Annotated in this window: 48 protein-coding genes, 1 tRNA gene and 3 pseudogenes (1 of these 52 running past the window's edge); 21 read left to right on the top strand and 31 right to left on the bottom strand. The window is 67.0% G+C overall.

Annotated features, from left to right (window positions below; genetic code table 11):
* Positions 1-174: 174 nt before the first annotated feature.
* The 4 genes from ACYCAX_RS16450 to pdxR form a co-directional block, all read right to left on the bottom strand.
* A complete protein-coding gene (locus tag ACYCAX_RS16450; RefSeq protein ID WP_294974376.1) occupies positions 175-873 on the bottom strand; it encodes an anaerobic ribonucleoside-triphosphate reductase activating protein in 699 nt (232 codons plus the stop codon).
* Entirely contained in the window at positions 870-1,016 is a 147-nt protein-coding gene (gene nrdD, locus ACYCAX_RS16445) for an anaerobic ribonucleoside-triphosphate reductase (RefSeq protein ID WP_015479043.1), read from the bottom strand. Before nrdD ends, ACYCAX_RS16450 begins: the two co-directional genes overlap by 4 nt.
* 40 nt (positions 1,017-1,056) lie before the next feature.
* Positions 1,057-3,081, bottom strand: coding sequence for a ribonucleoside triphosphate reductase (locus ACYCAX_RS16440; RefSeq protein WP_460248399.1), 2,025 nt, complete (start codon positions 3,079-3,081; stop codon positions 1,057-1,059).
* 337 nt (positions 3,082-3,418) lie between these two features.
* Complete coding sequence (gene pdxR, locus ACYCAX_RS16435; protein WP_460248398.1) at positions 3,419-4,849, bottom strand: MocR-like pyridoxine biosynthesis transcription factor PdxR; 1,431 nt, start codon at positions 4,847-4,849, stop codon at positions 3,419-3,421.
* Positions 4,850-5,113: 264 nt separating this feature from the next.
* Between pdxR and cbpA the strand changes: the two genes are divergently transcribed.
* On the top strand, positions 5,114-6,082 hold the full coding sequence (cbpA, locus tag ACYCAX_RS16430) for a curved DNA-binding protein (protein ID WP_460248397.1): 969 nt from the start codon (positions 5,114-5,116) through the stop codon (positions 6,080-6,082).
* Between the two features lie 11 nt (positions 6,083-6,093).
* Entirely contained in the window at positions 6,094-6,381 is a 288-nt protein-coding gene (locus ACYCAX_RS16425) for a chaperone modulator CbpM (RefSeq protein WP_294974416.1), read from the top strand.
* Positions 6,382-6,417: 36 nt separating this feature from the next.
* Here the strand turns inward: ACYCAX_RS16425 and ACYCAX_RS16420 are convergent, their stop codons facing one another.
* A complete protein-coding gene (locus tag ACYCAX_RS16420) occupies positions 6,418-6,978 on the bottom strand; it encodes an NADPH-dependent FMN reductase (RefSeq protein ID WP_015479038.1) in 561 nt (186 codons plus the stop codon).
* Positions 6,979-7,175: 197 nt separating this feature from the next.
* On the opposite strand from ACYCAX_RS16420, the gene ACYCAX_RS16415 reads away from it, so the two are divergent.
* Genes ACYCAX_RS16415 through ACYCAX_RS16405 form a run of 3 tightly spaced genes read left to right on the top strand, consistent with a single transcriptional unit; the run spans position 7,176 to position 9,264 of the window.
* Positions 7,176-7,916: an NAD-dependent epimerase/dehydratase family protein gene (locus ACYCAX_RS16415; RefSeq protein ID WP_294974360.1), complete on the top strand. Its 741-nt coding sequence runs from the start codon at positions 7,176-7,178 to the stop codon at positions 7,914-7,916.
* Positions 7,913-8,395 carry a cupin domain-containing protein gene (locus ACYCAX_RS16410; protein ID WP_294974357.1) on the top strand — a complete coding sequence of 161 codons (483 nt, stop codon included), beginning with the start codon at positions 7,913-7,915 and terminating at the stop codon, positions 8,393-8,395. Before ACYCAX_RS16415 ends, ACYCAX_RS16410 begins: the two co-directional genes overlap by 4 nt.
* A 23-nt stretch (positions 8,396-8,418) precedes the next feature.
* The gene (locus tag ACYCAX_RS16405) at positions 8,419-9,264 is read left to right on the top strand and encodes an arylamine N-acetyltransferase family protein (RefSeq protein WP_294974354.1); all 846 of its coding nucleotides are present in this window, start codon (positions 8,419-8,421) and stop codon (positions 9,262-9,264) included.
* A gap of 9 nt (positions 9,265-9,273) precedes the next feature.
* On the opposite strand, the gene ACYCAX_RS16400 is transcribed toward ACYCAX_RS16405, so the two are convergent.
* The 5 genes from ACYCAX_RS16400 to ACYCAX_RS16380 form a co-directional block, all read right to left on the bottom strand.
* Positions 9,274-9,729: a DUF2214 family protein gene (locus tag ACYCAX_RS16400; RefSeq protein ID WP_015479034.1), complete on the bottom strand. Its 456-nt coding sequence runs from the start codon at positions 9,727-9,729 to the stop codon at positions 9,274-9,276.
* 186 nt (positions 9,730-9,915) lie between these two features.
* Positions 9,916-11,265 carry an MATE family efflux transporter gene (locus ACYCAX_RS16395; protein WP_460248396.1) on the bottom strand — a complete coding sequence of 450 codons (1,350 nt, stop codon included), beginning with the start codon at positions 11,263-11,265 and terminating at the stop codon, positions 9,916-9,918.
* Between the two features lie 176 nt (positions 11,266-11,441).
* Positions 11,442-11,843, bottom strand: a complete 402-nt coding sequence (locus ACYCAX_RS16390) for a YkgJ family cysteine cluster protein (RefSeq protein WP_015479032.1) — start codon at positions 11,841-11,843, stop codon at positions 11,442-11,444.
* A gap of 116 nt (positions 11,844-11,959) precedes the next feature.
* Entirely contained in the window at positions 11,960-12,508 is a 549-nt protein-coding gene (gene idi / locus ACYCAX_RS16385; RefSeq protein WP_294974346.1) for an isopentenyl-diphosphate Delta-isomerase, read from the bottom strand.
* 42 nt (positions 12,509-12,550) lie between these two features.
* A complete protein-coding gene (locus tag ACYCAX_RS16380; protein WP_015479030.1) occupies positions 12,551-13,000 on the bottom strand; it encodes a DMT family transporter in 450 nt (149 codons plus the stop codon).
* Positions 13,001-13,090: 90 nt separating this feature from the next.
* Between ACYCAX_RS16380 and ACYCAX_RS16375 the strand changes: the two genes are divergently transcribed.
* The gene (locus tag ACYCAX_RS16375; protein WP_460248395.1) at positions 13,091-13,498 is read left to right on the top strand and encodes an SRPBCC family protein; all 408 of its coding nucleotides are present in this window, start codon (positions 13,091-13,093) and stop codon (positions 13,496-13,498) included.
* A gap of 98 nt (positions 13,499-13,596) precedes the next feature.
* Here the strand turns inward: ACYCAX_RS16375 and ACYCAX_RS16370 are convergent, their stop codons facing one another.
* A complete protein-coding gene (locus ACYCAX_RS16370; protein WP_460248394.1) occupies positions 13,597-15,624 on the bottom strand; it encodes an FAD-dependent oxidoreductase in 2,028 nt (675 codons plus the stop codon).
* 189 nt (positions 15,625-15,813) lie between these two features.
* Between ACYCAX_RS16370 and ACYCAX_RS16365 the strand changes: the two genes are divergently transcribed.
* The 8 genes from ACYCAX_RS16365 (at position 15,814) to ACYCAX_RS16330 (ending at position 25,577) form a co-directional block, all read left to right on the top strand.
* Positions 15,814-16,002: a hypothetical protein gene (locus ACYCAX_RS16365; RefSeq protein WP_294974335.1), complete on the top strand. Its 189-nt coding sequence runs from the start codon at positions 15,814-15,816 to the stop codon at positions 16,000-16,002.
* Positions 16,003-16,155: 153 nt separating this feature from the next.
* Complete coding sequence (gene fdnG / locus ACYCAX_RS16360; protein ID WP_460248393.1) at positions 16,156-19,233, top strand: formate dehydrogenase-N subunit alpha; 3,078 nt, start codon at positions 16,156-16,158, stop codon at positions 19,231-19,233.
* 8 nt (positions 19,234-19,241) lie between these two features.
* The gene (fdxH, locus tag ACYCAX_RS16355) at positions 19,242-20,174 is read left to right on the top strand and encodes a formate dehydrogenase subunit beta (protein ID WP_015479025.1); all 933 of its coding nucleotides are present in this window, start codon (positions 19,242-19,244) and stop codon (positions 20,172-20,174) included.
* Positions 20,175-20,246: 72 nt separating this feature from the next.
* Complete coding sequence (locus tag ACYCAX_RS16350) at positions 20,247-20,873, top strand: formate dehydrogenase subunit gamma (protein ID WP_460248392.1); 627 nt, start codon at positions 20,247-20,249, stop codon at positions 20,871-20,873.
* Between the two features lie 125 nt (positions 20,874-20,998).
* The gene (gene fdhE / locus ACYCAX_RS16345) at positions 20,999-21,931 is read left to right on the top strand and encodes a formate dehydrogenase accessory protein FdhE (protein WP_460248391.1); all 933 of its coding nucleotides are present in this window, start codon (positions 20,999-21,001) and stop codon (positions 21,929-21,931) included.
* Between the two features lie 122 nt (positions 21,932-22,053).
* Positions 22,054-23,460: an L-seryl-tRNA(Sec) selenium transferase gene (selA, locus tag ACYCAX_RS16340; RefSeq protein ID WP_460248390.1), complete on the top strand. Its 1,407-nt coding sequence runs from the start codon at positions 22,054-22,056 to the stop codon at positions 23,458-23,460.
* Positions 23,457-25,373, top strand: coding sequence for a selenocysteine-specific translation elongation factor (selB, locus tag ACYCAX_RS16335; protein WP_460248389.1), 1,917 nt, complete (start codon positions 23,457-23,459; stop codon positions 25,371-25,373). The genes selA and selB overlap by 4 nt, the downstream gene beginning before the upstream one ends.
* 108 nt (positions 25,374-25,481) lie before the next feature.
* Positions 25,482-25,577: transfer RNA gene (locus ACYCAX_RS16330), tRNA-Sec, on the top strand.
* 81 nt (positions 25,578-25,658) lie between these two features.
* Here the strand turns inward: ACYCAX_RS16330 and ACYCAX_RS16325 are convergent.
* The 7 genes and pseudogenes from ACYCAX_RS16325 to ACYCAX_RS16295 all read right to left on the bottom strand — a co-directional run bounded on the left by ACYCAX_RS16325 (position 25,659) and on the right by ACYCAX_RS16295 (position 28,079).
* Entirely contained in the window at positions 25,659-25,994 is a 336-nt protein-coding gene (locus ACYCAX_RS16325) for a type II toxin-antitoxin system RelE/ParE family toxin (protein ID WP_294979552.1), read from the bottom strand.
* Positions 25,991-26,227 carry a type II toxin-antitoxin system ParD family antitoxin gene (locus ACYCAX_RS16320; protein WP_015479019.1) on the bottom strand — a complete coding sequence of 79 codons (237 nt, stop codon included), beginning with the start codon at positions 26,225-26,227 and terminating at the stop codon, positions 25,991-25,993. Before ACYCAX_RS16320 ends, ACYCAX_RS16325 begins: the two co-directional genes overlap by 4 nt.
* Positions 26,228-26,268: 41 nt before the next feature.
* Positions 26,269-26,520: pseudogene (locus ACYCAX_RS16315) on the bottom strand (tyrosine-type recombinase/integrase); the annotation flags it as partial.
* Positions 26,521-26,658: 138 nt separating this feature from the next.
* Positions 26,659-26,943 carry a type II toxin-antitoxin system RelE/ParE family toxin gene (locus ACYCAX_RS16310; protein ID WP_294979546.1) on the bottom strand — a complete coding sequence of 95 codons (285 nt, stop codon included), beginning with the start codon at positions 26,941-26,943 and terminating at the stop codon, positions 26,659-26,661.
* Positions 26,940-27,199, bottom strand: a pseudogene (locus ACYCAX_RS16305) (antitoxin of toxin-antitoxin stability system). The gene ACYCAX_RS16310 and the pseudogene ACYCAX_RS16305 overlap by 4 nt, the downstream one beginning before the upstream one ends.
* Positions 27,200-27,435: 236 nt before the next feature.
* Entirely contained in the window at positions 27,436-27,744 is a 309-nt protein-coding gene (locus tag ACYCAX_RS16300; RefSeq protein ID WP_015479014.1) for an excalibur calcium-binding domain-containing protein, read from the bottom strand.
* Between the two features lie 131 nt (positions 27,745-27,875).
* Positions 27,876-28,079, bottom strand: coding sequence for a hypothetical protein (locus tag ACYCAX_RS16295; protein WP_015479013.1), 204 nt, complete (start codon positions 28,077-28,079; stop codon positions 27,876-27,878).
* A gap of 251 nt (positions 28,080-28,330) precedes the next feature.
* Between ACYCAX_RS16295 and ACYCAX_RS16290 the strand changes: the two are divergent.
* A pseudogene (locus tag ACYCAX_RS16290) lies at positions 28,331-28,823 on the top strand (hypothetical protein).
* Positions 28,824-28,859: 36 nt separating this feature from the next.
* On the opposite strand, the gene ACYCAX_RS16285 reads toward ACYCAX_RS16290, so the two are convergent.
* The 9 genes from ACYCAX_RS16285 to ACYCAX_RS16245 all read right to left on the bottom strand — a co-directional run bounded on the left by ACYCAX_RS16285 (position 28,860) and on the right by ACYCAX_RS16245 (position 34,331).
* On the bottom strand, positions 28,860-29,555 hold the full coding sequence (locus tag ACYCAX_RS16285; RefSeq protein ID WP_294979542.1) for a M15 family metallopeptidase: 696 nt from the start codon (positions 29,553-29,555) through the stop codon (positions 28,860-28,862).
* Entirely contained in the window at positions 29,552-30,013 is a 462-nt protein-coding gene (locus ACYCAX_RS16280; RefSeq protein ID WP_294979539.1) for a glycine cleavage system protein H, read from the bottom strand. Before ACYCAX_RS16280 ends, ACYCAX_RS16285 begins: the two co-directional genes overlap by 4 nt.
* Positions 30,014-30,152: 139 nt before the next feature.
* Entirely contained in the window at positions 30,153-30,527 is a 375-nt protein-coding gene (locus ACYCAX_RS16275; RefSeq protein WP_015479009.1) for a DsrE family protein, read from the bottom strand.
* On the bottom strand, positions 30,514-31,008 hold the full coding sequence (locus ACYCAX_RS16270) for a GNAT family N-acetyltransferase (RefSeq protein WP_015479008.1): 495 nt from the start codon (positions 31,006-31,008) through the stop codon (positions 30,514-30,516). Before ACYCAX_RS16270 ends, ACYCAX_RS16275 begins: the two co-directional genes overlap by 14 nt.
* A gap of 13 nt (positions 31,009-31,021) precedes the next feature.
* Positions 31,022-31,582 (bottom strand): DUF4136 domain-containing protein, encoded by a 561-nt coding sequence (locus ACYCAX_RS16265; RefSeq protein ID WP_015479007.1) that lies wholly within the window; start codon positions 31,580-31,582, stop codon positions 31,022-31,024.
* Between the two features lie 118 nt (positions 31,583-31,700).
* The gene (locus ACYCAX_RS16260) at positions 31,701-32,282 is read right to left on the bottom strand and encodes a DUF4136 domain-containing protein (protein ID WP_294979536.1); all 582 of its coding nucleotides are present in this window, start codon (positions 32,280-32,282) and stop codon (positions 31,701-31,703) included.
* 53 nt (positions 32,283-32,335) lie between these two features.
* The gene (locus ACYCAX_RS16255; protein WP_015479005.1) at positions 32,336-33,106 is read right to left on the bottom strand and encodes a methyltransferase; all 771 of its coding nucleotides are present in this window, start codon (positions 33,104-33,106) and stop codon (positions 32,336-32,338) included.
* Positions 33,103-33,420: a nucleotide pyrophosphohydrolase gene (locus ACYCAX_RS16250; RefSeq protein ID WP_015479004.1), complete on the bottom strand. Its 318-nt coding sequence runs from the start codon at positions 33,418-33,420 to the stop codon at positions 33,103-33,105. The genes ACYCAX_RS16255 and ACYCAX_RS16250 overlap by 4 nt, the downstream gene beginning before the upstream one ends.
* A 53-nt stretch (positions 33,421-33,473) precedes the next feature.
* Complete coding sequence (locus tag ACYCAX_RS16245; RefSeq protein ID WP_460248388.1) at positions 33,474-34,331, bottom strand: MaoC family dehydratase; 858 nt, start codon at positions 34,329-34,331, stop codon at positions 33,474-33,476.
* A gap of 205 nt (positions 34,332-34,536) precedes the next feature.
* Between ACYCAX_RS16245 and ACYCAX_RS16240 the strand changes: the two genes are divergently transcribed.
* Both ACYCAX_RS16240 and ACYCAX_RS16235 read left to right on the top strand, forming a co-directional pair.
* Positions 34,537-35,544, top strand: a complete 1,008-nt coding sequence (locus ACYCAX_RS16240; protein ID WP_015479002.1) for an AraC family transcriptional regulator — start codon at positions 34,537-34,539, stop codon at positions 35,542-35,544.
* 65 nt (positions 35,545-35,609) lie between these two features.
* A complete protein-coding gene (locus tag ACYCAX_RS16235; RefSeq protein ID WP_015479001.1) occupies positions 35,610-36,014 on the top strand; it encodes an EF-hand domain-containing protein in 405 nt (134 codons plus the stop codon).
* Between the two features lie 222 nt (positions 36,015-36,236).
* Here the strand turns inward: ACYCAX_RS16235 and ACYCAX_RS16230 are convergent, their stop codons facing one another.
* Positions 36,237-37,592, bottom strand: coding sequence for a 3-oxoacyl-ACP reductase (locus ACYCAX_RS16230; protein WP_294979526.1), 1,356 nt, complete (start codon positions 37,590-37,592; stop codon positions 36,237-36,239).
* A 163-nt stretch (positions 37,593-37,755) separates the two neighbouring features.
* On the opposite strand from ACYCAX_RS16230, the gene ACYCAX_RS16225 reads away from it, so the two are divergent.
* Positions 37,756-39,033 (top strand): acetyl-CoA C-acetyltransferase, encoded by a 1,278-nt coding sequence (locus tag ACYCAX_RS16225; protein ID WP_015478999.1) that lies wholly within the window; start codon positions 37,756-37,758, stop codon positions 39,031-39,033.
* Positions 39,034-39,371: 338 nt separating this feature from the next.
* Here the strand turns inward: ACYCAX_RS16225 and ACYCAX_RS16220 are convergent, their stop codons facing one another.
* Positions 39,372-39,818: an Lrp/AsnC family transcriptional regulator gene (locus tag ACYCAX_RS16220; protein WP_015478998.1), complete on the bottom strand. Its 447-nt coding sequence runs from the start codon at positions 39,816-39,818 to the stop codon at positions 39,372-39,374.
* A 178-nt stretch (positions 39,819-39,996) separates the two neighbouring features.
* Here ACYCAX_RS16220 and yedA point away from each other — a divergent pair, with 178 nt between their 5' ends.
* Both yedA and ACYCAX_RS16210 read left to right on the top strand, forming a co-directional pair.
* Positions 39,997-40,884, top strand: a complete 888-nt coding sequence (gene yedA, locus ACYCAX_RS16215; RefSeq protein ID WP_015478997.1) for a drug/metabolite exporter YedA — start codon at positions 39,997-39,999, stop codon at positions 40,882-40,884.
* A 380-nt stretch (positions 40,885-41,264) separates the two neighbouring features.
* Positions 41,265-43,304 carry an OPT family oligopeptide transporter gene (locus ACYCAX_RS16210; protein WP_294977900.1) on the top strand — a complete coding sequence of 680 codons (2,040 nt, stop codon included), beginning with the start codon at positions 41,265-41,267 and terminating at the stop codon, positions 43,302-43,304.
* 153 nt (positions 43,305-43,457) lie between these two features.
* Here ACYCAX_RS16210 and betT read toward each other — a convergent pair whose 3' ends face one another.
* Positions 43,458-45,416, bottom strand: coding sequence for a choline BCCT transporter BetT (gene betT, locus ACYCAX_RS16205; RefSeq protein WP_460248400.1), 1,959 nt, complete (start codon positions 45,414-45,416; stop codon positions 43,458-43,460).
* Between the two features lie 774 nt (positions 45,417-46,190).
* On the opposite strand from betT, the gene ACYCAX_RS16200 reads away from it, so the two are divergent.
* Complete coding sequence (locus ACYCAX_RS16200; RefSeq protein ID WP_015478994.1) at positions 46,191-46,526, top strand: hypothetical protein; 336 nt, start codon at positions 46,191-46,193, stop codon at positions 46,524-46,526.
* 68 nt (positions 46,527-46,594) lie between these two features.
* Here ACYCAX_RS16200 and ACYCAX_RS16195 read toward each other — a convergent pair whose 3' ends face one another.
* Positions 46,595-47,245: the 3' portion of a sigma 54-interacting transcriptional regulator gene (locus ACYCAX_RS16195; protein ID WP_294977903.1), read on the bottom strand. 327 nt of this gene lie beyond the right edge of the window; the window shows 651 of its 978 coding nt (coding positions 328-978); its start codon lies beyond the right edge, outside the window; its stop codon occupies positions 46,595-46,597.

Here is a 47,245-nt window from a genome sequence, read left to right as displayed (position 1 = left end):
GGCTCGGATATCCTTCGCGCTGATGACTACCCAGCAGCCGTATCGGCCTGCGGCCGATACGGCGGGGTAGACATAGAATCTCCTACAAAAGCGCTTGAGGTGGAGTTGAATTGTAGGAGCGCGCCATGCGCGCGATCGCGGGCATGGCCCGCTCCTGCAAGGGAACACTGGCGTTCAGGCATCACGCAGTTCGAAGGATGGAAACAGCGCATAAAGCTCCCGCCAGAGATCGATGGCGCCTTGGGGCGCCGGCGTGGCGATCAGGTCGGGATCGAGCTGCCGACCGCTGCGAGCCAACTGCACGACGAAGTTTTCCACACCCCTGCGGCGTAACTGCGTCGCCAGTTGGCGCAGGCGCTCCAAGTCGAACAATTGCCAGTGCACAGTCGTGCGGCACTCGTAGCCAACGCCACTCTCCAGCAACAGCTCCAGGCTGCGCCAGTTGGCGGGCCCGCTGCGTTTGACGCCGGTGATCGCATCCATGTCCTCGGCCAGTCCCTTCACGTCGAAGCCGACCCAGTCGGCATGGGGCAGCGCCCGCGAGAAGGCGTCCGGGCGGATGCCGGCGCTGTGCAGGCCCGTGCGGAAACCCAGCTCGTGCACGCTGGCCATCGCACTCGGCAGCGCGGCTTGCAGCGTCGCCTCACCGCCGCTGAACACCACTGCCTGCAACAGGCCCTGGCGTCGTCGCAGGAAGGCCAGGATGTCGTCCCAGTGGATCTCCGCTTCGCCGCGCGGCGGAATCAGCTCCGGGTTGTGACAGTAGCGGCAGCGCCAGGCGCAGCCCTGGCAGAACAGCACGCAGGCGAGCAGGCCGGGATAGTCGAGGGTGGTCAGGGGCACGAGGCCCCCGACCCTGAGCACACTGCTCATCGCGTCTCGCGGAAGTGACGGCGTTCGCGGTGCTCGGATTGCTTGCCGGCGTTGAATGCCGTCACCGGGCGGTGATAGCCCATCACGCGGGTCCATACCTCGCAGCGTTGGCGCTGGCTTTCGGGCAGTTGGTTCGCGGTCATCGGTAGTGCTCCTTTTGCGTGGATGAAAGTGAAAGGGGAATCAGCCGCCACAGCCGCCGCAGCTCTTGGTCGCGGCTTTCTGCAACGCGGCTTCGTCGCACCTGGGGCAGAACTCGTGTTCGCCGGCGAGGTAGCCGTGCACCGGGCAGATGGAGAAGGTCGGCGTCACCGTCAGGTAGGGCAGGCGGAAGCGGCCGAGAGCGGTGCGCACCAGGGTCTTGCAGGCCTCGGCGCTGGAGATGCGCTCGGCCATGTACAGGTGCAGCACGGTGCCGCCGGTGTATTTGCACTGCAGGGCGTCCTGCAGTTCCAGTGCCTCGAACGGGTCGTCGGTGAGGCCCACCGGCAACTGCGAGGAATTGGTGTAGTAGGGCGCTTCCGGGGTGCCGGCCTGGAGGATGTCCGGGTGACGCTTCCGGTCCTCGCGGGCGAAACGGTAGGTGGTGCCTTCGGCCGGCGTGGCTTCCAGGTTGTAGAGGTGCCCGCTGTCCTCCTGGAAGCGCACCAGCCGTGCCCGCACATGGTCCAGCAGCTCCAGCGCCATCTGCCGGCCAGTCTCGGTATGCAGGCCTTCGCGGTCGTCGGTGAAGTTGCGCAGCATCTCGTGCAGGCCGTTCACGCCGATGGTGGAGAAGTGGTTGCGCAGGGTGCCCAGGTAGCGCTTGGTGTAGGGGTAGAGCCCGGCGTCCATGTGCTGCTGGATGACCTTGCGCTTGACCTCCAGGCTGTCGAAGGCCAGCTCCAGCAGGTAGTCGAGCTGCCGGTAGAGGCCGACCAGATCGCCGCGATGGCGATAGCCCAGGCGCGCGCAGTTGATGGTCACCACGCCCAGCGAGCCGGTCTGCTCCGCCGAGCCGAACAGCCCGTTGCCGCGCTTGAGCAGCTCGCGCACGTCCAGCTGCAGGCGGCAGCACATGGAGCGCACCTGGTTGGGCTGCATGTCCGAGTTGAGGAAGTTCTGGAAGTACGGCAGGCCGTAGCGCGCGGTCATCTCGAAGAGGCGCGTGGCGTTGTCGCTGTCCCAGGGGAAGTCGTGGGTGATGTTGTAGGTCGGGATCGGGAAGGTGAACACCCGGCCGTGGGCGTCGCCGGCCTGCATCACCTCGATGTAGGCGCGGTTGATCAGGTCCATCTCGGCCTGCAGCTCGCCATAGGCGAAGGGCATTTCCACGCCGCCGACATAGGGAATCTGCTCGCGCAGGTCTTCCGGGCAGACCCAGTCGAAGGTCAGGTTGGTGAAGGGCGTCTGGGTGCCCCAGCGCGAGGGCACGTTGAGGTTGTAGATGAACTCCTGCAGCGCCTGGCGCACCTGTTGATAACTCAGGCTGTCGTTGCGCACGTAGGGCGCCAGGTAGGTGTCGAAGGAGCTGAAGGCCTGGGCGCCGGCCCACTCGTTCTGCAGGGTGCCGAGGAAGTTGACCATCTGCCCCAGCGCGCTGGACAGGTGCTTCGGCGGCCCGGCCTCGACCCGCCCCGGCACGCCGTTCAGGCCTTCGCTGAGCAGGGTTCGCAGCGACCAGCCGGCGCAGTAGCCGGCGAGCATGTCGAGGTCGTGGATATGCAGGTCGGCCTCGCGGTGGGCGACGCCGATGCCTTCGCTGTAGACCTCGTCCAGCCAGTAGTTGGCGGTGACCTTGCCGGACACGTTGAGGATCAGCCCGCCCAGGGAATAGCCCTGGTTGGCGTTGGCGCGCACCCGCCAGTCCTCCCGCGACAGGTATTCGTTCATCGACGTGGCGACGTCCACCAGCGTCTTGCGCTCGCGGCGCAGGCGGCCGTGGCGTTCGCGGTAGACGATGTAGACGCGTGCGGTGGGGTAGTGGCCGGCTTCCATCAGGGCGCGCTCGACGACGTCCTGCACCTGCTCCACGTCCAGGTCGTTCCGGGCCGGCAGGCGGGCCAGCACGCGACGGGTCAGCTCCCCGGCGTGGGGCGCGGTGAACTCGCCGCTGGCCTCGCCGGCGGCGGCGATGGCGCGTTCGATCTTGCTCGGGTCGAAGGCGGCTGAGCTGCCGTTGCGCTTGCGCAGGCTGGCGGGAAGAGGGGCGGTCCGTGTCAGGGGCATTGGCTGGATTCCACAACATGCTGTGTCTCGAGTTATTCAAGACAACAAGATGTTGTGGGAATCTAACGGCATTGCCCGTAGGAAAATTGACCTCGGTCAACGTCGAGCGTCAGTCAATTTTTGCCATCGGAGGTATTGACCGGCACACGCCCCCGGAATCAGCCGAACAGGGGCGCCAAAGGCTTTTTCTGGCGGCTAGCAAGGGACCCATCGGTGATTTGGCCGAGTCGGTTCGCGAGCAAGCTCGCTCCTACAGGGGAACACCGGCATGCCCTTCGTAGGAGCGAGCTTGCTCGCGAACGGGACGTGCCGGACGCTATTGCGTCGCCAGAGAGCTTCAGCCGAGCAAGGGCGCCAGCCGCTCTGCCAGGCGCCCGGCGAGCTGTTCGTCGGTGACGTTGGTGAAGCTCATGAGCAGCGCCGGCTCGCGCCTGGCCTCCACGCACCAGGCGTTCAGCGCCTGCAGGCCGAGGCCCTCGGCATGGGTGCGGCGGGCGACGGCGAGGTCGTCCTGGTCCAGCGCGCCGATCAGGTGCAGGCCGCCGGGGGTGTCGGCGAAGCGCAGACGCGCGCCGAGGCGTTCTTCCAATGCGTTGCGCAGCCATTGGCGGCGCCGGGCATAGAGCGTGCGGGTGCGCTTGAGATGGCGGGCGAAATGGCCTTCCTGCATGAAGTCGCACAGGGTCGCCTGCAGCAGTTCCGCGCAGCCGGAAGAGAACACCTGCTGGGCGCGCACGAAGTCCTCCACCAACTCCGCCGGCACCACGAGATAGCCCAGGCGCAGGGCCGGGTAGAGCACCTTGCTGAAGGTGCCGGTGTAGAGAACGCGGCCAGCACGGTCGAGGCTTTTCAGCGCCGGCAGCGGGAAGCCGGCGTAGCGGTACTCGCTGTCGTAGTCGTCCTCGACTATCCAGGCGCCGCTGCTCGTCGCCCAGTCCAGCAGGGCCAGGCGGCGCGGCAGGCTGAGAGCAACGCCGGTGGGGCTTTGTTGCGATGGCGTGACCAGCGCAAAGCGCGCCTCCGGCGCGCGAGTGATGCCGTCTTCCACGCGCAGGCCATCGGCGTCCACCGCGATGGGCACTGGCACGCCGCCGGCCCGGCGCAGCAGTTCGCGGCCGCGCGGGTAGCCGGGGTCTTCGTGCCAGAAGCGCTGGCCGGGTTCGAGCAGGGTGCGGCTGATCAGGTCCAGCGCGCCCTGATAGCCGGCGCAGATGAATACCTGCTCCGGGGCGCAGACGATGCCGCGAGAGACGCCCAGGTAACCGGCGACCGCCTCGCGCAGCGGCCCGTAGCCGCAAGGCTCCGGGTAGGCCAGCATGGACGCGCTCTGCTGGCGCAGACGGCGTGCGCACAGGCGCGCCCAGAGCGCGCGGGGGAAGGCATCCAGCGCCGGCACGCCGAGCTGGAACGGTCGCAGGGTCGGGCCGTGGGCGATCAGGCCGGGTAGGCTGCGTTCTACCGTCGCCGGATCGACCCGGATGGGCGGCGGGGCACTGGTACGCCCCGCCAGTTGCGGTGAAACCACGGTGCCCGCCGGTCCGCGCGCCAGCAGGTAGCCCTCGCTGGTCAGCAACTGGTAGGCCAGCCCCACCGTACCGCGCGCCACCCCCAGTTCGCCGGCCAGCCCGCGCACCGGCGGTACGCGTTCGCCGGGGCGCAACGCACCACGGGTGATGGCATCGCGGATTCGCTCGTAGAGCTGGCGGTAGATCGGCAGTTCATGGCTCGGGTCCAGCGGTTGGCGCAACGAATCGAAGGGCGCGGTCATGGCCTATCCAGGGCGGCGATTAATCCGGAAGACGACTATGCCATGACCGGTATCAAGGCGTCCCGGCGGCCGCGATGCAGGATCAGCGTCTAGGCTTGCAGGCAGTGTTGAAAAGCTGGCGCCGCGACTCCATCTGTTGTCGCAGAAGCCCGTTTTTTCCACCTGTTCGCCTCGCAGTGCGCGCAGCGGCTCCGGCTGCCCGCGTGAATCCCCCGTGTCCCAGGCGCCGACAGGTCCAACGCATGTGAGGAGTGACCGCTACCGATGGAATTCAAGGACTATTACGCCGCGCTCGGGGTCGAACCCGAGGCGGACGAGAAGGCGATCAAGACCGCCTACCGCAAGCTCGCGCGCAAGTACCACCCGGACGTCAGCAAGGAGCCGGACGCCGAGACGCACTTCAAGGAAGTCTCCGAGGCCTACGAAGTGCTGAAGAGCCCGGAGAAGCGCGCCGAGTACGACGAACTGCGCAAGTACGGCGCGCAGGGGCCGCAGTTCGAGGCACCGCCCGGCTGGCAGCCGCGCGGTGGTTTCGACGGCCCGTCGCCGGGGCACGAGCAGGACTTCAGTGACTTCTTCGAGCAGATCTTCGGTGCCCGCGCCGGCGGCTCCCACGGTGGCTTCGGCGGTGCGCGCCAGCCGCAGGCCCACCGTGGCCAGGATGTGGAGATGGAAGTCCCGCTGTTCCTCGAGGAAACCCTTTCCGGGGACAGCCGGCCGATCAGCTTCAGCCTGCCCAGCTTCGATGAGTACGGCCGCAAGCTGCCGCCGCAGAACAAGACGCTGAACGTGAAGATCCCCGTGGGCACCGCCGACGGCGAACGCATCCGCCTCAAGGGGCAGGGCGCGCCGGGTATCAACGGCGGGCCGGCGGGCGACCTGTACCTGGCGATCCGCCTGGTGCCGCACCCGGTGTTCGACGTCGATGGCCGCGACCTCGTCGTCACCGTGCCGGTGGCACCGTGGGAAGCGGCGCTCGGTGCCAAGGTGGAAGTGCCCACGCTGGACGGGCGGATCAACCTCGGCATCCCGGCCAACAGCCAGGCCGGCCAGCGCCTGCGCATCAAGGGCAAGGGCCTGCCGAACAAGGGCGAGGCCGCTGCCGGCGATCTCTATGCGGTGCTCAAGGTGGTGATGCCGAAGACGGCGGACGAAGCGACCCGCAAACTCTGGGAAGAACTGGCTGCCAAGGCGGCCTTCGACCCCCGTGCCGATTGGGGTAAACGCGCATGACGACGACAGTGATGGTGGTGGACCTCGACGAGCTCTGCCAGTCGGTGAACCTCCCCCGCGACGTGCTCGTCGAGATCGTCGAGGTGGGTATCGTGGAGCCCCGCGAACGACGCGCAGGGCATTGGCTCTTCGATTACCAGGCGGTCAGCGTGGTGCGCCGCGCGGTCCGGCTGCGCCGCGAGTTCGAGCTGGACTGGCCGGGCATCGCCCTGGCGTTGCGCCTGCTGGACGAGGTGGACGAGTTGCGCGCGGAGAACCGTTACCTGCGCCAGCGCCTGGCGCGCCTGCTGGAGGAGTGATCACGAGAGCCGGCCCCTGGGGCCGGCTCCTGGGGATCAGCGCGGCTGGTTCTGTTCGATCCAGCGCGAGAACGCATCGATGATGCTCTGCAGGAAGGGCTGGGTCTTCTCGGACAGCTTGCCGGCCTCGTCGAAGAAGCTGCCGGCGCCGCCCAGGTAGGCCTCGGGTTGCTGCAGTACCGGCATGTTGAGGAACACCAGCGACTGGCGCAGGTGATGGTTGGCGCCGAAGCCGCCGATGGCGCCCGGTGATGCGCTGACCACGGCGCAGGGTTTGCCGCCCCAGGCGCTCTTGCCGTACGGGCGCGAGCCGACGTCGATGGCGTTCTTCAGCACGCCGGGCACCGAGCGGTTGTATTCCGGGGTGACGAACAGCACTGCGTCGGCGCGGGCGATGCGCTCGCGGAAGGCAGCGTAGCTGGCCGGCGGGGTGCCCGTGTCGTGCTCCTCGTTGTACAGCGGCAGATCGCCGATCTCGACGATTTCCAGCTTCAGGTTGGCCGGCGCCAGTTCGGCGAAGGCCTTGGCGATCTTGCGGTTGAGGGATTCCTTGCGCAGGCTGCCGACGACTACGGCGACATCGAAGACTTGGCTCATGACGACTCCTTCAAGAACGGGTATTGAGCCGTTTGTTATAGACGATGGCGGCGGCTCTGCCCGGATCTGGATCAAATGTGCTGGCGTCATGTCCCAGTGGGTTTGCGTGATCTTGGCTCTGTGGGCTGGGGCATGTCGGTCCTAGAGTGAACCCATTCTTCACTCCCCCTAGCCATCCGCCCGTTTCGAGGTCGACCATGTGCATGAAAGTGTTCTTCGCCGGCGCCAGCGGCGCCATCGGCAAACGCCTGCTGCCGCTGCTGCTGGAGCGCGGCTACCAGGTGCTCGCGGTCAGCCGTTCGCCGCAGCGCGCCGCCGCGCTGGAGGCGGTGGGCGCCCAGGCGAGGGTGCTGGACGTCTATGACGCCGCCGCATTGCAGGACGCCCTGCGAGCGTTCCAGCCACGCTGGGTGATCCATCAGCTCACCGACCTGCCGGCGGGCCTGGACCCGGCGCAGATGCCCGCCGCCCACCCGCGCAATGCCCGGCTGCGCCGCGAAGGTACCGCCAACCTGGTGGCCGCTGCCCTGGCCGCTGGCGCCGAGCGCATGGTGGCGCAGAGCATCGCCTGGGCCTATGCACCGGGCGAGGCGCCGTTGCACGAGGAGCAGCCGCTGGACCTGGCGGCCGCCGGCAACCGTGCCGTGAGTGTCGGCGGCGTGGCCGCGCTGGAATCCGCTGTACTCGGCGCCACGCCGATGGAAGGCATCGTACTGCGCTACGGTCGCCTGTATGGGCCGGGTACCGGCAGCGATGCCCCCGACCCACGCCTGGCCGTGCATGTGGATGACGCCGCCCGCGCCGCGCTGCTGGCGCTGGAGTGGGGCGTCCGTGGTTGTTACAACGTGGCCGAGCGGGACATCGAGGTCAGTTCGGCCAAGGCCCGCCATCGCCTGGGGTGGCAGCCGGGCTTCCGCCTGGAAGGAGCCCTCCCATGAGGTCCGTGCCGAGCCACGAAGCCCGCGTCGGATGGCTGCTGGCCGCCGCCGTGGCGGCGGGTGCGCTGCTCTGGCAGCCGTGGTCGCGCCCGCTGGTGCAGCTCGCCGACGGTCCCGCGCAGCCTCGGGCCGATGCCAGGCCGAGTACCCAGGTCAGCCGCCTGTCCTGCGAGCCGCTGGCGGAGGTTCCCGGCAAGGTCGTCACCACCTTGCAGGTGGACTTTCCGCCCGGCGCCCACACGCCGGCGCACCGGCATCCGGGGGCGTTGACCGCCATCGTCCTGTACGGCCAGGTGCGCTCGCGGATGCAGGGCCTGCCGGCGCGGACCTACGGTCCCGGGGAAACCTGGTTCGAGCCCCGCGGCGAGCTGCACCTGTTCGCCGAGAACCCCAGCGCCAGCACGGCGGCCCGGCTGCTCGCGGTGATCATCAGCGACGAGCACTGCGGCCCGCTGGTGATCCCGGAACCCACTCATTGAATGCTTCGCGAAAGGAGATTCGCATGACCCCGCTCACCCCCTTCAGCGCCGCCCAGCTCGACGCCACGCTGGCCCGCCTCGGCCTGCCGGCTGCGCGCCCGGCGCCGACGCTGGCGAACCTCGATCGGCTGATCGACGCGGCGCTGCACCGGCTACCGTTCGAGAACCTCGACGTGCTGCTGGAGAAAACCGTGGACATCGATCCGCAGGCGGTCTTCGCCAAGTTGGTGGAACAGCGTCGCGGCGGCTACTGCTTCGAGCTCAACAGCCTGTTCGCACGCCTGCTGACCAGCCTCGGCTACCGGGTGACGCTGCTGGTCGGGCGGGTGCGCTGGGGGCTGCCGGCCGATGCGCCGCAGACCCCGCAGACGCACCTGCTGCTGCGTATCGACCTCGCCGACGGTGCGTATCTGGTGGACATCGGCTTCGGCGGGCCCGCATCGTCCCGCGCGCTGCCGCTGCGGGTGAACGAGGAGCTGCCCGGCGGCTGGCGGCTGACCGGCGAGCCGGACGGCGAACTGGAAATGGCGGCGCGTTCCCCATCCGGCTGGCAGACGCTGTACCGCTTCACCCTGCAAGCGCAGCAATGGGTCGATTACGTCATGCGCAACTGGTACACCTCGACCTATCCGCAGAGCGTGTTTCGCCGCTTCCTGCGCGTGGCCGTCAGCGAGGGCGGTGCGCGGCTGTCGTTGAACAACGGCCAGTTCACCCGGCGTACCGTCGACGGCAACGTCGAGCAGCGCAGCATCGAGGATGCGGACGAACTGCTGACGGTATTGCGCGAGCGTTTCCGCCTGTGGCCGGCGGAGCGAGAGGTAACGGCCTTGCGCCAGCGCCTGGCGGGGCTGCTCGCGCCCCGGGAATGAGCGTCGGGGTCAGCCGATCATTCCGTAACCACGCGCCATCAGGCTGGCCAGCAGCGGCAGGATCAGCAGGACCAGCAGTTCCAGGCGGATGGTCATGGTCACCAGCCTGGCCTGGCGCGCGCCGACCTGCGGGACGCGGCCGGCCTTGAGGTCGTTGCGCCAATTGAGGAAGGTCATGGTCGGCAGGATCGACAGCAGCGCGACCAGTACGAACAGTCCGATCTTGGCGTGGAACAGGCTGTTGTGCAGGTAATACTCGGTGCCTTTGGCGAACCACACCACCCGCGCCGCGCCAGTCAGCAGCACCGCGCCGGCACAGGCGCCGTAGGCGATGTCGACGACGATCAGGCTGCGCGCGCGTTCCAGGTCCAGCGGCAGGCGGAACAGGCGGTGTTCCAGCACCAGCAGGGCGAACAGGACGAAGATCGACAGGTAGTGCAGGTAGGCGGCAATGGCTTGGGCCATGAGGCGTGTCCTTCTGGTGGGGCCTTCGATGGGGCGCGCGATGGATCCTGCGGGCGGCGCCCGAGCGTCGCGCGGCCACGTCCGGCGTGCCTGGCACTGTAGAGGGCGGAATCCGCGCGTTCCAGCGCAGCCCCCACTTTTTCCCCACGCGCCGCCGCTCGACGTGACGCTCCTTCGTCCCGTGCCTTACGTCTCGGCGGGCGCCTGCCAGGCGTCGTGGCGCGTCAGTCTCCAGGCGTAGGCGCCGAGAATCAGCCCGCGCAGCAACATGAAACTGAGGAAGGTCAGCCACAATCCGTGATTGCCGAAGGGTTGCAGCAGCAGGCCCAGCGGCAGGCTGGCGGCGCAGGCCAGGAGCATGGCGTTGCGCATCTCGCGGGCGCGGGTGGCGCCGATGAACAGGCCGTCCAGCAGGTAGCTCCACAGGCCGATCAGCGGCAGGCAGGCGAGGTAGGGCAGGTACTGGTCGGCGGTGGCGCGCACCTCGGGAATGTCGCTCTGCAAGGCGATGAACAGATGTCCGGCGAAGGTGAAGAACGCCACGAACAGCAGGCTGGCGATCAGCGACCAGCCGCAGGCCACCACCAGTGAGCGGCGCAGCGCGGTGCGGTCGCGACTGCCGATGGCGTGGCCGCACAAGGCTTCCACGGCGTGGGCCAGGCCGTCCAGCGCGTAGGAGGTGACCATCAGGCCGTTGAGCAGCAGCGCGTTGGCGGCCACCGTGGCATCGCCCAGGCGCGTGCCCTGCACGGTGAGCAGGAAGAACACGCCCTGCAGCGCCAGGCTGCGGATGAAGATGTCGCGGTTGACCATCAACAGCGGCCGCCAGCTCATCCACGCGCGCAGGCGCGACCAGTCCGGCTGGCCGGGATAACGCCTGAGCGCGCCACGGGTCAGCGCCAGGCCGAGTAGCGCGCCGCTCCACTCGGCGATCACCGAGGCGCGCGCGGCGCCGGCCACGCCCCATTCCAGGCCGAGCACGAACCACAGGTCGAGGGCGATGTTGATCAGGTTGGTGGTCAGCAGGATCGCCAGCGGCGCGCGGGCGTTCTGCGTGCCGAGGAACCAGCCGACCAGCGCGTAGGTGGCCAGCGCCGCCGGCAGGCCGAGCAGGCGGATGTGGAAGAACTGGCGGGCCAGTGTGTCGAGTTCGGCGGACGGGCGCATCAGTGCCAGGGCGGGATCGCTCAGCGGCAGCGCCAGCACGCCGAGCAGCAGGGCCAGCCCGAGCGCGAGCAACAGTCCCTGGCCGAGAATCCGCCGCAGCGCGCCGCCGTCGCTGCGGCCGGCGGCCTGGGCGGCGAAGCCGGTGGTGCCCATGCGCAGGAAGCCGAGCACGCCCACCAGCAGGGTGTAGAGCCCGCCGCCGACGGCCACCGCGCCCAACTGGTGGGCATGCGGCAGATGGCCGATCACCGCGCTGTCCACCAGCGTGACCAGGGGGACGGAAATGTTGGAGAGGATCATCGGCGCGGCGAGCGCCCAGACGCGACGGTGGGTCGGCGAATGACGCCAGGCTTCGAGCAGGGGGGTCATGCGGGGCTCCTGAGCAGGCCCGCAGTATAGCGAGCCGGTTCAGGCGCGGGCGCCACCGGTAGGAGCGAGGGGGACGCCATCGTTATTGTTCGCGAACCGCATGGCACCGTGCCTTGCAGGTTCGCGAGCAAGCTCGCTCCTACGAGAAGACACGAAACGGCTTAGCTGCCCGGCGCTCAGGCAGTCTTCTTGCGGTAGGCGCAGTAGCCGGGGCGCGGGCCGACCTGCGGGTGGTTGCGGCAGGTGTCCGGGCGCTTGGCGTAGATGGTGCACAGGCGGGTCTTGCGGTCGAGGAAGTAGCAATCGCCGTTGCTGGAGCGGGTCAGGGTAAATATGCCGCTCTTCTGGTTGAAGCGCTCGACGACGCCTTCCTTCAGCAGGCGCTTGGCGATGTTCTTCGCCGGTTCATCGCGCTCGAATTCGTCGACGATGCCGATACGGATCAGGTCGTTGACGTTCACTTCCGCCGGCATGGTGCAGCAGGTGGCGTTGCAGTCCTTGCACAGGCCCGAGGTGTACTTGGCCCAGGTTTCCAGGCGGTCCAGTTCGGCGTTGGCGATCAGCGGCGGTTTTCTCATGGCGGCATTCGGCGGGGTGTTGCGAAGGCGCGCATCATAGTGGCCGGCGCGAAGAATTGCGCGGTCTTTCGACGAAGAGAAGGGGCGACGAACAGCGCGGGCGCGAACCGCGGGCTTCAGTCCGTCGACAGGACCGTGAGTCCGCCGTGGTCGCGCAGGTACTGGCGGAACGTCGGGTAGCAGAGGCGGAACCAGGGGGTGAAGCGCTCGGGCTGCGCCGCCATCTCGGCGTCCAGATCGGCCAGGGCGACGTAGCGGAAGTCGTCGGCTTCCTCGGGATCAGGCCGCGGCGGCTGGTCGTCGATGGCGCCGAACAGGTGGCCGTACTCGTGCTCGGTCATGCCGTTGGGCAGCTCCAGGCGGTAGCTGAACTCGAACAGCTTGCGCAATGCGACCTGTACGCCCATTTCCTCGCGCAGCCGGCGTTCGGCGGCGTGCCGGGCTGATTCGTCCGGGTACGGATGGCCGCAGCAGCTATTGCTCCACAGCCGGCCACAGTGGTACTTGCCCAGCGCGCGGCGTTGCAGCAGCAACTCGCCGGCGCGGTTGAACAGGTACACCGAGATGGCCCGGTGGCGCAGCCCCAGGTGGTGCGCCTGGTGCTTCTCCATCGTACCCGTCGGGTTGTCGTGTTCGTCGACCAGGATCACCTGGATATCGGTCATGGGATTCTCCTGCGAGCGTGCCGTGCGCCGCCCTCCAGCTTATCAGCCCTTGCGGATCATCCAGATGCCGACGGCAATGGCGGCCATGCCGGCGATCTTCAGCCCGCTGACCGGCGCTTCGCGGAATCCGGCCCAGCCGAAGTGGTCGAGGGTCATGGCCATGCCCAACTGGCCGGCGAGCACCAGTACCATGAACATCAGCGCGCCGACACGCGGGGCGGCGAAGGCGGCAATGAAGATGAAGAACATGCCGAGGAAGCCGCCGCACCATTGCCACCAGGGCAGCTCGCGCAGGGCGGCGAGGCTGGGGAAGTCGCGGTTGGCCAGGGTCAGCACCAGCAGGCCCATGGTGCCGACGAAGAAGGAAATCAGCGCGGCGGCCAGCACGCTGGACACCTGCTTGGCCAACTGGCCGTTGATGCCGGCTTGCAGCGGCAGGCAGGCGCCGGCGATCAGGGGTAGTACGAACATCCACCAGGGCGGCGTGGGCATGGAGGGACTCCTGGGCAATCGAAGCGGAAAGGGCAGCCGGCTAGTATGCACCAGACTGGAGCATCTCTGCGCCCGATCCCTGGAGCCGCCATGACCACGTTGCCTTCCCGCACCCTGAGTGTCCGTATCGAGCGGCGCTGGGGCGAGACCTATGACTTTCTCGCCGAACCGGCAAACTTCCCCCGCTGGGCCTCCGGCCTGTGCACTGCCATCGAGCCGCTGGAGGGCGAGCTGTGGCTGGCGCAGACAGCCCAGGGCCCGCTACGGGTGCGCTTCTCGCCGCGCAATGCCTTCGGCGTGCTGGACCATGCGGTGCTGCCCGAGGACAGCCCGGCGATCCACATCCCGCTGCGCTTGATCGCCAATGGCGACGGCTGCGAATTGCAATTGACCCTGCTGCGTCAGCCGCAGATGGATGACGCCACCTTCGAGCGGGATGCGCAGTGGGTGGAGAAGGATCTGTTGCAGGCGATCAAGGGGCTGCTGGAGTCAGCGTGATGCCGGTGCGTCCCCTGTAGGAGCGAGCTCGCGAACCGCCCGGCACCGCAGCAGCAGGGAAAACTGTTCGCGAGCAAGCTCGCTCCTACGAAGAGCCGTCAAAGGCGTGCGGCCAACTCCGCGCCTTCGCGGATCGCCCGCTTGGCGTCCAGCTCCCGCGCCACGTTGGCACCGCCGATGACGTGGTAACGCAGGTTCTCCGCCGGCAGCGTCGGCTGCAGTTCCAGCAGCGGCTCCTGTCCGGCGCAGATCACCACGTTGTCCACCGCAAGACACTGCTCCCTGCCGTCGATGCGCACGTGCAGCCCGTCGTCGTCGATGCGCAGGTACTCCACGCCACCGTGCATCCGCACGCCGTGGTGCCGGAGGTGCGCGCGGTGCACCCAGCCGCTGGTCTTGCCCAGCCCGGCGCCGGGCTGGCCGGCCTTGCGCTGCAGCAGCCAGAGTTGCCGGCGCGGCGCGGCGGCGACCGGCGGGATCAGCCCGCCCGGCGTGGCGTTGTCCAGGTCGATGCCCCACTGGCCGAGCCAGTCGCCCAATGGCTGCGGTCCGTCACGCTCGGCCAGGAGGAAACTGGCGACGTCGAAGCCGATGCCGCCGGCACCGATCAGCGCGACCTTCTCGCCCACCGGCGCGCCGCGCAGCACGTCGAGGTAGCCCAGCACCTTGCCGTGGGCGATGCCCGGAATCTGCGGCGTGCGCGGGCGTATGCCGGTGGCGACGATGACCTCGTCGTACTCCCCCCGCAGCTCGCCCCGGATGATGCGCCGGCCCAGTCGCACGTCGACGCCCAGTTCGCGCAGGCGCACGGCGAAGTAGCGCAGTGTCTCGTGGAATTCCTCCTTGCCCGGCACGCGCCTGGCCAGGTTGAACTGCCCGCCGATCTCGCCGCTGGCCTCGAACAGCGTCACCCGGTGCCCGCGCTCGGCCGCCACGCAGGCGGCGGAAAGCCCGGCTGGCCCGGCGCCGATCACGGCGATGCGCTTGGGTATTCGCGCCTTGCGGTAGCGCAGCTCCGTCTCGAAGGTCGCGCGCGGGTTCACCAGGCAACTGGCGCGGCGGTTGGCGAAGGCGTGGTCGAGGCAGGCCTGGTTGCAGGCGATGCAGGTGTTGATCGCGTCGGCACGCCCGGCGGCGGCCTTGGCCACGAACTGCGGGTCGGCCAGCAGCGGGCGCGCCAGGGAGACCAGGTCGGCATGACCGTCGGCGAGCAGTCGTTCGGCGACTTCCGGCGTATTGATGCGGTTGCTGGCGATCACCGGCACGCGCAGCTCGCGGCGCAGGCGCGCGGTGATCTCGGCGAAGGCGGTACGCGGCACCGAGGTGACGATGGTTGGCACCCGCGATTCGTGCCAGCCGATGCCGGTGTTGAGCAGGTCGATGCCGGCGCCTTCGAGGGCTCGCGCAACGGTGCGCACCTCGTCCCAGCGGTTGCCGCCGTCCACCAGGTCGAGCAGCGACAGCCGATAACTGATGATGAAGCGCTCGCCCAGCGCGCGGCGGATACGCCGGACGATCTCCAGCGGCAGGCGCATGCGGTTGCCCAGGTCGCCGCCCCAGCGGTCCTCGCGCTGGTTGGTGCGCGGGCTGAGGAACTGGTTCAGCAGGTAGCCCTCGCTGCCCATGATCTCCACGCCGTCATAGCCGGCGGCCTGGGCCAGCTTCGCGCAGCGGACGAAGGCGGCGATGGTGCGCAGGATGCCGCGCTCGGAGAGTTCGCGCGGGCTGAACCAGCTGATCGGCGATTTGACCGGCGAGGCGGATACCACCAGCGGGTGATAGCCGTAGCGCCCGGCGTGGAGTATCTGCAGGAGGATCTTGCCGCCTTCGCGCTGCACCGCCTGGGTCAGGCGCCGGTGCGCCGGAACCTGCAGGCCGCTGGTGAGGCTGCTGCCCAGCGGCAGCAGCCAGCCTTCGCGGTTGGGGGCGAAACCTCCGGTGATGATCAGCCCGACGCCGCCGCGTGCCCGTTCGCGGTAGTAGGCGGCGAGCTTGCCGAAATCCCACAGGCGGTCCTCCAGCCCGGTGTGCATCGAGCCCATCACCACGCGGTTGCGCAGTTGGGTGAAGCCCAGGTCGAGCGGGGCGAGCAGGTGGGGGTAGGGCGGGGTGGCGGCGCTGGGCATGGACGGAACCGTGGGCAGGTGAGGTCCCATCACCCTATTGGCTTGCCGTGCGTCGGTGAACGGCCCGGCTGCCGGCTCATTCAGGCATTTCGGTCAAGCCGGCGGTTGACAGCTGGCGGATAGGTTCCAGACTTTCCCTTATGGCAGGGTCCTGTGCCCCGATCGCAGGCTGAAGTGACGGAGGTCGTCATGAAAGCGATAAGAAGAAGACATGCGCGCCATTACCTGCTCGCCATCCTCGTCGGGCTGGCACTGCTGGGCTTGCACGAGTCCCTCCAGCGTGACCGCCTGCAGTCCGCCTGCCGCCCGGACGGCAACGGTATCTCCTGTTCCTACCCGCCGACTGCCCATTTAGGCGTATTGACCAGTCCGTTCTGAGTGACGTCCTGACGCGCGTCAATGCGCCGCAAAAAACCCGCGTGCATGGTCTGCCCCGCTCAAAGCTGGCGCATTGCCCCGGCTTGGCTATCTTTTAAGCAGCAAGGGTCCGGCGATGTACCGGACGTACGCTGCCTGATCAGGAGACGCACGATGGATATGAACCGTCGGCAATTCTTCAAGGTTTGCGCTGTAGGCCTTGGAGGATCGAGCCTGGCGGCACTGGGGGTTGCACCCCCGGATGCCTTTGCCGACCAGGTCCGCCATTTCAAACTTGCGCGCACCGTCGAAACCCGCAATACCTGTCCGTACTGCTCGGTGGGTTGCGGCATCCTGCTGTACAGCCAGGGGGATGCGGCGAAGAACGTTGCGCAGAACATCATCCACATCGAGGGTGATTCCGATCACCCGGTGAACCGCGGCACGCTCTGCCCCAAGGGTGCGGGCCTGCTGGACTTCGTCCACAGCCCCAACCGCCTGAAGTATCCGGAGATCCGTGAGGCCGGTTCCAGCGAGTGGAAACGCATCGGCTGGAACGAGGCGCTCGACCGCATCGCCAAGCTGATCAAGGAAGACCGCGACGCCAACTTCATCGAGAAGAACGCCCAGGGCCAGACGGTGAACCGCTGGCTGACCACCGGTTTCCTGGCCGCGTCGGCGTCTTCCAACGAAGCGGGCTACATCACCCACAAGGTGGTGCGTTCTCTCGGCATACTGGCGTTCGACAACCAAGCACGTGTCTGACACGGCCCGACGGTGGCAAGTCTTGCCCCGACGTTTGGCCGTGGAGCCATGACCAACCATTGGACCGACATCAAGAATGCCGATCTGGTCCTGATCATGGGCGGCAACGCTGCTGAAGCGCACCCGTGCGGCTTCAAGTGGGTGACCGAGGCCAAGGCGCACAACAAGGCGCGCCTGCTGGTGGTCGACCCGCGTTTCACCCGTTCCGCCGCGGTGGCCGACTATTACGCGCCGATCCGTACCGGGACCGACATCGCCTTCCTCGGCGGTCTGATCAACTACCTGCTGGAAAACGGCAAGTACCAGAAGGAGTACGTGCGCAACTACACCGACGTCTCCTTCATCGTGAAGGAGGGCTTCGGCTTCGAGGACGGCCTGTTCAACGGCTACGACGCCGAGAAGCGCACCTACCCGGACAAGTCGTCCTGGCAGTACGAACTCGGTGAGGACGGCTTCGCCAAGGTCGACCCGACCCTGCAACACCCGCGCTGCGTGTTCAACCTGATGAAGCAGCACTACAGCCGCTATACGCAGGACGTGGTGAGCAACATCTGCGGCACGCCCAAGGACATGATGCTCAAGGTGTGGGAGGAGATCGCCACCACCGCCGCGCCCGACAAGGTGATGACCGTCATGTACGCCCTGGGCTGGACCCAGCACTCGGTGGGCGCGCAGATGATCCGCACCGGCGCGATGGTCCAGCTGCTGCTGGGCAACATCGGCATGCCCGGCGGCGGCATAAACGCCCTGCGCGGCCACTCCAACATCCAGGGCCTGACCGACCTTGGGCTGCTGTCCAACTTGCTGCCGGGCTACCTGACCCTGGGGATGGACGCGGAGCAGGACTACGATGCCTACATCGCCAAGCGCACGGCCAAGCCGCTGCGCCCGGGGCAACTGTCCTACTGGCAGAACTACGGCAAGTTCCACGTCAGCCTGATGAAGTCCTGGTTCGGCAAGGCCGCCACCAAGGACAACAACTGGTGCTACGACTGGCTGCCCAAGCTCGACATGCCGGGCGCCGGCTACGACGTGCTGCGCTACTTCGACATGATGTACCAGGGCAAGGTCAACGGTTACTTCTGCCAGGGCTTCAACCCCATCGCCTCCTTCCCCAACAAGGCCAAGGTCAGCGCCGCGCTGGCCAAGCTGAAGTGGATGGTGGTGATGGACCCGCTGGCCACCGAGACCTCCGAGTTCTGGCGCAATGCCGGCGAGCACAACGACGTCGATACCAAGGCCATCCAGACCACGGTGTTCCGCCTGCCCACCAGTTGCTTCGCCGAGGAAGACGGCTCCATCGTCAACTCCGGGCGCTGGCTGCAATGGCACTGGAAGGGCGCCGAGCCGCCGGGCGAGGCGCGTACCGACATCGCGATCATGGCCGGCCTGTATCACCGCCTGCGCAATGCCTACGCCAAGGACGGCGGCAAGTTCCCCGACCCGATCCTCGGCCTGGACTGGAACTACCTCAAACCCGACGAGCCGGGCCCGGACGAGCTGGCCAAGGAGTACAACGGCAAGGCCCTGGCCGACCTGGTCGACCCGGCCAACGGCATGCTCCTGGCGAAAGCCGGCGAACAGCTGCCGGGCTTCGCGCTGCTGCGCGAGGACGGCAGTACCGCCAGCGGCTGCTGGATCTTCGCCGGTTCCTGGACGCAACAGGGCAACCAGATGGCCCGCCGCGACAACAGCGACCCCTACGCGATGGGCCAGACCCTGGGTTGGGCCTGGGCGTGGCCGGCCAACCGGCGCATCCTTTACAACCGCGCCTCCGCTGACCCCAGCGGCAAGCCCTGGGATCCGGTGAAGAAGCGCCTGGTGTGGTGGAACGGCAAGGCCTGGGGCGGCACCGACGTGCCGGACTACAAGGTCGACGTACCGCCGGAAGCGGGGATGAACCCATTCATCATGAACCCCGAAGGCGTGGCGCGTTTCTTCGCCGTCGACAAGATGGCCGAAGGCCCGTTCCCCGAGCACTACGAGCCGTTCGAGACGCCGATCGGCATCAACCCGCTGCACAAGAACCCGCAGGCGATCAACAACCCGGCGGCGCGGGTGTTCAAGAACGACATGGAGCTGTTCGGCAAGGCCGACGAGTTCCCCTACGCCGCGACCACCTACCGGCTCACCGAACATTTCCACTTCTGGACCAAGCATTGCCGTCTGAATGCGATCATCCAGCCGGAACAGTTCGTCGAGATCGGCGAGGCGCTGGCCAAGGAGCTCGGCATCAAGGCCGGCGACCGCGTGAAGGTCTCCTCCAACCGCGGCTTCATCAAGGCGGTGGCGGTGGTGACCAAGCGCATCCGGCCACTGCAGGTCAACGGCAAGACCGTGCACCACGTGGGCATCCCCCTGCACTGGGGCTTCTCCGGGGTTGCGCGCAACGGCTACCTGACCAACACCCTGACCCCCTTCGTGGGCGACGGGAACACGCAGACGCCGGAGTTCAAGTCCTTCCTCGTCAACGTGGAAAAGGCGTGAGGTGAAGCATGAGTAGCCAAGACATCTACGCCCGCTCCGCCACCACCACGCCGATGCCCTCGGTGCGGCGCGAGGAGGAAGTGGCCAAGCTGATCGACGTGTCCAAGTGCATCGGCTGCAAGGCCTGCCAGGTCGCCTGCTCGGAATGGAACGAGCTGCGCGACGAGGTGGGCCACAACCACGGCACCTACGACAACCCGCTGGACCTGACGGCGGAATCCTGGACGGTCATGCGCTTCACCGAATACGAAGCGCCGGCCGGCAACCTGGAGTGGCTGATCCGCAAGGACGGCTGCATGCACTGCGCCGAGCCGGGCTGCCTCAAGGCCTGCCCGAGTCCGGGGGCGATCGTGAAGTACGCCAACGGCATCGTCGACTTCAACCAGGACCACTGCATCGGCTGCGGTTACTGCATCACCGGCTGTCCGTTCAACATCCCGCGCATCTCGCAGAAGGACAACAAGGCGTACAAGTGCACCCTGTGTTCCGACCGCGTGGCCGTGGGCATGGAGCCGGCCTGCGTGAAGACCTGCCCGACCGGCGCCATCGTCTTCGGCACCAAGGAGGACATGAAGGAGCATGCCGCCGAGCGCATCGAGGACTTGAAATCGCGCGGCTTCGAGCATGCCGGCCTGTACGACCCGGAAGGGGTGGGCGGCACTCACGTGATGTACGTGCTGCACCACAACGACCAGCCGTCGCTGTACGCCGGACTGCCCGACAAGCCTGCGATCAGCCCGCTGGTCAGCCTGTGGAAAGGCATCACCAAACCCCTCGGCCTGCTGGCGATGGGCGCGGTGGTGCTGGCCGGCTTCTTCCACTACACCCGCACCGGTCCCAACCGGGTGGAGGAGGATGAGCCGGGTGGCTCCGATCCGGAGGCTCCGGTGAACAAGGTCGACCCTTCGGTGCATGACTATGACCCGCGTAAGCGCCCGTGACCTCCCTGGCAGTCGCTTTTGCCCCCTCTCCCCCTGGGAGAGGGCTGGGGTGAGGGCTACGAGGATCGAGAAATGAAAAAAGATATCCAGCGCTACAACGCCAACGAACGGAGCAACCACTGGATGGTGGCCATTCTGTTCTTCCTCGCCGGCCTCTCGGGGCTGGCGCTGTTCCACCCAGCCATGTTCTGGCTGACCCACCTGTTCGGCGGCGGGCCGTGGACGCGGATCCTCCACCCCTTCCTCGGGGTGGCGATGTTCCTGTTCTTCCTCGGCCTGGTGATCCGCTTCGCCCATCACAACCTGATCGAGAAGCGCGACACCCAATGGCTCAAGCAATGGCGCGACGTGGTCGCCAACCGCGAGGAAAACCTCCCGGAAGTCGGCCGCTACAACGCCGGACAGAAGCTGCTGTTCTGGACCCTGCTGCTGTGCATGCTGGTGCTGCTGGCGACCGGTTTCGTGATGTGGCGGGCGTACTTCAGCCACCTCTTCGGCATCGACCTCATCCGCCTTGCCTCGCTGCTGCATGCCTTTGCCGCCTTCGTGCTCATCTGCAGCATCCTGGTGCACATCTACGCCGGGATCTGGGTGAAGGGCTCTATGGGCGCCATGCTCTATGGCTGGGTCAGCCGCGGCTGGGCGCGCAAGCACCACAACGGCTGGCTCAAGGACGTGGAGAAGGGCAAGGGCCACTGACCTTTGACGTAACCGCCGGCTGGCGCGAGAGCGTCGGCCGGCACGAACAGTCCCCTTTCCCTCCGGGAGAGGGCTAGGGTGAGGGGCTTTTGACGCTCCGATCCGCTATCAACAAGGAGTCCTGCGTGTCAGGCCGAATCCTCGAACCCGGGCAGATCGAAGCTGCCGCCAACATTCCCCCGCTGTTCAATCTGCCGTCCCCCGATCTCTTCAGCCGGCGCGCCGTGCGCCTGCGCCAGTTGGCGCCGGGCAATCCGCTGCAGGGCTATCTCGAACTGATCGCCGGTGTCTGCGCCGCCCAGCAGGCGTTGCTCGACCGCAAGCTGCCGCTGCCGGGCCCGGATGCTGCCGCGCTGGCTCGCAGCCGAGAACACCGCATGCCGCCGCTGGCTTACGAAGTGCTAGTGCGTGAAGGAGCCTGGCTGCCACTGCTGGACGCTTTCCTCGACGCCTACGAGCCCACTGCCAACCCGGCCATCGTCCAGGCGCTGCAGGCCCTGCGCGGTGCCGATGAAGGCCAGCGCAAAGCCTGGGCGCTGGGCCTGCTCAACGGCCAGTTCGACCTGTTGCCGCCGGCGCTGGTGCCTTTCCTCGGCGCAGTACTGCAGGTTGCCTTCAGCCAGTGGCTGCTGGCGCTGCCCGACGACAGCCTGGGCGAAACCGACAGCCAGACCCTCTGCCCGGCCTGCGGCGCGCCGCCGGTGGCGGGGATGATCCGCCATCGCGGCAAGTTCGCCGGGCTGCGCTATCTGTCCTGCTCGCTGTGTTCCTGCGAGTGGCACTACGTGCGGGTGAAATGCAGTCACTGCGCCGAAAGCAAGGGCTTGGCCTACTACTCGCTGCAACGCGACGGCGTGGCCAGCGACCAGGCATCGCTCAAGGCCGAGACCTGCCCCGGCTGCCAGTCCTACCTCAAGCAGTTCTACCTGCAACACGATGAGCACGCCGAGGCCCAGGCGGACGACCTGGCGAGCCTCGCGCTGGACATTCGCCTCGCCGAGGATGGCTACCTGCGCACCGCGCCGAACCTGCTGCTGGCGCCAGGCGGTTCTTCGTAGGGCGGATAACGCGGAACGTGTTATGCGCCGCCGTCTTCACGTCGAGGTAGCCGGCGGATAACCGCGAGCGGTTATTCGCCCTACACTGACTCCAGCCAACGCCCCCAGCACAAGGCCCGTCCATGACCTCGGTACGCCTGCCTTCCATCGACCGCCTGCTGCGCAGCCCGGCCTGCCAGCCGCTGCAACAGCGCTATGGCCGCGAGGCCCTGCTCAAGACCCTGCGCGACCTGCTCGATGAACTGCGTGAACCCGCGCGCCACGGCCAACTGGCCGCCGCCGAACTGCAAGATGCGGTGCTCGCCGGCCGCGCCGGCGAGCGCCTGGCCGCGCACCATACCAGCCGCGTGCGCCGGGTGTTCAACCTCACCGGCACCGTGCTGCACACCAATCTCGGCCGCGCCTTGCTGCCGGAAGAAGCCATCGAAGCCATTACGCTGGCCGCGCGCTACCCGCTCAACCTGGAGTTTGACCTGGCCACCGGCAAGCGCGGCGACCGCGACGACCTCATCGCCGGGCTGATCCGCGAGCTGACCGGTGCCGAGGCCGTCACCGTGGTCAACAACAATGCCGCCGCCGTGCTGCTGGCGCTCAACAGCCTGGGCGCGCGCAAGGAAGGCATCATCTCCCGTGGCGAACTGATCGAAATCGGTGGCGCCTTCCGCATCCCCGACATCATGGCCCGCGCCGGCGTGAAACTGGTCGAGGTCGGCACCACCAACCGCACCCACGCCAAGGACTACGAAGCCGCCATCGGCCCGCGCTCGGGCCTCTTGATGCGCGTGCATACCAGCAACTACAGCGTGCAGGGCTTCACCGCCAGCGTCGCCACCCCGCAACTGGCGCAGATCGCCCACGCCCACGGCCTGCCGCTGCTGGAAGACCTGGGCAGCGGCACCCTGGTCGATCTCACCCGCTGGGGCCTGCCCAAGGAGCCCACCGTGCAGGAAGCCCTGCGCGACGGCGCCGACATCGTCACCTTCAGCGGCGACAAGTTGCTCGGCGGCCCGCAGGCCGGGCTGATCCTCGGCAGCAAGGAACTGATCGGCAAGATCAAGAATAACCCGCTCAAGCGCGCCCTGCGGGTGGACAAGCTGACCCTCGCCGCCCTGGAGGCCGTGCTCAACCTCTACCGCGACCCAGATCGCCTGGCCGAACGCCTCACCAGCCTGCGCCTGCTCAGCCGGCCGCGGACCGACATCCGTGCCCAGGCCCAGCGCCTCGCCCCGGCGTTGGCGACGTTGCTGGGTCAAAGCTGGAACGTCAGCGCCGTGGATGCCCTGGGCATGATCGGCAGCGGCGCCCAGCCGGTCGCCCGGCTGCCCAGCGCCGCCCTGTGCCTGCGCCCGAACCAGCCCAAACGCCAGCGCGGCCGCGCGTTGCTGGATCTGGAAGAGCGCCTGCGCTGCCTGCCGATCCCGGTGCTCGGCCGCATCGACGACGACGCCCTCTGGCTCGACCTGCGCCAGCTCGACGACGAGCCCGGCTTCGTCGCGCAGCTGGCGCTGCTGGCCGAGGGCGATTCGTGATCGTCGGCACCGCCGGGCATATCGACCACGGCAAGACCTCACTGCTGCGCGCCCTTACCGGTATCGAAGGCGACCGCCGCCCAGCCGAGCGCGAGCGTGGCATCACCATCGACCTCGGCTATCTCTATTCCGACCTGGGCGATGGGGCGCTCACCGGCTTCATCGACGTGCCGGGGCACGAGCGTTTCGTCCACAACATGCTTGCCGGCGCCAGCGGCATCGACCTGGTACTGCTGGTGGTGGCCGCCGACGACGGCGTGATGCCGCAGACCCGTGAACACCTCGCCATCGTCGAGCTGCTGGGTATCCGTCGTGCCATCGTCGCGCTGACCAAGGCGGACCGCGTGCCCGCCGAATGCCTGGAGCAAGCCGCGCGCGAAGTGCAGGCGCTGCTCGCCGAGGGGCCGCTGGCAGGCTCACCGGTCCATGCGGTTTCCAGCCTCAGCGGCGAGGGCATCGAAGCCCTGCGCGAGGCGCTCACCGACGCGGCGCGAGACATCCGCGAGCGCACCGCAACCGGTGGCTTCCGCCTGGCCGTGGACCGTGCCTTCAGTGTCAGCGGCGCCGGTGTCGTCGTCACCGGCACGGCCTTCGCCGGCACCGTGACGGTGGGCGATGAACTGCTGCTCGGCAGTGCCGGTCGTCGCGTGCGAGTGCGCGGCCTGCATGCGCAGAACCGCGAGGCGCAGCAGGCGCATGCGGGGCAGCGCGTGGCGCTGAACATCGCCGGCGAACGCCTGAGTCTCGAGCAGATCCATCGCGGCGACTGGTTGATCGCGCCGGACCTGCACGCACCCACCACGCGCATCGACATCGAACTGCACGTGCTGCCCAGTGAAACGCGGGCCGTCGCCCACTGGACGCCGGTGCACGTACACCTTGGCGCCCAGGACGTCACCGGCCGCGTTGCCCTGCTCGAAGATGAACGCCTGCAACCGGGCGAGCGGACCTTCGCACAATTGGTGCTGAACGCGCCCTGTCACGCTGTGCACGGCGATCGCCTGGTGCTGCGCGACCAGTCCGCCCAGCGCACATTGGGGGGCGGCCGCGTGCTCGATCCCTTCGCTCCAGCACGCAACCGGCGCAGCGCGGAACGCCTGGAACAACTGCGCGCGCTGCAGGATGACAGCCTGGAAAGCGCGTTGCCGACCCTGCTGGCGCACGCCGGCAATGGCCTCGATCCGGCGCTGCTGGCGCGCCAGTTCAACCGCCCGCGAGAGGGCTGGGCACTGCCTTCCGAACTGGTCGAAATCAACACGCGTCTCGGCGCGCGGTTGTTTGCCGCCGAGCGCTGGTCCGCGCTGCAACGGCACCTGCTCGACGCCCTGCAGCGCTTCCACGAAGAAGCTCCCGACGAACTCGGCCCCGACCGCGACCGCCTGCGCCGCTACGCTTTTTCGCAACTGGAACGCCCCGTCTTCATCGCCCTGCTGGAAAGCCTGCTGGCGACCCCGCGCATCGACAGCAGCGGCCCCTGGATTCACCTGCCCGATCACCGCGTACAACTGGGCGAGGCCGACGAGCGCCTGCGCGAACGCCTCTGGCCGTTGCTGCTCGCCGGCGCCTTCGACCCGCCCTGGGTACGTGACCTGGCCCGCGAGGTCGGGGCCGAGGAAGGCGATGTGCGCCTGCTGCTGCGCAAGCTCGCCCGCCTGGGGCAACTGCACCAGGTGGTGAAAGACCTGTTCTACCCGGAGGCCACTATCCGCCAGCTCGCCGGCCACGCCCTGCACCTGCGCGGCGAAGCCGGCATCATCCGCGCCGCCGCCTTCCGCGACCGCATCGGTATCGGCCGCAAGCGCTGCATCCAGTTGCTGGAATACTTCGACCGCATCGGCTTCACCCGTCGCTTCGGTAACGAACGGCGTATCCGCGAGGATTCGGCGCTGGCTCAGGCCGAGCGCGCCGACTGACGATCCTGAGCCCGCTGCGGCATCGCCACGCTGGCATCTGTCGGGGCAATGATGGCAACATCCAGGCTCCCGATCCGCCGACGCGCTCCAGCGCCGGCTCCAGTCCAGGGAAGGCAATCACGCCCGGTGGCGTGGCCGGGCTTCAAACCCGGTGGGGGACGGCAGCCGTTCCTGGGTGGGTTCGACTCCCACTGCCTTCCGCCAACTCTCCCCTCTACAGCCCGCGTGGCTCTGGGCTTCCGGCTCTGCCTGGGAAGACGTTTTGGCGTAAGTGTCGAAAGACTTTCAGTGAGGTGTACCCTCGCCAGCCTGCATCCAGGAAGGGATGTCGTTCATGCCGTGGAGTACGCGCCACACATCGATGTGATCGTCTCGCTCGACGTAGAACACCAGGTAGGGGTAGCGCTTGAGGGGCCAGCAATGCAGCCCCGGCAAATCCAGCTCATGGACATAGCGGGATGAGCCACCGGCAGGGGGCCGGGCGATATGGGCGTATGCCTTTTCCAGGGCATCGACAAACCCCAGGGCAGCCTGTTCGGCGTCTTCGCTCAGGTAGTAATCGACAGCCGCTTCAACGTCCTGATTGGCGAGTACTCGCGGAATGACGGGCTTTGCCTTCATCCACGGGCCTTCCGTACCCGGGTGCGGAGCGATTCGAAGTAGTCACTGTCGGCAGGTGCCGCTGGCATCGACTCTGCGCCGGCGATCAGCAAGCCCCGCAGACGCTGACGGTCCTGATCCTTGCGAATCAGCTCGCGCACGTACTCGCTACTGGTGCCGTAACCACGCTGGCTGACCTGCTCATCGACGAAGCTCTTGAGTGTATCCGGCAGGGAAATGTTCATTGTGCTCATGGGGCCGGTCTCTCGGGAATGGCAAAATTTGCCAAAACATACTAGCACTCGTGATCCTCCCCGGTATCGAGCAGGTGACGAAAGCCCCTGATCGGACCCAACGTCAACACGTACAGCAGGTGATCCGGCGCGAGGTGTGCGTAGCGCATGGTCATGTTGAGCGAGGCGTGGCCGAGCACCCGTTGCAGCGTCAGGATGTTCCCGCCGTTCATCATGTAGGGACTCGCGAAGGTATGGCGCAGCATGTGTGTCTTCTGGCCCGACGGCAGGTTCACGCCTGATATTTTTACCGCGTAAGGGTAAATATTCGAAGTAGAGCGAAGGATGTCGAAATCACTTGCCGTCACTCGCCAATGCCCTGAATGGCCCTGCTGAACGCCCCGATCTCAGTGGTGTTAGCCAGAGATGACCAAAAACGGGTTCAAATCCCCTCACTGCTGCAATGGTGGCCACATTCTGGCGGTATGCACCAAAGCCAGAATCCACGCGCTGTCCCTGCCGATCTGGTAGGCCGGCCTGTAGCTTTCGTGTGGGATCAGCTCACGGGTGCCGGGAGTCTTTCCCGGCTTTCCCATTTCGAGGAAGTCGGCCAGCTTGGCTGCTGTGGCACTGAACAGCGAGTCCACGCGCACGGTTGCGGAGGGGGTGTCGATGGCGATGAAGTCCCAGATATCGAAACGGTCCTGCTCGGCCTCAGGTGTCCAGTAGATTTTCATTCGTGACCCGATGCCTGGGCCCGTCGGGCGGCGAAGGCGGCTTCGACATCATCGTTGGAACGGCCACGCCCCGCTTCCATCGAGGCACGTCCCGCCTCGACCTTCTGGCGCAGGTATTCGTCATAGTCCTGGGCCTGCCGCTGTTGGTGGATGAATTCGCGCATCATCCGGGACGCTGGGCAACCTCGGCAGCCGCCATGAAATCAGCGCGCAACTCGGGCTCAGACTTCATGGTGAATACGGCTTCTTTGGACATGGGCTGCCTCTCTGGGTGATGAAGACGTATATACCTCGTTCACTCTGTGCCATATCCCATACCAGCCGGAAGCCCTCAGCAGACCAGCGGAAGCACGCCAGAAACCGTCGAAATCAATGACCGGAACAGGAAGGCGAAAATCCTGCCTGCCACTGATATTGGTCTGCATAGAGTATTGATAAACAAGGCATTTTAAGGGGCGACTCCCACTGCCTTCCGCCACTTTCCTTCCTCCGCTACATCTGGCACCACTGCTCCTCGCAGGGAATGCCGTCGCCATCGCCATCCATCTTCATGCCCGGACAACTTCTCAGGAAAGCCTTGGCCTCCGCGCAGGAGGTCATCTGCGAGCAGTACTGGCGACCGTCGCAGCGTACGTTGGGCGTTGACTCGGCCTGGGGCGCTGGCTCTGGCGAGGTGTCGGCGGGCTGGGAGCTCGTGAGCGGGGTGGGGGACGAGCGGAAGAACCGGGACTGCCAATCGGGGTTGTCCATGTATTGCCAGGCGAGCACGGCCAGGGCGGCAAGGACGATCCATTTCTTCATGGGCGGTCACCGGAGTTGTGTTGCGTGACATTCTAGCGGGCCGCTCGATTGGCTTCCTGTCGCTTCACCTCATGGGGTTCCGGCGCTTCCCGACAGCCGTGGCGGCCACGGTCTGTCGAGGTCATGCGGCGTCATTGCCCCCACATCATCCGCTGCTGCTGTGCCGAGTAGTCGTCGTTCTGCAGTTGGATGCGGGTGGGCTGGCGTTCGAGGTTGTCTTCGCCGAAGGATTCGCGCACAGGCGATTCGATGGCGCTGAAGTGGTTGTAGCGCGGGGCGTCGGCGCAGCCGACGAGGGTGATGCAGGCGAAGGTGACCACGGAGAGCTTGAGCATGGGGGAGTCCTCCTGGGGGGAGCCTCGAGAGTCGGCTGGGAGGATTAACGGCGGATTAAGGGGGGCGCTTGCCACTGGCCGCCCCAGGAGGCTCTACGGCGAGTCGAACGCGCGGCCGACAGGGACGCTGTTACGCGCGTCTGCGAGCTCCTGTCTGAGAACTCCTGGGTATTTCGTCGGACGGCGCGAACCGCGCGGGCCGCAGCGAGTCTGATGGTTATCTCAACCCCCGCCCTGGAGGCGTCTTGGTCATGAAGAAATCCCTGGTTGTAGCAATAGCCTGTGCGTTTGCGCTCGGGGCGACAGCCTTGCTGCCTGCAGACCTGTCTCCAATCGGCTCCGTCTACGCCAAAGGGAATGGCGGTGGTGGCGGTAATGGTGGTGGCAACGGCGGCGGCAATGGCGGCGGTCACGGCGGTGGCCAGGGGGGGGGCCGGTCATGCGGGCGGCAAGTCCGACGGTAACTCGGGTGTCCACGGTGCGAAGAGCAACGGCAGGACCGATGGCGTAGAGCACGCCGGCAAGTCCACTCGCGACCACGGCCTGAGCGGTAACCACTACGGCAGCAGCAAGAACGACAGCAACGGGCATGGTTCGACGACTTCGTCCGTGGCCCATTCGAAGGATACCCGTGGCCTGTCCAAGGCAACGGCGATCTCCGACACCACGCCGGGTACTCACAATACCAAGGGCCTGGACAACGCTTCCGATAACTCCACGAAGAATGACCACGACGACGATTGAGTCGTCCTGCGGCCAGGGACGGCCGCTATCCCTCCTTCAGCGCACCGGAAAATCGAAATACCTCGACGGATAAGGCTCGGCCTTCAGCCGGTAATGCCACCATTCCGCGGCGTAGGGTTCGAAGCCGTGGCGCAGCATGGCCTGGCGCAGGGTTTCGCGGTTGCGGGTCTGCGTCGGTGTAATCAGTGCGGTGCCGTGTCGGGAGATGGGGCCGAAGAAGTCGAAGCGGCTGCCCATGTCCAATTCTTCCCCGGTCCTGGTGTCCACCAGCGTCAGGTCGACGGTGCTGCCGCGCGAGTGCGCTGAATGCTGGGCGATGTAGCCGTCGCGAAACAGGGTGCGCTTGTCCTGGTCCGGGTAGTAGCGGGCTTTCTGCTGAGTGTCCTGCGAGGTGGCGGCCCAGCGCCTGAAGGCTTCCACCGCGCGCTGCGGACGATAGCCGTCGAAGATCTTCAGGGACAGGCCGCTGAGCGCCAGGTCGTGTTCGACGTTTTCCAGGGCCCTGGCCGCAGGCTCGGTGAGGATGATGCGCGCGACAAGGTAGCCATCGATCGGTGCGCCGACGAAGTTGTCGTTGCCGGCGTAGCGCACGTCGTAGCGCGCGGATTTCAGGATCTGGTCGAGGTAGACGAAGCCGGGCTGGGCCGGTTGGTCGGCCTGCAGCGGCAGGCTGGCGAACAGGCACGTCAGGAGCGGCAGGCGCCAGCGTCGTGCCGCGCCTGCCTGGCTCATGGGCGCAGGGCCTGGACCCCGTCGTCATCGGGGTCGTAGTTGTCCAGGTACATGCGCTGGGCGAAGGCGTCCCGCGCGACCTGGCCTTGCAGGAGGCGGGCACGGGCGGTGGCCCAGTCGTCGGGCTTCAGGCGCACCATCCAGCCTTCGCCGTAGCAATCCTGGTTGATCAGCCCCGGTCGCCGCACTACGGCCTCGTTGCTGGCGAGGATGTGGCCGTCCAGCGGGCAGCGGGCGGACGAGGCGGCCTTGGCGAACTCGACCACGCCGAAGCTGCGGTCACGTTCGATGTGCCAGCCGTCGCGCTTGGGGGTGAAGGCGAAGATCTGTCCGTAGAGTGCGCAGCCATAGGCGGTGAGGCCGAGGGTGACGGCGCCGCCGGGTTCCTCGCGCAGCCAGAGGTTGTACTCGGGGGCGTAGAGGAGGTCGTCAGGAAACTCCAGGCCATGCAGCTTCATTTAAGCCTCTCGTAGGGTCTGCGCTTTGTCGATGCTGCGTCAGACGCCGCTTCGAAATGCTCATTTCCGTGGATTGTGAACTCCGCTTTCTCAGCGGCGTCTTCCTTGTCTCAACTTCGCTCGACGCCTCCGAAGTGGCTTAAAGGGTCAGCACCCGGTCGTATTCGAGGATCATCCGCGCCAGCTCGCCGCCGCTGGCGATTTCGTCGACTTCCTCGATCAGCCGGCTTTCGTCGATGGCCACGCCCGGTGCGCGGCACATCAGCAGGCGCGCGCCGGCTTCCTTGGCCTGCTGGATGAAATGGCTGATGGGCTCTCCCCCCTCGGCGGCGTAGAGGTGGTCGGCGATGTCCTGGAAGGCCAGGCGGGTGCCTTCGCCGCTGAGGAACAGGGTGACCTGGGCGTCCATGCAGGCCAGCAGGGTGGCGGTGTAGAAGGGCGCCGCGCAGCGCGCCGGGGTGCTCGGGCCGCTGCCGACGATGATCAGCACCCGCTGGCGGTCAGATGGGCTCAAGGGTTTTCTCCAGTTGTACCAGGGCGATACGCCGGCCCTGTGGGTCGTCGCGCTCGACGATGGCCTGCGGCCGGTAACCCAGCCGAGTGTAGAGCAGCAGCCCGGCAGCGTTGGCGTTGAAGCAGGACACTTTCATCACCCGTGCCTTGTACTGGTCGCGGGCGAGGTTCTCCATGACTTCGATCAGGTACTGCGCCACGCCGTGCCGGCGCGCCGAGGGCGCGACCATCATGTTGCCCAGCGCGCAGTATTCGCGCGGTTGCCACTGGTAGAAGTTGGCGAAGCCCGCCGCGCGCCCGTCCAGCAGGGCGAGGGTGCTGCCGCGGCGTTCGGCCATTGCGGCGGCGAGCTGGCCGACGGTCAGCGGCCAGCTCGCCTTGGGATAGCAGTAGAAGAGCTCGTCGCGATCCTGTGGAAAGCGCACCACCTCGTCGAGGTCGCCCGCGGCGGCGGGGCGGTGGGTGAGGACTGGATGTTCCACGTGGGCTCCCGGCTCAGTGCGGCGGATACTGGGCGATGACTTTCTGCACCGTCTCGCGGATCGCCGCTTCACGCTCGGCGGGCGTGGGCGGGCTGCTGCGCATGATCTGCTCGCCGCTGCCGCGCCAGACCAGCTTGCCGTCCTTGCCGTCGAACAGGTCGACCTGGATGGTGGCGACCTTGTAGGTGACGGTGCGGGTCTCGGCCATTGGCGGCGGGCCCCAGTAACCTCCCCAGTAGCCGTTCCAGTAGCCACCGCTGTAGGAGGTGACCTGGTCCTGGCGTTGGTCGACGATCAGGTAGGCGCGCACTCTCACGTCGCCGATATTGCCGCCCTGGGCCTGGCGCAGGCCGCGCTGGTCGAGCTGGTCGGCGACCGCCTGGCTGATGCGTTGTTCGGTGAGATCGCTCTTGATGCGCGGGTCGTCCGGGCGGTACTCGAACGACGGCTGCGCCCAGCTCCAGCTCTGGTAGCGGGAGAAGTCGCGGGTGGTGTCGTAATCGCGGCTGAGGCTGGTGGTTTCGCAGGCGGCCAGGCCCAGCATCAGGCCCAGAAGCAGTAATCGGCGGATCATGATGGAATTACTCCTGACAGAGCTCTCATCCAAGCGCAGAGTCCGCGCAAAGGCAAGCGGCAGAGCGGTCGCGCCGGGATGCCGGGGCGGGAGGCGGCTGTTCTCCTGCCGCGAACGATCAGCCCGGCGGGTAGCCGTCCAGGGCCTTGCGCGCGGCCTCGCGCAGGGCGTTCGCCTGCTCATGCTGGCCGTCGCCGTTCTCGTATTCGGCGCTGCCGCTCCACACCTGCTGGTGGCTGCGGGCGTCGAACAGGGCGATGCGCACCACGCTGACGGTGACCACATAGGTGCGGGTGACCGGATAGTAGCCGCCGCCGTACCAGGGGTCGCCCCAGCCGCCGTAGTAGCCGCCACCGTAGTAGTCGGTGGTCTGCCGGGTGCGCTGCTCGCTGGACAGTTGCGCGCTGACGACCAGGTCCGCCGGCGCATCGCTCCGTGCCGGGCGCAGGCCGCGCTGGTCGAGGGCTTCGCTGACGGCGTCCTGCAGCGGGCCGCCGAGGCCGGCGCCGCCGGCCCAGCTCCACGAGCGATAGTGTCCGTAGTCCAGCGGCGGCGCCGGGTAGCTGCCGGGGTCGAGGCCGGGATTGGCCGCCGACGCGGGCGCCGGTGGCATTGGCAGCGAGGTGGCGGTGTACGGGTTCTGGCTCTGGCAGGCGGCCAGGGCGGCGAACAGTGGCAGGATCGGCAGGTAACGCGGCATGACGGACTCCCGCACGCCCGGACCGGTTGGCGTGCGCAACGACAACTATGCACTCAATCCTGCGGTCGGCACAGCCAGTGCAGGTAGCGGCCCAGGCCGGCGAAGGCGGGATGTCGACGGTATTGCACCTCCATCTCCACCAGGTCCAGCGGCTCGGCCTTGTGCTGGAACTCCACTGGCATGTAGTCGTGGAACACCCGCACGCCGCTACGCGCCTCGATGCGCCAGTGCCCATTCATGGCGTCTTCCAGCACGCGCGGGTCGAGCGGTTCCTGCGGGGTGAGGCTCTGGCCTTCGCCGGCGAAGCGGTTCTTGCGCAGCTTGCGGAAATGCCCCTTGAGCAGGTTGCGGTAGATCAGCGCATCGCGGTTGTAGAAGGCCAGGGACAGCCAGCCGTCGGCGCGGGTCAACTGGTGCAGCACGGGTAGGATCGCCAGTGGTTCGGCCAGCCATTCCAGCACGGCGTGGCAGATCACCAGGTCGTAGGGTTCGTTGAGCTGGCCGAGCAGGTCCTGCCAGGGCGCCTCGATGAAGGTGGCGGGAAGGCCAGCCTCGGCGAAGCGCTGGCGTGCGCCTTCGAGCATCGGCGCGGCGGGTTCGGCGAGGGTGACGTCATGGCCGCGTCCGGCCAGCCACAGCGACATGTGGCCTAGGCCCGCGCCGATATCCAGCACGCGCAAGGGGCGGTCCGGCAGGGCTTCGGCAAGGTCGGCCTGCAGCACCGCGAGGCGGATCGCGCCCTTTGCGCCGCCGTAGATCTTCTCGGCGAAACGCGTGGCCAGTTCGTCGAAGTGGCGGTCGCCGGTCTTGGGAGGCTGGCTCACTTGGCGCCTCCTTCGATGAAGCGCCGCTCGCTGTCGGCCAGCTTGGCGCGCACCGCCTGATCCATGTCGATACCCAGCTCGGCGCACAGCAGCAGGAGGTAGAGCACGATGTCGCCGACTTCCTGTCCGGCGTGGGCGAGCTTTTCCGGCGGCAACTGACGGGATTCGTCCTCGCGCAGCCACTGGAAGATTTCCACCAGCTCGGCCATCTCCACGCTGGCGGCCATCGCCAGGTTCTTCGGGCTGTGGAAGCGGCTCCAGTCGTTGTGGTCGCGGATGGCGTGCAGGCGCGCGGTGAGTTCTTCGAGGTTCATGCAGATGGGGCTCCAACGTGAGCCCCATAGCTTCAGGCTTCGGGCGGACGCCTTCAAGCGTCGAGCGGGCTCCAACTGCCGGCCATGTGCGGCAGGTCGTCCTTGCCGCGCAGGCTGAACTGCCCGGCCGGCGCCGGTTCGCTGGCCAGCAGGCTGACCGAGGAGGGCAGCAGCACCGGCTTCTGGAAGCGCACCTCGACCCGATAGCCGGCCATCGGCAACTGCTCGCCCAGCGCCGCCAGGCTGCGCGCCTTGTTCCACAGGCCGTGGGCGATGGCGCGGGGGAAGCCGAACAGCCTGGCGCTGGCGGCGGACAGGTGGATCGGGTTGTAGTCGCCGGCGACGCGGGCATAGCGGCGGCCGATGTCCGCCGGGCAACTCCAGGCGTCGATCTGCTCCAGCGGCAGTTCGGCGTTCTCGGTACGGGCCGGCGGCGTGCCGTCCAGGCGCATGCCACGGAACAGGATGCGGCTGTCGCCTTCCCAGAGCAGGCCGAGCTGGTCGTGCAGCTGGGTGATGATGCTGAAGGTCACGCCTTTTTCGTGGGGCTGCAGGTTGTCCACCCGCACGCTGACGTTGAACGGACCGAGCCCGCCCAGTGGGCGCAATACGCTGATACGGTTTTCCAGGTGCACCAGGCCCAGCAGCGGGAAGGGGAAGCGCGCGTCGGTGAGCAGCCCCATCTGCAGGCCGAAGGCCAGGATGTGCGGGTAGGTGGGCGGCAGCAGGTGGTTGTCGGCGAAGCCGCAGACCTTGCGATAGCGCTCCAGGTGCTTCGGATCGACCGTGACCGGGCAACGCAGGCCGCGGGTCGGCAGGCTGCGGCCACGCACGCCGCGGCGCACGGCAGCGCGGACGAACAGGCCGGTGAGGGCGGGGGGGGCGGACAGGTCGAGCCAATCGCGGGACATCGGGTATCTCCTGACGAGTATTCAATCAGCTTAGCCGCCGCTCACCGGCGGGCATTGGCCGTGGTTTCGCGGCGTGCGGCAGGCAAGTCAATCTGACCGTCCGATTGCTCGGAGATTTCGTTCAAGTGCCGTTCTGATTCTCTTGAGGGGCGACAGGAAAGCTGCCTAAGATGGGCCCGCCTCATGGATAACTAGAAAAAACACCATGCGTGATCTGACCGACGATGTGGCGCTGATGCGCCCGGTGATCGACGCCCTGCGCGCCAGCGGCACCGACCCCGACCGCGTCCTGGCGCGCGTCGGCCTGCCCGCTGGCAGCCTGCCCGCCGGACGTTTCCCCCACAGCGCCCAGAACCTGTTCTGGAAAGCCGCCGCCGAAGAGTGCGGCCAGGAGCACGTCGGCCTCTACCTGGCCGGCCACCTGCCGGCGTTCCACGGTTTGCTGCTGGAGTACCTGTTCCTCTCCAGCGCCACCTTCGGCGAGGGCCTGCGCCATGCCCTGCGCTATGTGCGCCTGCTCTCCGACACCCTCAATGCCCGCCTGGAAATCGAGGGCGAGCGCGCCGTGCTGCTGCTCGGCCATACGGCCGGGACCAACCGGCACTTCCCGGAAATGCTCGCAGGCGCGGTGGTCCGTCTGTTCCACGCCCTCACCGAGGGCGATTTCAATCCCCATGAAGTGCAACTGATGCACGAAGAAGGCGCGCCCGCCGAGCGCTACCGTGAGGTCTACGGTTGCCCGGCCGTGCTGGGCGCCGAGCGCTACGCCCTGGTGTTCGACGCCGCGGTGCTGGACAAGCCTTCGCGCCACGCCGCGCCCGAGCTGCTGCGCATGCACGAGTCGCTGGCGCGCCGGCAACTGGCGGAGGTCGAGCGCCTGGACCTGGTGCGCAAGGTGCGCGAACTGATCGGCGTGCTGCTGGTGGACGGCGGTGCGACGCTGGAGCAGGTCGCCGCCCGCCTGGACATGCCGGCCCGCCGCCTGCGCGAGCGCCTGGCGATGGCCGGGGTGCGCTTCAACGATCTGGTCACCGACTATCGCTGCCGCCTGGCCAAGGAGCTGCTGCTCAAGACCGACGAGCGCATCGAGGTGATCGTCGAACGCACCGGTTTCTCCGAGCCGAGCACCTTCTACCGCGCCTTCAAGCGCTGGGTCGGCGAGACCCCGGTGGAGTTTCGCCGCCGTGGCCGTCCGCAGACGCCGGCGGAGTGATCGAATACCTTCGAGTGGACTGCTGAGTAGGCTTTGCGCGCCTTTCCCAGTCCAAGGAGTTCTCGATGCGAAGCCGAATCCGTCACGCCCTGCTGTGCAGTGTCGTTCTGTTGGGCAGCCAACAGGCGCTGGCCGGTGAAATGGGCGAAACGGCCTTTTCCCGCCTGGACCGCGATGCCAATGGCTATATCGAGGCCAGTGACATGGCGGCGATGCGCGAACGCATGTTCCATCGGCTGGACCGTGACCAGAGCGGTTTCCTCAGCCGCGAGGAACTGACCCCGCCGAGCCAGAGCAGCCACCCGGCGCCGAATGCCGTGGTCTGGCCGGACAAGGATGGCGACGGCAAGGTCAGCATCACGGAGTTCCTGGCCCAGGAACCGGCGCTGATCCTGCGCGGCGATCGCGATGGCGATCACCGGTTGAGCGCGCAGGAGTTCCAGCAGTTGATTGCGGCGCATGGACGGTGAGTGCGGTGGCGGAATAGTCCCGGGCTGAGTTCGACTGCGGAAGGCGATGCTTGCGTAGGAGCGGAGCTTCTCCGCGAAATCCCGGCGAAGCCGGGGCAGTCGTTGTGGCCGGCCTTGCGGCGGGATCGCGGATAACTCCGCTCCTGCAACAGCCGATTCACCCCGAGACGGTTTGAGAGGTGAATCGGCGTACAACCGCGAACGGTTGTACGCCCTACGCGGTCAGGCGCCCAGCAGGCTCTGCCCGCACACCCGCAGCACCTGCCCGCTCACCGCGCCCGAGCCCGGCTGGGCGAACCAGGCCACGGCTTCGGCGACATCCTGCGGCAGGCCGCCCTGGCCCATCGAATTCATGCGCCGGCCGGCTTCGCGGATGGTCAGCGGAATGGCAGCGGTCATCTGGGTCTCGATGAACCCCGGCGCCACCGCGTTGATGCTGATGCCCTTCTTGCCCAGCGCCGGCGCCCAGGCCTGCGCCAGGCCGATCAGGCCGGCCTTGCTCACCGCATAGTTGGTCTGGCCCATGTTGCCGGCGATGCCGCTAATGGAGGCGAGCAGCACCACGCGGCCGTCGTCGTGCAGCTTGCCGGCATCCAGCAGGGCCTGGGTCAGCACCTGCGGGGCCTTGAGGTTCACGTCGATCACCGAGTTCCAGAACGCCTCGCTCATCTTGGCGACGGTCTTGTCGCGGGTGATGCCGGCGTTGTGCACCACGATGTCCACGCCGTCGGGCAGCGTCTCCACCAGTTGCGCGCCGGCGTCGGCGGCGCAGATGTCCAGCGCCACGCCTCGGCCGCCCAGGCGCGCGGCCAGCGCATCGAGGGCATCCTTGGCCGGCGGTACGTCCAGCAGCACCACGTCGGCGCCGTCGCGGGCGAGGGTTTCGGCAATCGCCGCGCCGATGCCACGGGCGGCGCCGGTCACCAGCGCGCGCTTGCCCACCAGCGGGCGGCTCCAGTCCTGCACCTGCTGGCCGTAGGCGGACAGGCGCACCACCTGCCCGGACACATAGGCGCTCTTGGGCGAGAGGAAGAAGCGCAGCGCACCTTCGAGCTGGTCCTCGGCGCTCTTGCCGACGTACACCAGTTGCACGTTGCCACCGCGGCGGATTTCCTTGCCCAGGGAGCGGCTGAAGCCTTCCAGGCTGCGCTGCACGCTGGCGGCGATGGGGTCTTTCAGCGATTCCGGCGCGCGGCCGAGGATCACCACGTGAGGGCACTTGTCCAGGCCCTTGAGCGCGCCCTGGAAGAAGGTGCGCAGCTCGATCGTCTGCTCGAAGCGGGTCAGGCCGCTGGCGTCGAAGACGATGGCCTTGAGCTTGGGGCCATGCTCGGCGGTCCAGCGCGACAGGCCGTACTGGCCTTCGGCGAAGGCGAACAGCGCGTCGGTCAGGCGTTCGGCGAACGGCAGCAGCGCCTCGTTCAGGTTGCCCACGCCGCCCAGCAGCAGCGCTCCGTCCACCGGCCGCGTGCGCCCGGCGCTCCAGCGCTCCAGACGGACCGGCGCGGGCAGGCCGAGGGCGCCGACCAGGCGGCGGCCGACGTTGGAGTTGGCGAAGGCAATGTAGCGATCGGTCATGGAACGGGCTCCTGCACGGATTCTCGAAGTGGGATCACTTTACGCAGCCGCCGGATCGGCGCAATTGACCGCGCTGACCTGTGCGACGGCGGGGCGGCCAATGCGGCACAAGCGGCTAAGGTTAGCCTTGAGCGCACTTCAACGCTCATTTCAGGAGCCCTGCATGACCCAATTGCGCCGGGTCGCCATCGTCGGCGGCAACCGTATTCCCTTCGCCCGCTCCAACACCGTGTATTCCACGGCGAGCAACCAGGAGATGCTGACCTGTGCGCTGGACGGCCTGATCGAGCGCTACAAGCTGCACGGCGAGCGCCTGGGTGAGGTGGTCGCCGGCGCGGTGCTCAAGCATTCGCGCGACTTCAACCTGACCCGCGAATGCGTGCTCGGCACCCGCCTGGCGCCGGAAACCCCGGCCTACGACATCCAGCAGGCCTGCGGCACCGGCCTGGAAGCGGCCATTCTCGTCGCCAACAAGATCGCCCTGGGGCAGATCGAGTGCGGCATCGCCGGCGGCGTGGACACCACCTCCGACGCGCCCATCGGCGTCAACGAAGGGCTGCGCAGGATTTTGCTGGAGGCCAATCGCGGCAAGTCCAACGGCGAGAAGATCAAGAGCCTGCTGAAGATTCGCCCGCGTCACTTGATGCCGCACATCCCGAGGAACGGCGAGCCGCGCACCGGGCTGTCGATGGGCGAGCACTGCGAGCAGATGGCGCAGACCTGGGCCATCCCGCGCGACGAGCAGGACAAGCTGGCTTTCGAGAGCCACCACAAGCTGGCCGCCGCCTACGACGAGGGCTGGCAGAACGACCTGATGACGCCGTTCCGCGGCCTGGTGCGCGACCAGAACCTGCGCCCGGACATCAACCTGGAGAAGATCGGTACCCTCAAGCCGGTATTCGAACGCGGCTCGCGCGGCACGCTGACGGCGGCCAACTCCACGCCGCTGACCGATGGCGCCTCCGTGGTACTGCTGGCCAGCGAGGAGTGGGCCAAGGAACGCGGCCTGCCGATCCTGGCGTACTTCAAGGATGGCGAAGCGGCGGCGGTGGATTTCGTCGGCGGCCACGAGGGCCTGCTGATGGCGCCGGTCTACGCAGTGCCGCGCCTGCTGGCGCGTAACGGCCTGAGCCTGCAGGACTTCGATTTCTATGAGATTCACGAAGCCTTCGCCGCCCAGGTGCTGTGCACCCTCAAGGCCTGGGAGGACGCGGAGTACTGCAAGGAGCGCCTGGGACTGGATGCGCCGCTGGGCTCCATCGACCGCAGCAAGCTCAATGTGAAGGGCAGCTCGCTGGCCGCCGGTCACCCGTTCGCGGCCACGGGCGGGCGCATCATCGCCAACCTGGCCAAGCTGCTGGATGGCGCCGGCAAGGGACGCGGATTGATCTCGATTTGCGCGGCGGGCGGCCAAGGTGTGACCGCGATCGTAGAAAAGTAATCCAATACACCGGGGCGGCCCTGGTCGCCCCCACGATGTAGCAACTCCGTGACTTCAGGCGGTGCCGCGCAAGCGGCGCCGCCTTTTTTTATCTGCAGATTGCAGAACCTGTAGGAGCGAGCTTGCTCGCGAACCGCCCTGGCTTTGGAGCCGACCGGTGTTCGCGAGCAAGCTCGCTCCTACAACAAACCGGCAAGCGCGGGATTTATCCGCTCCTACGAAAACTCCGTGCGCAAGAAGTCCGCAACGTAGGGCGGATAACCTGGAACAGGTTATCCGCCGACCCTGGAACGGCCAATAACGCTGGCGCGTTATGCGTCCTGCGAAGAGGCGGCGGCTCAACCGTCCTGCAGCATCGCCGGATGCACGCGCGCGGAGAACGGCGTGGACAGCACCAGCGAGGTCCTGCTGGTGCCGAATTGCGCCAGGCGGTCGATCAGCTCTTCCAGCTCGCGGGTGCAGCTCACCGCGACCTTGAGCATCACGCAGGCCTCGCCGGTGATGCGGTAGCAATCGATGATCTGCGGGATTTCCAGCAGCGGGTCGAGCATGGTCTTGCTGCGATGGTCGTTCAGGCGCATCTCGATCAGGCACTGGATCGAGCGGCCCATCTTCGACAGGTCTACGCTGGCGTGGTAGCCAGTGATCACCCCGTCCGCCTCCAGGCGCGCCACGCGGTCGGCCACCGCCGGTGGCGAGAGGTTGATGCGCCGGGCCAGTTCGGCAAAGGACATCCGGCCATCTTCCAGCAGGGCGGCGAGCAGGGCGCGGTCGTATTTGTCCATCGGGGTAACCTCGGCTTTGGGGCGATATTCGATTCAACGGAAAGTCGCCTGAAAATCCATCGAATGAAAAGTGTTATGCCTGCTTTGGCGTTGTCTGTGCCTTATCCAGCGCTATCGGCCCCCATAAAATGAAGCGCTCCGCCTGCCTTGTCGAGCCTTTCCCATGACCACGATGCCCATGCCCAGAGCCCGCGTCTCCCTGACCCTGATCGCCGCATTCTTCGCCCTGTATTTCATCTGGGGCTCGACCTACCTGGTGATCCGCATCGGCGTCGAGTCCTGGCCGCCGATGTTGATGGCGGGCTGCCGCTTCATCATCGCCGGGACAATCCTGTTCGCCTGGATGCTCTGGCGCGGCGCACCGTTGCCCAGTTTCAGGCAGTGGCTGTCGGCGGGTGCCATCGGCATCCTCCTGCTCAGTTGCGGCAACGGCGGGGTGACGGTCGCCGAGCACTGGGGCGTGGCCTCGGGCGTGGCGGCGCTGGCGGTGGCCACGGTGCCGCTGTTCACCCTGGTGTTCGGGCGCTTCTTCGGCAACAAGACCAATGCGCTGGAGTGGGCAGGCATCGCCCTGGGGCTGTTCGGCATCGTCCTGCTCAACCTCGGCTCCAACCTGCAGGGCAGTCCGGCGGGCGCGGCGCTGATCATCTTCGCGGCGGCCACCTGGGCCTTCGGTTCGGTGTGGAGCCGGCGCCTGTCGCTGCCGGCCGGTCCGATGGCCAGTGCGGTGGAAATGCTGGTGGGCGGTGGGGTGCTGCTGCTGGGCAGTCTCCTCAGTGGCGAGCGCATGACCCAGATGCCGACGGCGGCCGGCTGGGGCGCGCTGGCGTACCTGGTGGTGTTCGGCTCGATCATCGCCTTCAGCGCCTACATGTACCTGCTGGCCAACGTGCGGCCGGCGGCGGCCACCAGCTACGCCTACGTCAACCCGGCGGTGGCGGTGATGCTTGGCGTGATGTTCGCCGGCGAGCACATCGGCCTGGCGGAGTCCCTGGCGATGGCGGTGATCATCAGCGCCGTGGTGCTGATCGGCCTGCCGCAGTGGCGGCGCCAGGGCGCGGCATGAGCTAGGCCAGAAAGGTTATTTCGCGCGTTTCGCCAAGGTATGAAACGGTTTCCGCAGGGAGGTCGTTTTCCTTTCTCAAGTACACCCACGCGCCAGTCGTCCAGGTGCTGACCGACAACGAGTGGGGGACAAGCCGTTCTGAGGGGGCCTGTGTAGGCGCGAGCTTGCTCGCGAACCGCAAAACGCTGGTGCCATGCCAGAATCCGTTCGCGAGCAAGCTCGCTCCTGCAGGAGTCCCCCGCGTCATTTATTTCCCGCCATCCCCCTGACTTGCGGCAACGAAGCCGCACCCCAGACCGCATTCGTCGCCATTCTGGGTCGCAGCCGCAGGCTCACTGTCCTACGCTTTGGCAGTTCCGCTTCATTATGAGACTGCCTACATGCAAGAAAGGATTCCCGACGAGTCCAACCTCGCCGAGCTGACGGTTCGCGGCCTGATCCTCGGCGCGCTGATCACCGTGGTGTTCACTGCCTCCAACGTGTACCTCGGCCTCAAGGTCGGTCTGACCTTCGCTTCGTCGATCCCCGCGGCGGTCATCTCGATGGCCGTGCTGCGCTACTTCTCCGGCTCCAACATCCTCGAGAACAACATGGTGCAGACCCAGGCCTCGGCGGCCGGCACCCTGTCCTCGATCATCTTCATCCTGCCCGGCCTGCTGATGATCGGCTACTGGAGCGGCTTCCCGTTCTGGCAGACCGCGGCGATCTGTTCCATCGGCGGCATCCTCGGCGTGCTCTACACCATTCCGCTGCGGCGGGTGATGGTGGTGCAGAGCAACCTGCCGTACCCCGAAGGCGTGGCGGCGGCGGAGATCCTGCGGGTCGGCAGCCATGACGAGGAACAGGAAAAGGCCGGCAAGTCCGCGAAGTCCGGCGGCCCGGGGCTGCGCGATATCCTCGCCGGCGGCTTGATCGCGGCGGCTTTCAGCCTGCTCAGCAGCGGTTTCAAGGTGCTCGCCGAGGGCTTCAGTTTCTGGCTCAGCGCCGGGCAAGCGGCCTTCCGCCTGTCCACCGGGTTCTCCCTGGCGCTGGTCGGCGCCGGCTACCTGATGGGCATCACCGCCGGCATCGCCATTCTCATCGGCGTGGTGATCGCCTGGGGCGTGGCGGTGCCGCTGCTCTCGGTGAACAGTGTGCTGGCCGCCGGGCAGAGCCTGCCGGAGCTGGCCACCAAGCTGTGGAGCAGCCAGGTGCGCTTCCTCGGCGCCGGCACCATCGGCATTGCCGCGCTGTGGACCCTGGCCACCCTGTTCAAGCCGATGGTGCAGGGCGTCTGGTCGTCGCTCAGCGCCGTGCGCGGTCGCGGCGAAGTGAGTGACCTGCGTACCGAACAGGACCTCTCGGCCAAGTGGATCGTGACCATCGCCGCCGTCCTGCTGGTGGCGCTGTTCGGAGTGTTCGCCGCCTTCCTCGGCGAGGCCGCGCCGGACCTGCGCGGGTTCGCCTTCTGGGGCCTGGTGGCGGTCTGCGTGATCTTCGCCTTCTTCTTCGGCTTCCTGATCGCCGCCGCCTGCGGCTACATGGCCGGCCTGGTGGGATCTTCCAGCAGCCCGATCTCCGGCATCGGCATCATCGCGGTGATCCTGGTGTCGCTGCTGATCCTCGGCGTCGGTTCCCTGGAGGACGGCTTCCTGGCGTTGGAAGGCGGCAAGCTCGCCATTGCCCTGGCGCTATTCACCACCTCGGTAGTGATCGCCATCGCGGCGATCTCCAATGACAACCTGCAGGACCTGAAGACCGGCTACCTGGTCGGCGCGACCCCGTGGCGGCAGCAGGTGGCGCTGATCGTCGGCTGCCTGGTGGGTGCCCTGGTGATCCCGCCGGTGCTGGAACTGCTGTTCAACGCCTACGGCTTCACCGGCGCCCTGCCGCGCGAGGGCATGGACCCGAACGCCGCGCTGGCCGCGCCGCAGGCGACGCTGATGACGGCGATTGCCAGCGGGATTTTCCACAACGCGCTGAACTGGAACATGATCCTCATCGGCGTGGCGCTGGGCATCGCGCTGATCCTGGTGGACGTGCTGCTGCGCCGTACCGGCAAGGCCAGCCTGCCGGTGCTGGCGGTGGGCTTGGGCATCTACCTGCCGCCGACCATCGGCATGACCCTGGTGGTCGGTGCGGTGCTGGCCTGGCTGCTGGAGTCGGCACTGAAGAAGCGCGCCCTGGCGGCCGGCATCAACGAGGAGAAATTCTCCGACGAACCCAGGCGCCGTGGCGTGCTGCTGGCGTCCGGCCTGATCGTCGGCGAGAGCCTGATGGGCATCTTCCTCGCCGGGGTGATCGGCACCACCGGCAAGGATGCGCCCCTGGCGCTGGTCGACGCCGGCTTCGAGGACACCGCGCAATGGCTGGGCCTGGTGGTGTTCGTGGCGATTTGCGTACTGTTCTACCGCAAGGTGCTCACCGGCACGCGCGGCTGATCCTGAGCGGTGATGCGAGGCGCCTGCGGGCGCCTTTCGCATTTGGGTTTTTCGTAGGAGCGAGCTTGCTCGCGAACGGATTCACTGGCCGCTCCGATGCTGGGCGGTTCGCGAGCAAGCTCGTTCCTGCTCAGGACATGCGCGGGCCTGAATTCAGCGCACCAGATGCAGGAACTGCAGGTGCCGTTCGTACTGATCGAGCATGTCGTTGATGATCTGCTCCTTGCTGTAGCCCATCAGGTCGTAGTCCTGGCTGCCCTCGGAGAGATGCACCTCGGCGCGGAAGTAGCGGCGGTTCTTCAGATGCAGGCCGCCCATGCCGGCGCGGGCGAAGGACGGGGTGAAGTAGCCGCGCATCGACACCTGGTAGAGGAACGGATGCTGCGCGCCGTGGCCGATCTCCAGGCCGATTTCCAGGTTGCCCAGGTCCAGGTCGGAATCGACCTGCAGGCCCTTCTCGCGGAACACTTCGGAAACCTCGGCGATCGCCGGGCTGACCACGTCGACCATGTAGCGGTATACCTCGTCGCGGGTGGGGAAATGCACCGCCTGGGAGATGCGCCGCTTCCAGCCGCCGGGCTTGGCCGAAGGCGGCGGCGCCAGGGAATGGGTGCGCGCGCGTTGGCGCTGGGATTCCAGGTAGAAGGCCTTGTGCAGCCCCCACATCATCAGCAGCAGGATCAGCGAGAACGGCAGCGAGGTCAGCACCACGGCTGACTTCAACGCATCGATGCTGCCGGCGAACAGCAAACCGCCGGTGACCAGTGCGGTGGCCACGCCCCAGAACACCCGCAGCCACTTCGGGCCGTCGTCGTCGGCGCTGCCGCCGTGGGCGGAGAGGGTGGAGAGCACCACGGTACCGGAGTCGGCCGAGGTGACGAAGAACACGAAGCTGACCAGCACCGTTACCGCGATCACCACGCGGCTGCCGGGGTAGTTCTGCAGCAGTTGGTAGAGCGCCATCGACGGTTCCTCGATGGCCGCGCGGCCCAGTTCGCTGAAACCGTGGTTGAGCACCTGGTCCAGGGCGCTGTTGCCGAAGATCGACATCCACGCCAGGGTGAAACCGAGCGGGATGAACAGCACGCCGAAGACGAACTCGCGGATCGTCCGCCCGCGCGAAATGCGTGCGATGAACAGGCCGACGAAGGGCGCCCAGGCGATCCACCAGGCCCAGTAGAACACCGTCCAGCCACCCAGCCAGTCGCTGCCGTCCTTGCCGTAGGCGTAGAGGTCGAAGCTCTTGGTCGGCAGGCTGCCCAGATAGTCACCGATGTTCTGCACCAGGGTATTGAGCAGGTGTTGCGTGGGGCCGGCGAACAGCACGAAGAGCAGCAGCGCGCAGGCCAGCAGCATGTTGATGTCCGACAGCAGGCGGATGCCCTTGTCGACGCCGGAGATGGCCACCAGGATCGCCGCGCCCATCATCAGCGCGATCAGGGTCATCTGCACCGGATGGCTGTGGGCGACGCCGAACAGGAAATCGAGGCCGGCGTTGAGCTGCAGTACGCCGAAGCCCATGTCCGCGCCCAGGCCGAACACCGTGGCGATGATGCCGAAGCAGTCCACTGCGTAGCCGATGGGGCTATTGATGCGCTTGCCGATCAACGGGTAGAGCGCCGAGCGCAGCGCCAGCGGCAGGTTGTGCCGGTAGGCGAAGTACGCCAGCGCCATCGCCACCAGGGCGAACACGCCCCAGCCGTGCAGGCCCCAGTGCAGGAACAGCAGCTGCATGGCCTGACGCGCCGCTTCCGGGGTTCCGGCTTCGCCCTGCGGCGGCTGGGCCAGGTGGGTCAGCGGCTCGGACACACAGAAGAAGAACAGGGTAATGCTGATGCCGGCGGCGAACAGCATGCCGGCCCAGGACAGGTAGCTGAATTCCGGCTCGTCGTGGTCGGCACCGAGCTTGATCTTTCCGTAGCCGGAAAGCGCGGTGACCACCACGAAGATCAGGTACAGCGTCATCGCCAGCAGGTAGTACCAGCCGACGCTCCCTGCGGCCCAGGTCTGGGCGGCGAGCAGCCATTCACCGGCCGGTTGCGGCAGGCCGATGACGACGAGGGCGAAGATCAGGATCAGCGCCGCCGCACCGTAGAAGACCGGTGGGTTCATGCGCATGGAGGGACAGGGTGTTACGGGCGGGGTGGGGGATTGTGCAGCGGACAAAACGGGCGGGGTTCCTCGTGTTTTTCCTTGAACAAGCATTCAATGAAAACACGGGATGGCCTTGCAAGGCCAATCGGCGGGACCGATGGTCCCGCCGCCGGCCCTGTACGAGGGCCGAGCGGAGCGGGTACTGCTTTACTTGCGGCGGTTCTTTTTCGCCTCACGGATCTCACGGCGTTCCGGGTCGACCTTCGCGGGCGCGGTCAGGAAAGCGGTGGCGGCGAAGAAGTTAGCAAGAGCGGCAAAGCTGGTCACGATAGTCTCCAATGGCGCCGGGGAAAATGGGTCCCGACCGCCTGATAGCCATTTTCCCTGAAGATTGTGACGAAAAGAAGTGAATGGTCTTGATGAGGGGTATTGATCTGGTCGATGGGACTGCTTTTTTCGATATTTGCGGGTAATCGACCTTATTTTGACTCTTTGCTCAGGATTCCCTCCTGCCGACCTGCAACTCGGCAAAGCCTTTCACTGCGACCGTTCGTCGCGAAAGGTGAAACGGTTCAGCGCCATTCGTGGCTTTGCCACGATTACCGGCTGTCAGGCCGGTGAAACAGTTCTCCGCATAGCACAGTTACCGGGATAGAGCGGGTTCCAGTCCGGAAACTTGAACGGATGTGCAATTTTTCGTGAAAAACATGTGAAACGGCTATGGCGATTGACTTGCCGATTCCGTTAGTCTCCCCGGCAGGACAAAAAAACACCAACAGGGAGCATCTCGAGATGGACTTCAAACGCATTGCCATTGCCACTGCACTCTTCGCTTCGCTGGCCGGTTGCCAGACCATGACCACCAACCAGGCCATCGTTCCGCTGCAAGCCGCTACCGCCCAGATGATCGGCCTGGCTTCCTCCGACGAGCTGGTTGTCAGCGACGTCAAAGCCGGTCAGCCGGACGCTCTGGGTGGCCAGGAACTCTCCTACGTCGCCACCACCACCAAAGGCCGCGTGTTCAACTGCACCTCGCGCATGATGCCGGGCCTGCTGACCGATCCGGCCAAGCTGACCAACCCGTCGTGCACCCCGGTGGTCGCTCACTCGAACACCGCTACCAAGTAACACCCCAGTTGCATGCAGTCGCCCCTGCGCGGCCCTTCGGGTCGCGCTGGCGACTACAGCGCGGCGGCTCAGCCGCGCTCGTGCTCCAGGCGTTGCAATAGCGCACGCAGCTGCGCTTCGACGCCGGGCTGGCGCAGCAGACGCCCCAGCGCCTCTTCGCTTATCTGCGTTTTCCCGCCAGTTCCGGCCACGCCGCCTGATCCTGCTACGCCGCCTGACCCCGCCACGCCGCCTGAAAAGTTCAGGTGCTCCGGGCGTATCTCCTCGTCCGGGCTGACCAGCAGGGCGAAGTGGATGACGTTCTCCAGCTCGCGGATGTTGCCCGGCCACGGGTAGCTTTCCAGCACCCGCTGGGTGTCGCCGGCGATCTGCGGCACCGGTAGTTCCAGGCGCTGCGCGTGCACGCCGAGGAAGTATTCGGCCAGCGGTTGGATGTCCCCGATACGCTCGCGCAGCGGCGGCAGGGTCAGGTTGCCGTCGTGCAGGTACTGCTTGAGGCCTTCGAGGAACTTCCCCGCCTTCACCGCCTGCCCCAGGTCGACGCTGGTGGCGGCGACCAGGCGCACGTCCACCGGCACCGGCTCGCGCGCGCCGACGCGCAGCACTTCGCGCTCCTGCAGCACGCGCAGCAGTTTCTGCTGCAGCGACAGCGGCAGGTCGGCGATTTCGTCCAGGTACAGGGTTCCGCCGTTGGCCGAGCCGAACCAGCCGGCGCGGCT

The organism is Pseudomonas sp. MT3 (genome assembly GCF_054720805.1).
Note: the sequence above shows the minus strand (reverse complement) of the source record. Positions and strands in the feature narration are given on the sequence as shown.

What these genes read in the sequence shown, in the direction of transcription:
- ACYCAX_RS16450 (WP_294974376.1), bottom strand. Translation starts at nt 873, where the DNA reads ATGAGCAGTGTGCTCAGGGTCGGGGGCCTCGTGCCCCTGACCACCCTC.
- nrdD (WP_015479043.1), bottom strand. Translation starts at nt 1,016, where the DNA reads ATGACCGCGAACCAACTGCCCGAAAGCCAGCGCCAACGCTGCGAGGTA.
- ACYCAX_RS16440 (WP_460248399.1), bottom strand. Translation starts at nt 3,081, where the DNA reads ATGCCCCTGACACGGACCGCCCCTCTTCCCGCCAGCCTGCGCAAGCGC.
- pdxR (WP_460248398.1), bottom strand. Translation starts at nt 4,849, where the DNA reads ATGACCGCGCCCTTCGATTCGTTGCGCCAACCGCTGGACCCGAGCCAT.
- cbpA (WP_460248397.1), top strand. Translation starts at nt 5,114, where the DNA reads ATGGAATTCAAGGACTATTACGCCGCGCTCGGGGTCGAACCCGAGGCG.
- ACYCAX_RS16425 (WP_294974416.1), top strand. Translation starts at nt 6,094, where the DNA reads ATGGTGGTGGACCTCGACGAGCTCTGCCAGTCGGTGAACCTCCCCCGC.
- ACYCAX_RS16420 (WP_015479038.1), bottom strand. Translation starts at nt 6,978, where the DNA reads ATGAGCCAAGTCTTCGATGTCGCCGTAGTCGTCGGCAGCCTGCGCAAG.
- ACYCAX_RS16415 (WP_294974360.1), top strand. Translation starts at nt 7,176, where the DNA reads ATGTGCATGAAAGTGTTCTTCGCCGGCGCCAGCGGCGCCATCGGCAAA.
- ACYCAX_RS16410 (WP_294974357.1), top strand. Translation starts at nt 7,913, where the DNA reads ATGAGGTCCGTGCCGAGCCACGAAGCCCGCGTCGGATGGCTGCTGGCC.
- ACYCAX_RS16405 (WP_294974354.1), top strand. Translation starts at nt 8,419, where the DNA reads ATGACCCCGCTCACCCCCTTCAGCGCCGCCCAGCTCGACGCCACGCTG.
- ACYCAX_RS16400 (WP_015479034.1), bottom strand. Translation starts at nt 9,729, where the DNA reads ATGGCCCAAGCCATTGCCGCCTACCTGCACTACCTGTCGATCTTCGTC.
- ACYCAX_RS16395 (WP_460248396.1), bottom strand. Translation starts at nt 11,265, where the DNA reads ATGACCCCCCTGCTCGAAGCCTGGCGTCATTCGCCGACCCACCGTCGC.
- ACYCAX_RS16390 (WP_015479032.1), bottom strand. Translation starts at nt 11,843, where the DNA reads ATGAGAAAACCGCCGCTGATCGCCAACGCCGAACTGGACCGCCTGGAA.
- idi (WP_294974346.1), bottom strand. Translation starts at nt 12,508, where the DNA reads ATGACCGATATCCAGGTGATCCTGGTCGACGAACACGACAACCCGACG.
- ACYCAX_RS16380 (WP_015479030.1), bottom strand. Translation starts at nt 13,000, where the DNA reads ATGCCCACGCCGCCCTGGTGGATGTTCGTACTACCCCTGATCGCCGGC.
- ACYCAX_RS16375 (WP_460248395.1), top strand. Translation starts at nt 13,091, where the DNA reads ATGACCACGTTGCCTTCCCGCACCCTGAGTGTCCGTATCGAGCGGCGC.
- ACYCAX_RS16370 (WP_460248394.1), bottom strand. Translation starts at nt 15,624, where the DNA reads ATGCCCAGCGCCGCCACCCCGCCCTACCCCCACCTGCTCGCCCCGCTC.
- ACYCAX_RS16365 (WP_294974335.1), top strand. Translation starts at nt 15,814, where the DNA reads ATGAAAGCGATAAGAAGAAGACATGCGCGCCATTACCTGCTCGCCATC.
- fdxH (WP_015479025.1), top strand. Translation starts at nt 19,242, where the DNA reads ATGAGTAGCCAAGACATCTACGCCCGCTCCGCCACCACCACGCCGATG.
- ACYCAX_RS16350 (WP_460248392.1), top strand. Translation starts at nt 20,247, where the DNA reads ATGAAAAAAGATATCCAGCGCTACAACGCCAACGAACGGAGCAACCAC.
- selA (WP_460248390.1), top strand. Translation starts at nt 22,054, where the DNA reads ATGACCTCGGTACGCCTGCCTTCCATCGACCGCCTGCTGCGCAGCCCG.
- ACYCAX_RS16325 (WP_294979552.1), bottom strand. Translation starts at nt 25,994, where the DNA reads ATGAAGGCAAAGCCCGTCATTCCGCGAGTACTCGCCAATCAGGACGTT.
- ACYCAX_RS16320 (WP_015479019.1), bottom strand. Translation starts at nt 26,227, where the DNA reads ATGAGCACAATGAACATTTCCCTGCCGGATACACTCAAGAGCTTCGTC.
- ACYCAX_RS16310 (WP_294979546.1), bottom strand. Translation starts at nt 26,943, where the DNA reads ATGAAAATCTACTGGACACCTGAGGCCGAGCAGGACCGTTTCGATATC.
- ACYCAX_RS16300 (WP_015479014.1), bottom strand. Translation starts at nt 27,744, where the DNA reads ATGAAGAAATGGATCGTCCTTGCCGCCCTGGCCGTGCTCGCCTGGCAA.
- ACYCAX_RS16295 (WP_015479013.1), bottom strand. Translation starts at nt 28,079, where the DNA reads ATGCTCAAGCTCTCCGTGGTCACCTTCGCCTGCATCACCCTCGTCGGC.
- ACYCAX_RS16285 (WP_294979542.1), bottom strand. Translation starts at nt 29,555, where the DNA reads ATGAGCCAGGCAGGCGCGGCACGACGCTGGCGCCTGCCGCTCCTGACG.
- ACYCAX_RS16280 (WP_294979539.1), bottom strand. Translation starts at nt 30,013, where the DNA reads ATGAAGCTGCATGGCCTGGAGTTTCCTGACGACCTCCTCTACGCCCCC.
- ACYCAX_RS16265 (WP_015479007.1), bottom strand. Translation starts at nt 31,582, where the DNA reads ATGATCCGCCGATTACTGCTTCTGGGCCTGATGCTGGGCCTGGCCGCC.
- ACYCAX_RS16260 (WP_294979536.1), bottom strand. Translation starts at nt 32,282, where the DNA reads ATGCCGCGTTACCTGCCGATCCTGCCACTGTTCGCCGCCCTGGCCGCC.
- ACYCAX_RS16250 (WP_015479004.1), bottom strand. Translation starts at nt 33,420, where the DNA reads ATGAACCTCGAAGAACTCACCGCGCGCCTGCACGCCATCCGCGACCAC.
- ACYCAX_RS16245 (WP_460248388.1), bottom strand. Translation starts at nt 34,331, where the DNA reads ATGTCCCGCGATTGGCTCGACCTGTCCGCCCCCCCCGCCCTCACCGGC.
- ACYCAX_RS16240 (WP_015479002.1), top strand. Translation starts at nt 34,537, where the DNA reads ATGCGTGATCTGACCGACGATGTGGCGCTGATGCGCCCGGTGATCGAC.
- ACYCAX_RS16235 (WP_015479001.1), top strand. Translation starts at nt 35,610, where the DNA reads ATGCGAAGCCGAATCCGTCACGCCCTGCTGTGCAGTGTCGTTCTGTTG.
- ACYCAX_RS16230 (WP_294979526.1), bottom strand. Translation starts at nt 37,592, where the DNA reads ATGACCGATCGCTACATTGCCTTCGCCAACTCCAACGTCGGCCGCCGC.
- ACYCAX_RS16225 (WP_015478999.1), top strand. Translation starts at nt 37,756, where the DNA reads ATGACCCAATTGCGCCGGGTCGCCATCGTCGGCGGCAACCGTATTCCC.
- ACYCAX_RS16220 (WP_015478998.1), bottom strand. Translation starts at nt 39,818, where the DNA reads ATGGACAAATACGACCGCGCCCTGCTCGCCGCCCTGCTGGAAGATGGC.
- yedA (WP_015478997.1), top strand. Translation starts at nt 39,997, where the DNA reads ATGCCCAGAGCCCGCGTCTCCCTGACCCTGATCGCCGCATTCTTCGCC.
- ACYCAX_RS16210 (WP_294977900.1), top strand. Translation starts at nt 41,265, where the DNA reads ATGCAAGAAAGGATTCCCGACGAGTCCAACCTCGCCGAGCTGACGGTT.
- betT (WP_460248400.1), bottom strand. Translation starts at nt 45,416, where the DNA reads ATGAACCCACCGGTCTTCTACGGTGCGGCGGCGCTGATCCTGATCTTC.
- ACYCAX_RS16200 (WP_015478994.1), top strand. Translation starts at nt 46,191, where the DNA reads ATGGACTTCAAACGCATTGCCATTGCCACTGCACTCTTCGCTTCGCTG.